Annotated in this window: 44 protein-coding genes and 1 riboswitch (2 of these 45 cut by a window edge); of the genes, 23 read left to right on the top strand and 21 right to left on the bottom strand. The window is 69.2% G+C overall.

Annotated features, from left to right (window positions below):
* From BLP83_RS05905 to BLP83_RS05895, 3 genes are all read left to right on the top strand, one after another.
* Positions 1 to 313, top strand: the 3' portion of a protein-coding gene (locus BLP83_RS05905; RefSeq protein ID WP_176764030.1) for a TonB-dependent receptor family protein. It extends 1850 nt beyond the left edge of the window; only the last 313 of its 2163 coding nucleotides appear in the window; its start codon lies off the left edge, out of view; it ends in the stop codon at positions 311 to 313.
* 158 nt (positions 314 to 471) lie between these two features.
* Positions 472 to 2721, top strand: a complete 2250-nt coding sequence (parC, locus tag BLP83_RS05900) for a DNA topoisomerase IV subunit A (protein WP_091240054.1) — start codon at positions 472 to 474, stop codon at positions 2719 to 2721.
* Between the two features lie 338 nt (positions 2722 to 3059).
* Positions 3060 to 4115 (top strand): GGDEF domain-containing protein, encoded by a 1056-nt coding sequence (locus BLP83_RS05895; protein WP_091240051.1) that lies wholly within the window; start codon positions 3060 to 3062, stop codon positions 4113 to 4115.
* 7 nt (positions 4116 to 4122) lie between these two features.
* Here the strand turns inward: BLP83_RS05895 and BLP83_RS05890 are convergent, their stop codons facing one another.
* Positions 4123 to 4389: a DksA/TraR family C4-type zinc finger protein gene (locus BLP83_RS05890; RefSeq protein WP_091240048.1), complete on the bottom strand. Its 267-nt coding sequence runs from the start codon at positions 4387 to 4389 to the stop codon at positions 4123 to 4125.
* Positions 4390 to 4509: 120 nt separating this feature from the next.
* Here BLP83_RS05890 and BLP83_RS05885 point away from each other — a divergent pair, with 120 nt between their 5' ends.
* Both BLP83_RS05885 and BLP83_RS05880 read left to right on the top strand, forming a co-directional pair.
* A complete protein-coding gene (locus BLP83_RS05885) occupies positions 4510 to 4896 on the top strand; it encodes a DUF1622 domain-containing protein (RefSeq protein WP_091240045.1) in 387 nt (128 codons plus the stop codon).
* A 273-nt stretch (positions 4897 to 5169) separates the two neighbouring features.
* Positions 5170 to 6084 carry a DMT family transporter gene (locus BLP83_RS05880; RefSeq protein WP_091240043.1) on the top strand — a complete coding sequence of 305 codons (915 nt, stop codon included), beginning with the start codon at positions 5170 to 5172 and terminating at the stop codon, positions 6082 to 6084.
* A gap of 1 nt (position 6085) precedes the next feature.
* Here the strand turns inward: BLP83_RS05880 and BLP83_RS05875 are convergent, their stop codons facing one another.
* Positions 6086 to 6655 carry a lipocalin family protein gene (locus tag BLP83_RS05875; RefSeq protein ID WP_091240041.1) on the bottom strand — a complete coding sequence of 190 codons (570 nt, stop codon included), beginning with the start codon at positions 6653 to 6655 and terminating at the stop codon, positions 6086 to 6088.
* 690 nt (positions 6656 to 7345) lie between these two features.
* Here BLP83_RS05875 and BLP83_RS05870 point away from each other — a divergent pair.
* Both BLP83_RS05870 and BLP83_RS05865 read left to right on the top strand, forming a co-directional pair.
* Positions 7346 to 8602 carry a M12 family metallo-peptidase gene (locus BLP83_RS05870; protein ID WP_091240038.1) on the top strand — a complete coding sequence of 419 codons (1257 nt, stop codon included), beginning with the start codon at positions 7346 to 7348 and terminating at the stop codon, positions 8600 to 8602.
* Between the two features lie 133 nt (positions 8603 to 8735).
* On the top strand, positions 8736 to 9467 hold the full coding sequence (locus tag BLP83_RS05865) for a YebC/PmpR family DNA-binding transcriptional regulator (RefSeq protein WP_091240037.1): 732 nt from the start codon (positions 8736 to 8738) through the stop codon (positions 9465 to 9467).
* A gap of 168 nt (positions 9468 to 9635) precedes the next feature.
* Here BLP83_RS05865 and BLP83_RS05860 read toward each other — a convergent pair whose 3' ends face one another.
* The 5 genes from BLP83_RS05860 to BLP83_RS05840 form a co-directional block, all read right to left on the bottom strand.
* A complete protein-coding gene (locus BLP83_RS05860; RefSeq protein ID WP_091240034.1) occupies positions 9636 to 11627 on the bottom strand; it encodes a bifunctional DedA family/phosphatase PAP2 family protein in 1992 nt (663 codons plus the stop codon).
* 44 nt (positions 11628 to 11671) lie between these two features.
* Positions 11672 to 13378 carry a L,D-transpeptidase family protein gene (locus BLP83_RS05855; protein ID WP_176764029.1) on the bottom strand — a complete coding sequence of 569 codons (1707 nt, stop codon included), beginning with the start codon at positions 13376 to 13378 and terminating at the stop codon, positions 11672 to 11674.
* 276 nt (positions 13379 to 13654) lie between these two features.
* On the bottom strand, positions 13655 to 14377 hold the full coding sequence (locus BLP83_RS05850; protein WP_091240030.1) for a murein L,D-transpeptidase catalytic domain family protein: 723 nt from the start codon (positions 14375 to 14377) through the stop codon (positions 13655 to 13657).
* A 360-nt stretch (positions 14378 to 14737) separates the two neighbouring features.
* Positions 14738 to 15178 carry an NfeD family protein gene (locus BLP83_RS05845; RefSeq protein WP_245679968.1) on the bottom strand — a complete coding sequence of 147 codons (441 nt, stop codon included), beginning with the start codon at positions 15176 to 15178 and terminating at the stop codon, positions 14738 to 14740.
* A 5-nt stretch (positions 15179 to 15183) separates the two neighbouring features.
* Positions 15184 to 16152 (bottom strand): SPFH domain-containing protein, encoded by a 969-nt coding sequence (locus BLP83_RS05840; protein WP_425388971.1) that lies wholly within the window; start codon positions 16150 to 16152, stop codon positions 15184 to 15186.
* Between the two features lie 249 nt (positions 16153 to 16401).
* Between BLP83_RS05840 and BLP83_RS05835 the strand changes: the two genes are divergently transcribed.
* Together BLP83_RS05835 and BLP83_RS05830 are read left to right on the top strand one after the other, a co-directional pair.
* Complete coding sequence (locus BLP83_RS05835) at positions 16402 to 17214, top strand: hypothetical protein (RefSeq protein WP_091240025.1); 813 nt, start codon at positions 16402 to 16404, stop codon at positions 17212 to 17214.
* A 34-nt stretch (positions 17215 to 17248) separates the two neighbouring features.
* On the top strand, positions 17249 to 17524 hold the full coding sequence (locus BLP83_RS05830; protein ID WP_091240020.1) for a carboxypeptidase-like regulatory domain-containing protein: 276 nt from the start codon (positions 17249 to 17251) through the stop codon (positions 17522 to 17524).
* A 163-nt stretch (positions 17525 to 17687) separates the two neighbouring features.
* Here BLP83_RS05830 and BLP83_RS05825 read toward each other — a convergent pair whose 3' ends face one another.
* Complete coding sequence (locus tag BLP83_RS05825) at positions 17688 to 18947, bottom strand: multidrug effflux MFS transporter (RefSeq protein ID WP_091240874.1); 1260 nt, start codon at positions 18945 to 18947, stop codon at positions 17688 to 17690.
* Positions 18948 to 19292: 345 nt separating this feature from the next.
* On the opposite strand from BLP83_RS05825, the gene BLP83_RS05820 reads away from it, so the two are divergent.
* Positions 19293 to 20789 carry a hypothetical protein gene (locus BLP83_RS05820; RefSeq protein ID WP_091240018.1) on the top strand — a complete coding sequence of 499 codons (1497 nt, stop codon included), beginning with the start codon at positions 19293 to 19295 and terminating at the stop codon, positions 20787 to 20789.
* Between the two features lie 306 nt (positions 20790 to 21095).
* Here BLP83_RS05820 and BLP83_RS05815 read toward each other — a convergent pair whose 3' ends face one another.
* Positions 21096 to 23870, bottom strand: a complete 2775-nt coding sequence (locus tag BLP83_RS05815; RefSeq protein WP_091240016.1) for a serine/threonine-protein kinase — start codon at positions 23868 to 23870, stop codon at positions 21096 to 21098.
* Between the two features lie 132 nt (positions 23871 to 24002).
* Positions 24003 to 24081, top strand: a riboswitch (S-adenosyl-L-homocysteine riboswitch).
* Positions 24082 to 24141: 60 nt separating this feature from the next.
* Between BLP83_RS05815 and ahcY the strand changes: the two genes are divergently transcribed.
* Both ahcY and BLP83_RS18600 read left to right on the top strand, forming a co-directional pair.
* The gene (gene ahcY / locus BLP83_RS05810) at positions 24142 to 25584 is read left to right on the top strand and encodes an adenosylhomocysteinase (protein WP_091240013.1); all 1443 of its coding nucleotides are present in this window, start codon (positions 24142 to 24144) and stop codon (positions 25582 to 25584) included.
* Positions 25585 to 27315: 1731 nt separating this feature from the next.
* A complete protein-coding gene (locus BLP83_RS18600; protein WP_176764007.1) occupies positions 27316 to 27489 on the top strand; it encodes a hypothetical protein in 174 nt (57 codons plus the stop codon).
* Positions 27490 to 27603: 114 nt separating this feature from the next.
* Here the strand turns inward: BLP83_RS18600 and BLP83_RS18595 are convergent, their stop codons facing one another.
* Positions 27604 to 28200, bottom strand: a complete 597-nt coding sequence (locus BLP83_RS18595; RefSeq protein ID WP_176764028.1) for a choice-of-anchor C family protein — start codon at positions 28198 to 28200, stop codon at positions 27604 to 27606.
* 611 nt (positions 28201 to 28811) lie between these two features.
* On the opposite strand from BLP83_RS18595, the gene BLP83_RS05800 reads away from it, so the two are divergent.
* Both BLP83_RS05800 and BLP83_RS05795 read left to right on the top strand, forming a co-directional pair.
* A complete protein-coding gene (locus BLP83_RS05800; RefSeq protein ID WP_091240009.1) occupies positions 28812 to 29381 on the top strand; it encodes an ECF-type sigma factor in 570 nt (189 codons plus the stop codon).
* Complete coding sequence (locus BLP83_RS05795; protein WP_091240006.1) at positions 29378 to 32170, top strand: serine/threonine-protein kinase; 2793 nt, start codon at positions 29378 to 29380, stop codon at positions 32168 to 32170. Before BLP83_RS05800 ends, BLP83_RS05795 begins: the two co-directional genes overlap by 4 nt.
* Here BLP83_RS05795 and BLP83_RS05790 read toward each other — a convergent pair.
* From BLP83_RS05790 to BLP83_RS05775, 4 genes are all read right to left on the bottom strand, one after another.
* Positions 32167 to 33984 (bottom strand): hypothetical protein, encoded by a 1818-nt coding sequence (locus tag BLP83_RS05790; protein ID WP_143006558.1) that lies wholly within the window; start codon positions 33982 to 33984, stop codon positions 32167 to 32169. The two genes, BLP83_RS05795 and BLP83_RS05790, sit on opposite strands and share 4 nt — an antisense overlap.
* Before the next feature lie 14 nt (positions 33985 to 33998).
* Positions 33999 to 34277 (bottom strand): hypothetical protein, encoded by a 279-nt coding sequence (locus BLP83_RS05785; protein WP_143006557.1) that lies wholly within the window; start codon positions 34275 to 34277, stop codon positions 33999 to 34001.
* Between the two features lie 494 nt (positions 34278 to 34771).
* Complete coding sequence (locus BLP83_RS05780; RefSeq protein WP_176764027.1) at positions 34772 to 36514, bottom strand: gamma-glutamyltransferase family protein; 1743 nt, start codon at positions 36512 to 36514, stop codon at positions 34772 to 34774.
* 360 nt (positions 36515 to 36874) lie between these two features.
* Entirely contained in the window at positions 36875 to 37582 is a 708-nt protein-coding gene (locus BLP83_RS05775) for a class I SAM-dependent methyltransferase (protein ID WP_091239997.1), read from the bottom strand.
* A gap of 249 nt (positions 37583 to 37831) precedes the next feature.
* Here BLP83_RS05775 and BLP83_RS05770 point away from each other — a divergent pair, with 249 nt between their 5' ends.
* A complete protein-coding gene (locus BLP83_RS05770) occupies positions 37832 to 39259 on the top strand; it encodes a hypothetical protein (RefSeq protein ID WP_091239995.1) in 1428 nt (475 codons plus the stop codon).
* 181 nt (positions 39260 to 39440) lie between these two features.
* On the opposite strand, the gene BLP83_RS05765 is transcribed toward BLP83_RS05770, so the two are convergent.
* On the bottom strand, positions 39441 to 41045 hold the full coding sequence (locus BLP83_RS05765; RefSeq protein ID WP_091239992.1) for a phytoene desaturase family protein: 1605 nt from the start codon (positions 41043 to 41045) through the stop codon (positions 39441 to 39443).
* A gap of 1 nt (position 41046) precedes the next feature.
* On the bottom strand, positions 41047 to 41751 hold the full coding sequence (locus BLP83_RS05760) for a fumarylacetoacetate hydrolase family protein (RefSeq protein ID WP_091239990.1): 705 nt from the start codon (positions 41749 to 41751) through the stop codon (positions 41047 to 41049).
* Between the two features lie 416 nt (positions 41752 to 42167).
* Here BLP83_RS05760 and BLP83_RS05755 point away from each other — a divergent pair, with 416 nt between their 5' ends.
* A complete protein-coding gene (locus tag BLP83_RS05755) occupies positions 42168 to 42512 on the top strand; it encodes a hypothetical protein (RefSeq protein ID WP_091239988.1) in 345 nt (114 codons plus the stop codon).
* A gap of 300 nt (positions 42513 to 42812) precedes the next feature.
* Positions 42813 to 44765, top strand: coding sequence for a S9 family peptidase (locus BLP83_RS05750; RefSeq protein WP_218121200.1), 1953 nt, complete (start codon positions 42813 to 42815; stop codon positions 44763 to 44765).
* Between the two features lie 1063 nt (positions 44766 to 45828).
* Here the strand turns inward: BLP83_RS05750 and BLP83_RS05745 are convergent.
* From BLP83_RS05745 to ubiE, 4 genes are all read right to left on the bottom strand, one after another.
* Positions 45829 to 48603: a serine/threonine-protein kinase gene (locus BLP83_RS05745; RefSeq protein WP_091239985.1), complete on the bottom strand. Its 2775-nt coding sequence runs from the start codon at positions 48601 to 48603 to the stop codon at positions 45829 to 45831.
* Positions 48600 to 49574: an alpha/beta fold hydrolase gene (locus tag BLP83_RS05740; protein ID WP_091239981.1), complete on the bottom strand. Its 975-nt coding sequence runs from the start codon at positions 49572 to 49574 to the stop codon at positions 48600 to 48602. The genes BLP83_RS05745 and BLP83_RS05740 overlap by 4 nt, the downstream gene beginning before the upstream one ends.
* 4 nt (positions 49575 to 49578) lie before the next feature.
* On the bottom strand, positions 49579 to 51492 hold the full coding sequence (locus tag BLP83_RS05735) for a M1 family metallopeptidase (protein WP_091239978.1): 1914 nt from the start codon (positions 51490 to 51492) through the stop codon (positions 49579 to 49581).
* A gap of 375 nt (positions 51493 to 51867) precedes the next feature.
* A complete protein-coding gene (gene ubiE, locus BLP83_RS05730; RefSeq protein WP_091239975.1) occupies positions 51868 to 52659 on the bottom strand; it encodes a bifunctional demethylmenaquinone methyltransferase/2-methoxy-6-polyprenyl-1,4-benzoquinol methylase UbiE in 792 nt (263 codons plus the stop codon).
* A 211-nt stretch (positions 52660 to 52870) separates the two neighbouring features.
* Here ubiE and BLP83_RS05725 point away from each other — a divergent pair, with 211 nt between their 5' ends.
* Positions 52871 to 54097, top strand: a complete 1227-nt coding sequence (locus tag BLP83_RS05725; RefSeq protein ID WP_091239972.1) for an SLC13 family permease — start codon at positions 52871 to 52873, stop codon at positions 54095 to 54097.
* Positions 54097 to 54567, top strand: a complete 471-nt coding sequence (locus BLP83_RS05720) for a GNAT family N-acetyltransferase (RefSeq protein ID WP_091239969.1) — start codon at positions 54097 to 54099, stop codon at positions 54565 to 54567. The genes BLP83_RS05725 and BLP83_RS05720 overlap by 1 nt, the downstream gene beginning before the upstream one ends.
* An 82-nt stretch (positions 54568 to 54649) precedes the next feature.
* Here the strand turns inward: BLP83_RS05720 and BLP83_RS05715 are convergent, their stop codons facing one another.
* Positions 54650 to 54976 carry a Rieske (2Fe-2S) protein gene (locus tag BLP83_RS05715; RefSeq protein WP_091239967.1) on the bottom strand — a complete coding sequence of 109 codons (327 nt, stop codon included), beginning with the start codon at positions 54974 to 54976 and terminating at the stop codon, positions 54650 to 54652.
* 227 nt (positions 54977 to 55203) lie between these two features.
* Here BLP83_RS05715 and BLP83_RS05710 point away from each other — a divergent pair, with 227 nt between their 5' ends.
* The 4 genes from BLP83_RS05710 to BLP83_RS05695 all read left to right on the top strand — a co-directional run.
* Entirely contained in the window at positions 55204 to 55479 is a 276-nt protein-coding gene (locus BLP83_RS05710; protein ID WP_091239964.1) for a hypothetical protein, read from the top strand.
* A gap of 360 nt (positions 55480 to 55839) precedes the next feature.
* On the top strand, positions 55840 to 56391 hold the full coding sequence (locus BLP83_RS05705) for a DUF6580 family putative transport protein (RefSeq protein ID WP_091239962.1): 552 nt from the start codon (positions 55840 to 55842) through the stop codon (positions 56389 to 56391).
* Between the two features lie 3 nt (positions 56392 to 56394).
* A complete protein-coding gene (locus tag BLP83_RS05700) occupies positions 56395 to 56949 on the top strand; it encodes a cob(I)yrinic acid a,c-diamide adenosyltransferase (protein WP_091239959.1) in 555 nt (184 codons plus the stop codon).
* A gap of 34 nt (positions 56950 to 56983) precedes the next feature.
* Positions 56984 to 57671: the 5' portion of a histone deacetylase family protein gene (locus BLP83_RS05695; protein WP_091239956.1), read on the top strand. The gene runs 248 nt beyond the window's last position; 688 of the gene's 936 nt are visible here — the first part of the coding sequence; its start codon is at positions 56984 to 56986; the stop codon falls past the right edge of the window.

The raw sequence follows: 57671 nt of genomic DNA, 5'->3' as shown, positions 1-57671 counted from the left end.
CACCTTCACCGGCCGGGTCGGCTACGCGCGCGGGCCTTGGGATCTGAACCTCGAACTGCAGCACGTCGGCCGCCAGTGGGCCGACTTCGCCAACCGCCGCCTGCCCGCGGTGAACGGTGACGGCCAGTTCGGCCAGCTCGACAGCCATGCGGTGTGGAGCGCAACCCTCAACTACGAGCCCGAGATCTATGGCTGGAGCGGCTTCCTGGCGGTGAAGAACCTGACCGACGAGGAATACATCGTCGACCGCACCCGCGGCATCCTGTTCGGCAATCCGCGCCAGATCGTGGTGGGCGCGCGCTACGCCTGGTAAGCGCTCTCACCAACACACCTCCTCAGCGGCCGCGCCCGGCAAGGCGCGGCCGCTGTCGTTTGTGGCCTGGCCGGGCCGCGAACCACCACACGCGGTCGCACCCAGCCAAGCTGCTAGCATTCGCGCCCTGCTGACGCTGCCCACGATGTGCAAACCCGATGTCCGACCTGACCCGCCAGAGCTTCCACGGTTTCGAGCAGATCCCCCTGCACGAATACGCCGAGCGCGCCTACCTCGACTACTCGATGTACGTGGTGCTGGACCGCGCCCTGCCCTTCCTAGGCGACGGCCTCAAACCCGTGCAGCGGCGGATCATCTACGCGATGAGCGAGCTCGGCCTCAACGCCACGGCCAAGCCGAAGAAGTCGGCGCGCACGGTCGGTGACGTGATCGGCAAGTTCCACCCCCACGGCGACTCGGCCTGCTATGAAGCGCTGGTGCTGATGGCCCAGCCCTTCTCCTACCGCTATCCGCTGATCGAGGGCCAGGGCAACTTCGGCTCGACCGACGACCCCAAGTCGTTCGCGGCGATGCGCTACACCGAGTCCAAGCTGACCCCGATCGCCGAGGTCCTGCTGGGCGAACTGGGCCAGGGCACGGTCGACTGGTCGCCGAACTTCGACGGCACCCTGGAAGAGCCCAGCTGGATGCCGGCGCGCCTGCCGCATCTGCTGCTGAACGGCACCACGGGTATCGCGGTCGGCATGGCCACGGACATCCCGCCGCACAACCTCAATGAGGTCGTCAGCGCCTGCGTGCGTCTCTTGGACGACCCCGACGCCACCATCGCCGACCTCTGCGAGCACGTGCGCGGTCCGGACTATCCGACCGCGGCCGAGATCATCACCCCGGCGTCGGATCTCAAGAAGATCTACGAGACCGGCGGCGGCAGCGTGCGCGCGCGCTCGGCCTACACCCGCGAGCAGAACAACATCGTCATCACCGCCCTGCCCTACCAGGTCAGCCCGGGCAAGGTGATGGAGCAGATCGCCCAGCAGATGCGCGCCAAGAAGCTGCCCTGGCTGGAAGACATCCGCGACGAGAGTGACCACCAGAACCCGATCCGCATCGTGCTGGTGCCGCGCTCCAACCGCGTCGACGTCGAGCAGCTGATGGGGCATCTGTTCGCCACCACCGATCTCGAGAAGAGCTACCGCGTCAACTTCAACGTGATCGGGCTCGACGGCAAGCCGCAGGTCAAGAACCTGAAGGTGTTCCTGCGCGACTGGCTGGCCTTCCGCCAGACCACCGTGGTGCGCCGCCTCAACCACCGGCTCGACAAGGTCGAGCGGCGCCTGCACCTCTTGGAAGGCCTGCTGATCGCCTTCCTGAACATCGATGAGGTCATCCGCATCATCCGCACCGAGGACGAGCCGAAGCCCGTGCTGATGGCGCGTTTCGGGCTGACCGAGGTGCAGGCCGAGTACATCCTCGAGACCAAGCTGAAGCAGCTGGCGCGGCTGGAGGAAATGAAGATCCGCGGCGAGCAGTCCGAGCTGGCCAAGGAACGCGAGAAGATCCAGGGCATCCTGGCCTCGCCGGCCAAGCTGAAGAAGCTGATCAAGGACGAGCTGCTGGCCGACGCCAAGAAATTCGGCGACGCGCGGCGCTCGCCGCTGGTCGAGCGCGGCGCCGCGCAGGCGATCTCCGAGGCGGAGCTCGTGAGCAGCGAGCCGGTCACCGTGGTCGTGTCGGAAAAGGGCTGGGTGCGTTCGGCCAAGGGCCATGAGGTCGACCCCGCTGGCCTCTCCTATCGCGAAGGCGATCGTCTGCTGGTCGCCGTGCGCGGGCGCAGCACCCAGCAGGCCGCCTTCCTCGATGCCACCGGCCGCAGCTACTCGGCGGCGGCGCATACCCTGCCGTCCGCGCGCGGCAACGGCGAACCGCTGACCGGCCGCTTCACCCCGGCCAGCGGCGTCGGCTTCGTCACCGCGGCCATCGGCGAGAACGAGCAGCGTTTCCTGCTGGCCAGCTCCTTCGGCTACGGCTTCGTCACCCGCTTCGAGAACTTCACCACCCGCAACAAGGCCGGCAAGGCCCTGCTGAACCTCGACGACGGCGCCGAGGTGCTGCTGCCGGTGGCGGTCGGTGACCCCGCCCAAGACTGGCTGGTGGCGATCTCGTCCGCCGGCCAGCTGCTGGCCTTCCCGGTGTCCGAGCTGCCCGAGCTCGACCGCGGCAAGGGCAACAAGATCCTGCAGATCGCCCCGGCCAAGCTGAAGTCCGGCGAAGAGCGGGTGATCGCGGTGACCTCAGTGCGCCAGGGCGGCGAGCTGATCCTGCACTGCGGCCAGCGCAAGCTCACGCTCAGCTGGCGCGACCTGCAGGCCTATGCCGGCGCCCGCGCCACCCGCGGCAATCCGCTGCCGCGCGGTTTCCAGCGGGTCGACCGGGTGGAGCCGGCCTGAGCCGCAGGCCAGCCGTTGCCGCGCCCGCAGCTGACGCGGGGTCGGGCGCCCTCGGCCTGACCGACCGCAGCGTCTCCAGATCCGCCCAGAGCGTGTGAAAAACCCAGACGCCGTAGCGAGGGCGTCTCTGGGCATTCGTGGCAAAGCGCGGTGCGCGAATGCAAGGGAGTTTGGCGGGTCAAATGACCGCGGAATTCGCGTAGCGCGGTGCCGCCACGGGCGACCAGAGGCGGCCGCAGTAGGCGGACGGTTCTTTCACAGGCTCTCAGCGCCGCGCCAGCCGACTGCGGGCATGTGCTTTGCATCGTCGGGCCTGAGCATTCGGGAGCACCGGGCCCTTGAGACAGCTGCTGGCCAAACTCCGACACCGCGTGGGAACGGACTTCCGCTTCGCCATCCTCAGCCTGTTCGGCTTTGGAGCCACCGCGGGCATCGTCCCGTTCGCCGGCTACCGATTCGCCACCGGCAACTGGAAGGCCGGGGTGATGGACCTGGTGATCGTGATTCTGCTGCTGTCGCCGGTGGTGTGGGCGATGACCCGCACCTCGACCCGCGGCCCCGCGATGCTTCAGGTGCTGCTCGCGGCCGGCGCCTGCGTTGCCGCCACCGTCCTGCTCGGCCGTGATGGCGTGCTGTGGACCTACTGTTTCCTGGTCGCCAGTTTCTTCCTGGTCGAGCGCGTGATGGCCATGACACTGGGTCTGGGCGTGGTCGCCCTGATCGTGCTGCTCGGCAACGGCTTCGGCGCCCTGCACGAGCACCTCGCCTACATGGTCACCGCCAGCGTGGTCAGCCTGTTCGCCTTCATCTTCGCGACCCGCACGGACCAGCAGCGCCTGCAGCTGGAGTCGCTGGCCTCGCACGATCCGCTGACCGGCGCCGGCAACCGGCGCCTGATGGAAACCGAACTCGAAGAGAGCGTCGCCCTGTTCCAGCGCCGACCGCGGCCAACGATGCTGGCGGTGGTCGACATGGACCACTTCAAGCAGATCAATGACCGCCATGGCCACGAAGCCGGCGATCGCGTACTGGCCGACTTCGCCGCGATCGTGCGTGGACGGCTGCGGAAAATGGACCGCCTCTACCGGCTGGGCGGCGAGGAGTTCGTGCTGCTGCTGCCCGCCACGCCCCTCTCCGCCCTGCCGGCGGTGCTGGAGCGGCTGCAGCAGGCCCTGCGCGCCGAGCTGCGCAGCCCCGGCGGCGCGGTGACCGTCTCGATGGGCGCGGCTGCCCTGCATGCCGACGAAGCCTGGAGCGAGTGGCTGGCGCGCGCCGACACCGCGCTGTACCGCGCCAAGCATGGCGGCCGCGACCGCTTCGAGATCGACCTCGACCCCACCGCCCATGTCGGCAGTGTCGAGGTGCTGGCAGAGCGGCGCTCGCGGCTGGGTTGAAGCGGATTCAGCGCAGCTGGCTGTCCTTGCTGCCGCGGCGGTTGTAGCCCGCTCCAGCGTGGGCCTCGCGGTCCTGCGCCTCCTGGCAAGGCACGCACAGACGCACACCGGGCAGGGCCTTGCGCCGTGCCTCGGGAATCGGCGCCTCGCATTCCTCGCAGCGACTGAGGCTCGGCCCCTTCGGCAGCTGCGCCCGCGCACGCTTGATCGCGTCCTTGACGGTCGCGTCGATCTGATCCTGCACGGCGCCGTCGCCGGCCCAGCCGGTGGCCATCGCGGTTCTCCTGTCGCTTGCCCGGGGTCGAGGCGCAAGCTTACAAAGGCCGCGGCCGCAGCGCGCCCTGTGCGCAGCGACCGTCCGTTCCCCCAGTTTCCAGCGGAGTGCTACAAGCCCATGCAGAGTGTGTTCGCGGAGGGCATCCGGAGCCTGATCCTCGGCGTCGAGCTGATCGGCGTCGGCGTGATCCTCGCGGGCTTCGTGGTTTCGACGGTCGACTGGCTGCGTGGGCTGGGCCGGGTGGAGGCGCATGCGGCCTACCTCGCCTACCGCCGCCGCAGCGTGCGTGCCCTGATCCTCGGCCTGGAGTTCCTGGTCGCCGCCGACATCATCCGCACCATCATCATCGACTACACCTTGAACAGCCTGCTGATGCTCGGCCTGATCGTGCTGATCCGCAGTTTCCTGGTGTTCGCCCTGCATCTGGAAATCGAAGGGCGACTGCCGTGGAAGCAGGCAGAGGCGGAAGAGGCCGAGCGCGCGCGCAGCGCACGCGGCGAGTGAGAGCGTGCGAGAAGACGATGCGCCTGCTGCAGCCGCCGCTGGACGCGCTCGCGGCGGCCTCTGCGTGGCTTCACACGCTCCTTGCCCAGGCGAAGAGCCGCGCGCATGGCCGGCAATCGCGCCCGACCCGCGCATCCGGCGGGTACAGTTCCGCCCGGCGGAGAGAGCGCGGCGGGCTACAGTCCGATTGACGCCTGAAGTCCGGATCCGGCCAGCGGCCGCGCCCGCGAACAGGCATGCTGTCGGCCTTTCCCAGAGCTGAAGGCGCCGCGCATGTCTGCCACCCGGGCCCTTCCGGCCGACCCGCTGCCCTCGGCACCCAGCCTGAGATCCGAGCCAGGCTGGCTGACCCCGCTGGAGCTCGCCGTGCTCGGCGCGATCTGGGGCGCCTCCTTCCTGTTCATGCGAGTGGCTGCGCCCGAGTTTGGCGCCTTCGCCCTGGTCGAAGTGCGGCTGCTGTCCGGCGCCATGGTTCTGCTGCCTTTCCTCTGGTTGGCCCGGCGCCGCTTCCCGCTGAGGCTGTGGGCCGCGATCGCCGGCATCGCCGCGATCAACACCGCCCTGCCCTTCGTGCTGTTCGCCTGGGCCGCCGGCCGCGCGCCGGCCGGCATCGGTGCGATCGCCAACGCCATGACCGTGCCCTTCACCGCCCTGGTCGGGCATCTGTTCTTCCAGCAGCGCATCGGCCCGGCGCGCGCTGCGGCGCTGGCGGTGGGCTTCGTCGGCGTGGTGGTCCTGGCCAGCGGACGCAGCGCGGGTGCCAGTGTCGGGCTGGCCGCTGCGGCCGGCACCCTGGCAGCCTTCTGCTACGGCCTTGGCGTACACCTCGTACGTCGCCATCTGGGCGGGCTGCCGCCCGCCGCGCTGGCATGCGCCACCCTGCTCTGCGCCTCGCTGATGACCCTGCCGCTGGCGCTGTGGCACTGGCCAGCGGTCACGCCCTCTCCGCTGTCGTGGGCAGCGGCGGTGGCGCTGGGCGTGCTCTGCACCGGCCTTGCCCTGGTCGGCTACTACCGGCTGGTCGAACGGATCGGCCCGGCGCGCACCTCCACCGTGACCTACCTGATCCCGCTGTTCGCCGTGGCCTGGGCCTGGTGGCTGCTGGATGAGCCCGTCACCATGGCGATGCTGCTGGCCGGCGCGCTGGTGCTGGGCAGTGTCGCCGTGAGCCAGCGCGCCCGCGACTGAGCTACTGGAAGCCGGGCTGGCCCTGCTGCTCGGGCACCTGCGGGACGCGCTTCAGCGAGACCGGGTCATAGCCGAAGCGCCGCAAGCGCTCGACCACGCTCGCGTACTCCGCCGCGTCCATCAGCGGCTCGCGGGCGAAGACCCAGGCCAGGCTGCGCTTGGGGTTGCCGATCAGGGCCCAGCGGTAATCGGGGTCGGTCTCGAGCACCTGCAGTTCGACCGAGAAGATGCCGAAGAAGCGCTGCCGCCAGTGGGCGTTGCCGCTGCCCGGCAGCGGCCGCGCCCAAGCGTTCAGCGTGCGCTCCTCGGTCTCGTCGAAGGACTTGCGGTAGGCATAGACCACGTCGATGCGGCCGTCCTCGCGCAGGCTGTAGTTGTCCGAGCTGGCGAGCTTGCCGCGCTCGGCAAAGTAGGGAATGTTGGCGATCACCCACCAGCGCCCCATGAAGCGCGGCAGGTCGACCTCGGCGAGTGCGGGGCCGGGCATGGGGGCCTCCTTGCGGGTGCTGGCGCAGGCCGCGACCAGCAGGGCCAGGGCAACCAGAGCGGCGAATCGAATCAGGGTTCTCATGGACGCAGGCTGCCCGGGCCGAGGTGCAGGCCGCGCGAACCCGCGAATCTTGAGCGGGTCGGGACGCGCGCGGCGCGCCCCAGGGCAACGCTGAAGAGTTCAGCGTTGCCGCGCGCCATGCAGGGCACGCCCGCGGATCGAGCACGCGATGCTTGATCCAGCGTGACCGAGCGACGCGAAGGCGCCGCCGCGTAGCGGCCGAACGAGTCCGGACCTCTGCCTGACTCGCGGCCACTGATCAAGGCCAGGAGGGACTTGCCCAGTGTTGCCCTAGGACCGTCGGCGAAGCGCGCCGGCTCGATGCGCCGGCCCGAGACAAGGAAGCCCGCTCGACTCGTCGCGCCGGCGGGTGCTGCCCGGCAGCGCAGGATCTGCGCAGAACCGCGCATGCGGGCAGGCGCTGAAGGCTGAAGACGGCCATGGGGACACAAGCCCGCCTTCGCGAACGCGAGCGCGGAGGCTCAACGCGCTGCTCAAAAAAGCTCGCTCTTTCCGAGACTTGCATCCATCTCGACCGCTCGCTTGTGCCACGCCATGGAACAGTTCGCGGTTCGGAATGACGCCGCCGCGGCGCAAGGTGTTGCGCGCAAGGAAATGCAGTAGCGTGCGTGCGTCGTCCGCTCCGAAGACGGGGGTTTCCGGAGTCGCGCGACGGGGGTTGCACCACTCAACCAATGAGGAAACACAGCGATGAACTTCCATCGTTACGCGGCCGCCATGCTGGCCGTTTCCTGCGCCTTCTCGGGGGCGGCGCAGGCTCAGCAGGAACTGTTCTCCACCATCGGCAACCGCGAGGCCTTCGCCGCACCGGGCCCGCTGCTGCAGCGCGTGGCCGCCGACCGCGCCAACGCCCGCATCGAACTGGTCGCGGCCGACGCAGGCGCCGTGCATGCACGCCAGGGCGCGCTGCGCATGACCCTGCCCGGCGGCATCGCCATCGAGGCCAAGCAGAGCCGGCACCAGCAGCTGCCGAGCGGCAACGAGCTCTGGATCGGCCGCGTCGACATGAAGGCGCAAGGGCCCAACACCTCGCGCCTGCAGGCCATCGACCACGTCGTCGACGAGGCCATCCTGGTGCGCTCGGGCGAGGAGCTGTGGGGCACGATCCGGGTCGCCGGCGCGCTCTACCGCCTGCAGCCCGTCGACAAGGGCGCGCATGCGCTGATCGAGGTCGACCAGCAGGCCTTCCCGCCGGACGAACACGAAGAAGCCTACAAGGAAATGGTGGCGAAGTCGCAGCCGGTGGATTTCCGCTCGGGCTCGCCGCTGGCGACCCCCAAGGCCATCTCGACGATCCGCGTGATGGTGGCCTTCGGCCCGGCGGCGCGCGCTGCAATCTCCAATCCGCAGGCGGCCGTCGATCTGGCCTTCGCCGAATCCAACCAGGCCCTGGCGGCGACCGGCACCGAAATCGTGTTCCAGCAGGCCGGCGCCATCCAGAACTACAGCCAGGCCGAGACCACCAACTACTCGACCATGTTGAGCCGCCTGACCAATCTGTCGGACGGCTTCTACGACACCATCGGCAGCCAGCGCAATTCCAACACGGCCGACATCGTCGCCTACGTGGCGCCGGTCAGCTCGGGCCTGTGCGGCCAGGCCGCCGGCATCGCCACCAGCAATGCCAACGCCTACTTCGTGATGAATCCGTCCTGCCTGTCGGGCAACTACACCTTCGTGCATGAAGCGGCGCACGTGGTCGGCGCACGCCACGACAACGATCCCACGCTGACGCCCTACGCCTATGGCCATGGCTATGTCATCACCAGCCAGAACCGCCGCACGGTGATGGCGGTGAACAACGGCCCCTGCTCGACCTGCACCCGCATCGGCGCGTTCTCGTCGCCGAACTTCAGCATCGGCGGCGTGGCGATCGGCACGACCACCCGCAACGACAACACCCGCGTCTGGAAGACCCGCGGCCCGACCGTCGCCGCGTTCCGCTGAAGCCTCGCCGTTTGAAGCGGATCGGGCGGGCCGCGCTGGCTCGCCCGATCCCCCGCCCCGCTGCTCCGGGCTGCGCTTGGCCCCTTGATCTGGCAAGCTTTCCGGCTTTCAACATCCCGCCGAGGAAACCGCCATGGGTCGAGGCCCCAGCATCGAAGGCCGCAAGAACGCGGAAGACGCGCGCCGCGCCAAGGTCTTCACCAAGCTCATCCGCGAGATCACCATCGCCGCCCGCGGTGGCGCTGACCCCGCCGGCAATCCGCGCCTGCGCATGGGCATCGACAAGGCCCTCGCTTCCAACATGAGCAAGGACACCATCGAGCGCGCGATCAAGCGCGGCTCGGGTGCCGACGGTGCCGACAACATGGAGGAGATCCGCTACGAGGGCTACGGGCCCGGCGGCGTCGCCGTGATCATCGACACCATGACCGACAACAGCGTGCGCACCGTGGCCGACGTGCGCCATGCGCTGTCAAAGCATGGCGGCAACCTCGGCACCAGCGGCTCGGTGGCCTTCCAGTTCAGCCGCCGCGGTGAAATCGTCGTCACCACGCCGGACAGCGCGGCCGAAGACCGCCTGATGGAGCTGGCGCTAGAAGCCGGCGCCGAGGATGTGGCCAGCACCGACGGCCGCAGCACCGTGATCTGTGCGCCCACCGACTTTGAAGCCGTCAAGAAGGCCATCGAGGCGGCAGGGATCAAACCCGAAAGCGCCGACATCGTGATGGCTCCGGCCAATCGGGTGAAGGTCGAGGGCGAGGCCCTGGAAGACCTGCTCGACATGCTCGACCGCCTCGAAGGCCTGGACGATGTGCAGGAGGTCTACCACAACGCCGACCTGCCGCCGGAGCCGGTCGAGGACTGAATCCGCGTCTGGCGTCCCGGCTCGCCCGCCCACGCAGGGCCCCGCAGCGCGGGGCCTTTGGCGTTCCGACGCCACGGGGCGCCGCGCGCTTCGCTCCCGAGCATCGCAGGATGGAGCCGCCTTGGCTTGGGACAGGTCGCGCTCGCCACGCCGCCGGCCGCCTGCGCTTCAGTCGGCGTCCGCACGCAGTCGGAGCACGCCGGCGTCCGCCTCGCCCGCCTGCCAGGCTCCGGCATCAGCGCGCAGCTGCTCCAGCGCCGGCGAGGTCTCCGGCTGGGCCGCCCAGTAGCGCACGAAGCCGTCGCCGCGGGTCGAGTAGCGCAGGGTGTGGACCGTGCCCAGCCAGAGTGGCTCGCCTGCGGGCAGCAGGCGATAGGGCGCAGCCCACAGCCGCAGCACGACGCGATCGCCATCGACGCCGCTGGGCTTTTCCATCAGCAGACTCTCTGGCCGGCCGAGGTGGGTGGTCGGCATGATCGGAAGCTGTACCGCGTCGGCCTTGTCATCCAGCATGCGCAGCAGGCCGCGCCAGTCGCCGGGTTCGATGCGCTGCCAGCCGGCGGCTTCAAGCAAGGACTGGAGCCGCGCGGGTTCGCCGGCGTACTGAAGGTTCAACGGCCAGGCATCGCGATCGCGCAGCTCGTTGCGGCGCTCGGGCAGGCGCAGCGAGGGGTCGGCGTCGAGCCAGCGCTGCAGCGCCACCTCCTGCCGCTCGATCGGCTGCACCCACTGGGCGAGCCGCGCGGACGAACGCTCGCCCGCCAGCAGCATGACCGACAGCAGGGCCGCGCCGAAAAACAGCGCCGCCAACGGCTTCATCCAGAAGGCGCGCACCGTGCGACGCCGATACGCGATGCCCAGCGCGGTCGTCCACAGCAGGCCCAGCGACGCACCGGCCAGGACCTCGGACAGCCAGTGCGTGCCCAGGTAGAGCTGGGCGAAACCGACCAGGCCGACGACAAGCGCCGCCACCACATAGGGCCAGACGCGCGCCCGTCCAGGCAGCTCGCGCGCGATCAGCACTGCGAAGAAGCCGTACACGCTCGCGGCCAAGGTGATGGGCAGCGAGGGAAAACCGTGGCCGCTGGGCCCCACCGCTGTGGGCGGCGCGGGCAATTCGATCAGCCAGCCGAGCAGCAGGCTGATCAGCGCGGCCACCAGCGGCGCGGCCAGCCAGTGCCAGGCGGCAACGCGCTGGCGCCGCCACCACAGCCAGGCGAAGGCCAGCAGCACGGGCCCGATCAGCAGCAGCGGCTCGCCGAGCGTCGACAGCCCGCCCATGAGCGGGTCCGCCAGTGGATGACGCAGACCGAACATCAGCTGGTTGGCCTGGGTATCGAGCCGTGAGGGCGCGTCACCGCCATGCACCGAGACCAGCAACTGGAAGAAACCCCAGACCGCGCCCATCAGGCCCAGCGCAAACACCAGCAGCGAGGGCGATTCGCGACGACGCGGATCGATCAGCGCCTCCGAGTAGCGGCCAAGCACCGGATGCCGATGCGACCAGTCGAGCGCGGCCGCAAGCAGCCCTTCCGCATGCGGGACCAGCCAGCGCCAGAGGTAGAACACGCTGGCCCACAGCGCGGCCACCAGGGCCAGCACCAGGGCGATCACGATGGCCAACCGGCCTGCGACCGCAGCCACCAGATCCAGCGAGGCGCCGAACAGCCAGCCCGGCAGCAGGAAGGCCAGCGCCCACAGCAGCGCCGCCGCGGTGGTGGCCAAGACATACCGCTGCGCCGGCATTGCCAGCATGCCGGCAATGGCGGGGATGAAGGGCCGGATGGCGCCAACGAAGCGGCCGATCACGAGGCTCTTCATGCCGTGTCGGCGGAACAAGGCATCGCCGCGCGCCAGCCACTCGGGATGCTGCGCGAAGGGCCAGCGCTGCTTCAGCGAATCGCCGTAGCGGCGCCCGGCCACATAGCTCACGCCGTCGCCGCAGAAGGCGCCGAAGGCAGCGCAGGCCACGGCGTAGGCGCCATCGATGTGGCCCAGTCCAACCATGGTGCCGACCGCGAACAGCAGGGGCGCGGCGGGCACGACCACGCCAATGATCAGCAGTGCATCGCAGAAGGCGATCAGAAAGATCACCGCGCCTGCCGCCAGCGGGTGGGCGGCGATCCAGTCGATCAGTGCATTCCAGCGCGAGGATTCCATGCGCGGATTCTAGGCGGCCCGCCGGGCGGTCGGGCGGACGCTGCTCATCGCGCGGCCCTGCGGCCCAAGGCGTCGAGCACGCGCGCATCGCGGCCGTAGAGGTCGTCAATCAAGCGCAGCCGGCCGGCTTCGTCGCTGACCACGGTCAGGTACAGCACGTGGACCGGCAGCGGCCCGGCGAGGTCGACGCGGGTCTCCTGCCCGCTTGCGACGACTGCGTCTATGCGCGCGCGATCGAAGCCGCCGACGCCGTCCAGCACCCATTCGGCAAGACCCAGCGCATCCTCGACGCGGATGCACCCTGAGGAGAAGCTGCGGCGCACTCGCGAGAACAGGCTGCGGCTGGGCGTGTCGTGCAGGTAGACGTCGTGGTCGTTGGGCAGGATCAGCTTGACCTGGCCCAGAGCATTGGCCGGCCCGGGCCGCTGGCGCAAACGATAGGGAAAACGGTCGCGGGAGAGCTGGCCGAAATCGACACTGGCCACGTCGACAGGCTGGCCTTGCGCGTCCAGCAGCGCGAAACCGCCGCGGGCGAAGGCCTCGGGGTCGCGTTGGAACAACGGCAGCTTGTCCTGGGTGGCCAGCCGCCGCGGCACCTCCCACCAGGGGTTGAACACGACGTAGCGCAGGTGCGCCGAGAAGCTCGGGGTCTGCCGGTAGCCCGTGCCCACCACCACCCGGTACACGCGTTCGATGCGGCCTTGATCCCAGGCCTCAAGCCGGTAATCGGCGATGTTGACGCGCAGGTGCCGGATGCCGAGATCCGCAGGCAGCCAGCGCCAGCGCTCGAGGTTGACGCGCAGCTGATCGACCCGTTCAGCCGGCCCTCGCGCGAGCTGGGCCAGGGTCATTGGCCCCGCCACGCCGTCGGGTTCGAGGTTCAGGCGCTGCTGATAGGCCTTGAGCGCGGCTTCGAGCCCGGCGTCGAAAAATTCCCGCGGATCGCCCCCGGACAGCGCCGCCGTGGCTGCCATGCCGTCCCCTGGGCCTGCGGGTACCGTCTCGATGGAGGCGGCGGCGTCCGCCGCCGGCGGCGCGGGCGACGGCTCGGCGGCATGACCTTCCGCGCGCAGCAGGGCTCGCAGCTGGGCGACGCGCGGGCCGTGATCGCCGAGCTTCAGGCTCACGCCCGGCGCCACCGGCAGCGGTCGCGGTGCATCCTGCTGGGCCTGTTCGGCGGCCAGCGCGGACTGCAGCGCACGGTAGAACGCGTCCTGTGGCGCCAGCGCCTGCAGCACGGCGGACACCTGACCCGAGTCCAGCGCGATCTGCAGGGCGGCCGGGGCTTCGAGGCTTGGGCGCTGCGCGGTCCAGTCGGGCTCCACGCGGACGGGATCGATGCGCCCGCCGCGCAGATGCGCTGCCAAGGTCATCCAGGCATCGCTGGCCAGCAGCTCCTCGGCGAGGGTGCATTCGCTGGCCGCGCGCAGGGGCTCCAGGTGGTAGTCGCGCGGCTCCAGGCCATGGCCAGCGCTGGCTTCGAGCGCCAAGAGCAGCTCGGCGTAGGCGGCCCCGCAGCCGGCCTCGGTCCAGGCCAGGCGATAGCCGCGAGCGGCATAGAAGGCGCGCACGGCATCCGGCGCGTGCAGGGGCTGGCCCTGCACCTGCAGGGCTTGGCCGTGCTCACCCAGCAGCGCCTGCAGCGGCGCGCTGGCCGCGGCCGGGAACGGCTCGGGCTGTGCGGCGGCGGCGAGGGCGAACAGCCCGCCCAACAGCAGCAGGCCGCGGCGGCAAAGCAACGGAACACGCATCGGGACGCTCATCGAAACCAGGCAAGGCCCGCAGGATCGCAGTCCGCATTGTGCCGGCCGTGGTTCGATGGCGGGCAGAGCGTGTCCAGGGCAAGGCTGGAGAATTCATCGTTGCCGCGCGCCATGGACGGCGCACCCTCGGATCGATCACGCGATGCCTGAGCCGGCGCGACCGAGCGAAGCGAAGGGGTCGCCGCGTAGCGGCCGAACGGGTCCGGACAGGTGTCGGACTCGCGACCACGGATGAAGACGAGGAAGGACTTGATCCGTGTTGCCTCAGGGCGCGCCGGCCGGGCTCTGCGGGCCCGCGCGCCCTGCCCTCGCCAACCTCAGGCAGGACAGGCTGCGCGCATTGGCCAGCCAGACAGGGTCGGGGTAGTAGGCGAACAGCAGCTGGCCATGGCGCAGCTGGTTGATCAGCGGCCGGGCCACTTCCGAACGCACGGCCGGACAGCCGTGGCTGCGGCCGAGGCGGCCCTGCGTCCGGGCGAACTCGGGGTCCACGTAGGGCGCACCGTGCATCACGATCGCACGCTGGCGGGCGAGGTCATTGAAGCCCGGATCGAGGCCGTCCATGCGCAGCGAATAGCCGTTGGCGCCGTGGTAGGTCTCGTCGGTGACGAACAGACCGAGGCTGGTCTGGTGGCTGCCTTCGATGTTGGAGAACTCGGTGGCCAGGTTGTCGCCGCTGCCGCGGCCGTGAGCGACATGCTCGGCGTACAGCAGGCGCTCCCGCGCCATGTCGAACACCCACAGGCGCGGCTCGGTGGACGGCAGGGAGTAGTCGATCACAGCCAGCCGCCGCGCCTGCGGCGCCTCACCGCCGCGACGCGCGCAGTCATAGGCGGACACTGCCAGCTCCAGCACCTCGGCCTTCAGCCCGGGCGCCTGCTGCAGCAGGCGCTTCGACAGCTCACCGGCGAAAGAGGGACTCAGGCTGCAGGCAAGCACCGCAAATGCGGCAAGACGGACGACTGGACGCAGGATCGATAGACGCATGGGGTCCGGAGCTTACGTGCCCCGCCCCGCCGCGTCGCGTGACCGCGGCCACAGCCGGCGGCGTGAGCGGGCCGTTCACGGCGGATCAAGCGTCCAACGCCGCCCGCCAGCCGCGTGCGCAGAGCGCGGCGAACACTGCGTTCTTCAAATCGAAATACCCTGCCTCGGGCATCGTCTCGACCCAGCCGCTGCATGGCCGAGCCCGTCGCTGATCGCGATCGATCAGGACATCCAGATCGCCGCGCCCGGGCAGGAAAACCACAGCCTGCCGCCAAGGCCAGCGATCACCCAGTTCGAGCGCGATCCGCAGAGGCGAGGTGCACGCGATCCGTAGCGTCGGGACACTGACCCCTGCCTCACTCAAGCCGCCTCCACCTGGACCACGGTGCCATCCACCGCCATCACCCGAACCCGCGTTCCCTGCGGCAGATCCGGGCCCTCGGCCCGCCAGAAGGCGTCGCCGATCTTGAGCCGGCCGCGGCCGTCGACAATGGCCGATTCCAGCGGAAACACCTGTCCGACCAACTGCGCGCCGCGCCGGTTGAGCGTGGGGTGATCCTCCGGCTTGGCGTTGATGCGCGTGCGCAGCCTCCAGCCGATGCCGACCGACACCAGGCCCAGCACGCCGAACAGGAACCACTGGGCGACCGGCTCCAGAGGCAGGAACAGCGCAAACAGCGCCGTCGCAGCCGCCGCAAACCCGAGCCACAGCAGGAAGCTGCCGGGCACCAGCGCCTCGGCGGCGAACAGGGCGAGTGCGACGCCCCACCAGAACCACGGCGACTGCATCCAACTGTCCATGGCGATCACTCCACCTTGAAGCTGGCGGCGCCAGCCGGACGCGGCGGCGGGGTCGGCGCCTTCGGCGCCGTGTCGCCACGATTGGCCTGGGCGAGATCCGCGATGCCCGCGAGCGCGCCAAGAATGCCGGTGCTTTCCATCGGCAGCAGCAGGGTCTTCTGGTTCGGGCTGCGCGCGAACTCCTTCATCGCCTCGACGTACTTCTGGGCGACGAAGTAGTTCACCGCCTGCACATCGCCCTTGGCGATGGCCTGGCTGACCATCATCGTCGCCTTGGCCTCGGCCTCGGCGAGGCGCTCGCGCGCCTCGGCATCGCGATAGGCGGCCTCCCGGCGGCCCTCGGCTTCGAGGATGGCGGCCTGCTTTTCGCCCTCGGCGCGCAGGATCTCGGCGGCGCGGTGACCTTCGGCATCAAGAATGTTGGCGCGCTTCTCGCGCTCGGCCTTCATCTGCCGGGCCATCGAGTCGACCAGGTCGCGCGGCGGCTGGATGTCCTTGATCTCGATGCGGTTGACCTTGATGCCCCAGGGATGTGTCGCCTCGTCGACCACGGCCAGCAGCTTGGCGTTGATCTCGTCGCGCTTGGACAGCGACTCGTCCAGGTCCATCGAACCCAGCACCGTGCGGATGTTGGTCATCGTCAGGTTCAGGATCGCGATCTCGAGTTGCGCCACCTCGTAGGCTGCCTTGGCGGCATCCAGCACCTGATAGAAGACAACGCCGTCCACTTTGACCACGGCGTTGTCGCGGGTGATGACGTCCTGGCTCGGCACGTCCAGCACCTGCTCCATCATGTTCATCTTGCGACCGATCGCATCGACCCAGGGAATGATGAAGCCGAGGCCGGGCGGCAGGGTGTGGGTGTAGCGACCGAAGCGCTCCACCGTGTACTCGAAACCCTGAGGCACCGAACGCACGCCCTTGAACAGGGTGATGAGGACGAAGCCGATCAGGATGACGACGAAGATGCTCATTGAATCCTCCATGGGGGCCTCCGGGGGCTGGATGCGGTGATCAGAAACGGGGGCGTCGCGTGCCGCTGCGGATGCTACGTGAGCGCCTGCGGCATCGCGATGCAGACTGCAGGCCCGGAGGAGGACGCCGCGCCCTGCGCTTCGTGACTGGCTGCGCGCTACCGCCACCCCGCGCTTCGCCCCCGCGGGGCCATTGGCTACACTGCCGGGCGGCCCGTCACGGGCCATGTTCCACAACCGGGGAAGGGCATGGGAATTCTGGACGAACTCAAGCAGGAAGCCGAACGCCGCCGCACCGGCGAGATGGCCGCGTTGCAGGAGGAGCCCAAGGAAGGCCTGTGGACCGAGCGCCTGGGCCCCAAGGTGCAGAACCTCTACGAGTTCCTGAAGCAGCTCAGCACCCACCTGAACGAGCTCAAGAAGCGCATCCGCGTGGTCTACAGCCTGCCCGGCTACGGCGATGTGGTCGCCCAGGTCGAGGCGCCCTACGCGCTGCGCGCCACGCCGGGTGCCGACAACGTCGAGATCCAGTTCGAGTGCTTCGCCACGGTGGTGTCCGAGGAATGCCCGGTGCTCGAGACCGAGGGCTTGGTGCGCACCCAGGCGGTGAGCCAGATCTTCAGCAAGCACCGCCTGTCGGGCCTGCAGGAAAGCCGCAAGAACGCCAATGGCGAGGTGGTGGCCGGGCGCTTCCAGGCGCGCGGACGCATCCCACTGACGCTCAGCATCGAGGCCGGCCAAGCGCTGGGCGTGGCCCGCATCACGCTCACCAATTTCTACGGCTTCGCCACCACGGTGCGCAGCTTCCGCCACCAGCAGCTCACGCCCGAGCTGTTCGATTCGCTGGGCCGCTACCTGACGCATGACGACGCCAGCTTCGGCCGCGAAAGCGTCGACGAGGAGGTGCGTCGCACGCTGGCCGCCAAGGTGCAGCGCGAGCAGGCCAAGCGCCGCATCGAGCAGGACCTCGCCGAACAGGCCGTCGAGGATGAAGAGCGCGTGCGCAGCCTGATGGCCGGCAGCCGGCTGGTGCAGATGATCCAGAAGCTGATGGGCCGTTGAGACCGTGCGGCTCGCCTGCCGGGCAGCCCTGTGCGTGCTCCTGTACGGCCCGTCGGCCCGCGCGAAGTGTCTGATTCCGATCGTGGAGATCAGCGGCCGCGTGCTGGATCAGTCAGGCGCGCCCCGCGCCGGCGCGGTGGTTGCGGTCGCCTGGGAAGAACGCAAGAGCATCGGCGGCCCGCAGGTCAGCACCAGCGATGCGCAGGGCCGGTTCCTCCTGCGCTTCCAGTTCAATACCTTCACCCGCAGTCGCCTGCTGTTCGGCGAGAAGTGTTCCGAGCGCCTCGACAGGGTTCGCCTCTCGGCGTAGGCGGGTGACGAACGGGCCGAGTCGCGCTGGGTGGCCTTGCAGGACTACGTGGGCGAGGTCGATCTGGTACTGGCGGCCGACCCCGAGGCAGGCGATCACCGCCGCGACAACTGACGCGTGCGCGGCAGGCATGGCGAAGCGGCTTGCGCGGGGCCGTGCTCGATCAAAGCCGCTCGGTCGGCTCCAGCCCGGGGGCCTCGCCTGCGTGCGGCGCCTGCAGCACGTGCCGACTCTGCCGCAAATACAGGCCCCAGAAGCCGATCGCCAGCACGCAACCGGCCAGCGCGGTCAGGGCGAGCCCCAGCACGCTGCCGCTGACCAGCGGCGAGATCAGCCCGGCCACGCCGGCATTGATCAGCAGGCTGACGAAGCTCTGCATCGATGAGGCCGCGCCGCGGTGACGCGGGTAGAGGTCGAGAATGGCGAGGGTGACGATCGGGAACACCAGCGCCACCCCGACGGAATTCAACGCGATCGGCAGCACCGCCCAGGGAAAGCGCGGCGTCTCGGCAAGTGCGGCGTAGGCCACGCCCGACAGCGTGGCGAACAGGCAGATCCCGAAGCCGATCGACGCCGCGCGGCGCGCGCTCAGGCGCCCTGCGCTGCGCCCTGAAAGGAAGGCACCGAGCGCCATACCGCCCACCGCCGGCGCGAAGAACCAGCCGAACTGCTGTTCGTTCAGGCCCAGGTGCTGCATGACGAAGACGGGCGCCGAACTGATGTAGATGAACAGCGCGCCGAAGTTGAGCGTGCCGATCACGCTGAGCGTCATGAAGGTTCGGTTGCCCAGCATGGCCACGCTGGTCTTCCACAGGCTGCCGGCGGAGAACGGCAGCCGCAGGCTCGGCGGGTGCGTCTCCGGCAAGGCCACCGCGGTCACCAGCATCAGGGCGGCGGCGAAAGCCACCAGGAACCAGAAAATCATCTGCCAGTTCGACCAGCCGAGGATCCAACCGCCGACGATGGGCGCAATCGCCGGGGCGATCGTGAAGATCATCGAGATCTGGCTCATCAGCCGCTGCGCATCCGGGCCTTCGCGCAGATCGCGCACGATGGCGCGGCCGACGATGATTCCCACGCCAGAACTCACGCCCTGCAGCGCGCGCCACACCAGCAGTTCGGTCAGCCCGTCCGACAGCGCACAGCCCACCGACGCCAGCAGGAACACGGCGATGCCCACCAGCAGCACCGGCTTGCGGCCCCAGGCGTCCGATACGGGCCCGTGGATCACGCTGGCCAGGGCATAGGCGAACAGATAGACGCTGATGCTCTGCTGCATCGCTGCGGCCGTGATCGCGAAATCGCGCTGGATCACCCCGAAGGCCGGAAAGATGCTGTCGATGGTGAACGGCCCGAACATCGCCAGACCGCCGAGGATCAGAGCGAGGCGAAGCTGCGGAACCTGCGGGCGGGAATCTGGCATGGACAACTCGTTCAAAGGGCGACGGCGCCACAGGGGCGTCTGAAGCCGCGGACCCGCATGGTGCCGCCAAACCGTCTGGCGCGGTCAGTGCCAGAGGGGTGAAGCGCTAAGAAAGCCTGAAGCCCGTTTCGCCGCGGCCTGGCAAATCGCGCGGCCGGGTTCCGTGACCTGACAGGAGCGGACTTCAGCGGGCACGCCCGCTCGCGCGGCCGCACCACGGCCCCATACGACTGGCCCCGAGAGCCACTCGACAAAACCGCGCAACCGGGTCGGGGCGCGCTTCGCCACGCCCTCCGCCACCGCGACTTCGCCCGTCCAACCTGGCATTCCCATGAGGCGATTCCAATGAAAAGCAGACCTGCAGAATTCAGCTTCCATCGACGCAGCTTTCTGGCCTCCGGCGGCGGTTTCGCGGTCGGCGCGGCTTCGCTCGCGGGCATCGCGACCCTGCCTGCGGCCGAGGCCAAGCCGCCGCGCTGCGCCAGCGACGCCTCGAGCGACGGCTTCCACAGCACCTGGGGATCGCTTCGCCTGGCGCTGCTCGAAGCGGGCAATCAGCGCTTGGCACTGCCGCTGATCATCCGCTCGCCGGACGGCGGCGCCACGATCGATCTCAGCGGCTCGAACCCGCAGATCCGTCTGGGTCGAGGCGCCTCCGAGCTGCTGCTGGAACCCAAGGGCCTGAAGCTGGCCGGCGACCGCCGCATGCGCCCCTGGAACGGGGATTCCGTCGCGGCCCTGCTCGCGCACCTGAGTGCACGCCAGGATCTGCAGCGCGACCTGTTCGCGCTGCGCACGGCCGTGTTCGCGGCATATCCGGAATACCTCGCGCGGACCGGAGCCACGACGTTCAAAGCCCTGGCGCAGCAGCAGGCGCGCAGCGCCGCCCGCATCGCCGCATTCGGGCGCAAACCGACTTCGAACGAGCGCTGCCGCGTAGAGACGGTGGTGGAGGAAACCACCCGCACGGTTCGCACCACGGTCGAGCTGATCGTGAGCGCTGCCGAGCGCTATGCGGCCTGCAGCGAGCGCTGCGACCGGCGCTTCCTGTCGCGCGGGCGCGAGGATGTGGTTGGCTTCACGCTCTGCGAAGCCGACTGCCTGGCCTCGGGCTTCGTCGACCTCGTGGTCGGCACCGTCGAGCTGGTGGAAACCCTCGTGGAGACCGTCACCCGGCAAGTGCTGGAGTGCTCTGGAAAGGCGATCAAGGATCACTGGATCGATCCTTTCCGCGGGCGCTTCGACGTGAGCCCGCAGGCGGGCCTGCTGGCAGGCGCAAGCGCGGTGCAGTCGGCGATCCCCGCGGAACTGCTGCCGAAAGCGATCGATGTGCTGGTCAAGATGGTCAAGAACTTCCCGGCAGCGATCCAGTGCGTGGCCAATGGCCGCTGGTCGATCACCGAGCTGCAGACGGTCGGCGTGGAAATCGAGGGCGTCGGCCAGGTTCCCCTCGGCATCACGGTGTGCATGGATCACGACTGCGCGATGAAGCTGCTGGGTGCAGGGCTTGCCGCGGATGCCTTCAGCATCATCAACCAGCTGATCGTTCTGGGCACCGAGACAAGCGTGGCCGCGCTGGTCGCCCAAGCCGGGCTGACCGGCGCGGCAGCCGCCGTCGCGACCCAGGTGGTGCTGGGCATGCTGGCGGTGCTGATCGTCCTGATGGTGCACCTCTTGATCGTGGCCGGGCAGATCGTGGTCTACGAAAGCCTCGGCCTGATCGAGGAAGGCATCTGCATCACCCATCCCTCGCTGCCGGTGATTCTTGCCGGCGTGGCCAACCCGCTGCTCGGCTTGCTGGCACTCGGCAACATGCCCCTGATCGTCACGCCGCGCGATTGAAACCGCGGGCGACCGAAGTCGACGGCGCGGATCTCCCCGCGCGTGCTCGGCTTCGGCCGCCCGCCCCCGGCCGCGGCACGCAAAGCGCTGCGCATCCGGTCGATCCTGGCTTGGGAGGGGGGTGGCAGGTCGGACGCGGGCCCAACCGTGTCGACCTTGGATCCAGCGCTGAGCTGCTCGATCTGCGGGCGCGCCACCCTGCAGGGCGCGCGGCCACGCGCGAGGCCTCAGCCGTGACCTGAGGGGCCGGTTTGCGCGGCCCTGATCACGGGCGTGGATGCCGCCGGGAGCGCCTCAAGCCCCGCCTCAGGACAGACCGAGCTCGCGCGCCCAGCGTTCGGCAAGCGCGCGCGTCACCTCGGTGGGCCGCACCGCCTGCCGCAGCACCGGCAGCGCCTGGCGCAGCAGTGCGCGCGCCTGTGCGACCTCACCGCGCAGCTGATGCACCCGGGCACGCTCGATCTGCAGACTGGCGACATCAAAGGCCGCGCCACCCGAGCTTTCGAGGAGGACGAGGCCTGCGTCGAGCGCGCGGGCGGCCCCCGCAAGATCGCCCTGCAGCGCCAGCAGGTGGCCGCGCACGCGCGCCATGTAGGCGTAGATGGCGTGATCCTCCGGCAACAGCGCACGCATGCGCGTCTCGGCCACCGCCAAGGCGTCGAAACCGCGTTCGGGCTGCCCCAGATGGCGCGCCAGCACGGCACGCTGCCAGGCCAGCATGGCCGGCTCGAAGGCGTCCGGGCCATCCAGTCTCAAGGCCTCGCTTTCCAGCGACTGCAGGGTCTCGAGCGCCTCCTCGCCGCGTCCCAGCAACCCGAGTGTGCGTGCGCGCGAGCGCTTGGCCTGGCGCAGCCGCAGGCTGTCCACGGAGGGCTCGCTGCGTTCGAGCACGGCGATGCCTTCATCGAACAGCTGCAGGGCGCGCGGATAGTCGCCGGCGGACTCCGCCACCGAAGCGAGATTCAGCAGCAGCGGCGCGCGCTCGGCCGGCACCTCGGCCAGCGGATCGCTGGCCGCCAGCGATTGCTCGAAGGCCTCCTGGGCCTCGCGGAAGCGCGCCTGCTCATTGAGCGCCAGGCCGAGCGCATTGAGCAGGAACGCCATCCGCGAATTGCGCTCGCCCACGGCACGCGTCTGGATCTCGATGGCCTTGCGCGCGAGCGCCTCGGCTTCGCCGGCACGCCCCAGCTGCACCAGGGCCTCGAGGCGGCCGCGCAGGTAGGTCACGCGCTCGGGTGCCTCCGCCGCCACCCTGCCCTGCATCAGCGCCTCGCCGGCATCGAGCACCTGCAGCGCCTCCTGCGGGCGGCTCAGGTTGTTCAGCATGCCGGCCAGGGCCTGGTGCGCATTGGTCAAGACATCGAAGGGCGCATCGGGCAGCGCCGAGGCCGCGAGCACCTCGCGCCACAGCGCTTCCGCGCGTTCGAAATCGCCCAGCCGGTAATGCGCATACGCGAGCTGGTCGGCGCTGTGCAGTCGCTGCACGGGGTCGTGCGGCGCATGACGCTGGCGCAGCGCCCAGGCGCGCTCCGCCTTTTCCAGGCCGGCCTCGGGTTCACCCAGCAGGCCCAGCATGCTCGACCAGGCGTCGAGATCCTTCGCCAGGGCCAGCGCCTCATCCGGATGCGCGGGGTCGGCCTCGGGAATGCCCCGCGCCAGCAGATCGACCGCGATGCCAGGCTCGCCCAGCGCCACGTACAGATGCCCGAGGACGCGACGCACCTCGTCCTGCACGCGCGGGCGATCGGCGAGCACGCCCTCGAGATCGCCACGCGCGGTGTCCGCCAGTTCGCGCACGCTGATCTCGCGCTTCTGGATGCGCTCGGGCGTCAGCGCGACCAGCGTGCGCGACAGGAAGCCGAGCGCCGCGCGCGCGTCGGCCGCGGCATTCTCGGCGCGCTCACGGTCGGCCAAGGCGATGGCCTCGGCGACCAGCGCGCGATCACGCTCCACATCCAGCCGCCATACGAAGAGCAGTGCGGCGACCAGCAGTCCCGCCGCCACCGCCACCCCGGCGCGGTGCCGGCGCGCGAACTTGCGCAGCCGGTACAGCGCGCTGTCGGGTGTCACGCGCACGGTTCGCCCATCCAGCCAGCGCTGCAGATCCGCCCTCAGGGCTTCCACCGTGGGATAGCGCAGGCCAGGGTCTTCGGCACTTCCGGCTTGGAGAATGCCGCGCAGCTCGGCGTCGAGTTTCAGCCCGATGAAGCCCGGCGGCAGCGCCACGGCCTGCCCCGGCTGGCGCTCGCCCGTCAGCATCTCGCGCAGCAGGATGCTGAGCCCGTAGACGTCGGTGGCGGTGGTGATCAGCCCGCCCGCACGCTGCTCGGGGCTGGCATAGCCCGGTGTCCACACCCGCGTCGAGGTCTGCCGGCTGTCCGCGCCCTGGCTCACGTCCACCAGTTTGGCGACGCCGAAATCGAGCAGACGCGGATCGCCGTCGGCGCGCACCATCACGTTGTTGGGCTTCAGGTCGCGGTGGATCACCAGCCGCTCGTGCGCGTGCTGCACGGCATCGGCGATGCGGTCGAACAGGGCCAGGCGCTGGCGCAGGTCCAGCGGATGCTCGGCCAGCCAGTCAAGCAGTGTCCGGCCATCGACGTACTCCATCACCACATAGGGCTGGCCGTCCTCGGTCTCGCCGCCGTCGAGCAGGCGGGCGATGTTCGGGTGATCGAGCTGGGCCAGGATGCGGCGCTCATGGCGCAGGCGCCGGCGCTCGTCTTCGGTGGGAAAGCCGCGGATCAGCTTGATCGCGACCTTTTGCTCGAAATCGCCGTCGGCGCGCTCGGCCAGCAGCACCGTGCCCATGCCGCCGGCGCCCAGTTCGCGCAGCACCCGCCAGGGCCCGATGCGCGCGCCTTCGCGCACCTCACGCGCAGCCACTTCCAGCACATCGGCCACCACCCGGCCCAGCGGGTCCTGCGGCGAGCGAGTGTCGCCAGCATCGAGCGCAAGCAGTCGCTCCAGCTCGGCGCGCTGCTCCGGCGGCAGCTCGGCGAGGCGCGCGCGCTGCTCGTCCACTGGCAGGTCCGCCAGCGCGTCGAACAGCTCGGCCAATCGCCAGGAATCGCCTGCCATGGTTTTCTCCAGAGTGCGCGCAGCATACGGTCGTGGGGGACGCCCCGACACCTGCCCTGCAGGTCGCCCTGCGAGGGCGTGATGGGCACCTTGATCCGGCCTGCGAATCACCCCGGTATACTTCGCGGCTGTCGCGCCGAGGGGCGCTGCGACCGGGTTCGATCCGGCCAGGCTCGGAGCGACTCTCCACGTACAACGGCGCCCGGTGACCGCGACGATCACGTCGCTGACGCCCCGCTTCAGCGGGCCGTCACAACCCGGAGCTCCACGCATGAACGCACAAGTGAAAGACCTGCCCTTCACCGACTACAAGGTCCGTGACATGGGCCTGGCCGAGCTCGGCCGCAAGCGCATCCGCATGGCCGAAGAGGAAATGCCCGGCCTGATGTCGATCCGCGCCAAGTACGCCCCTCTGCAGCCGCTCAAGGGCGTGCGCCTGTCGGGCTCGCTGCACATGACCAAGGAAACCGCGGTCCTCATCGAGACCCTGAAGGCCCTCGGCGCCAACGTGCGCTGGGCCAGCTGCAACATCTTCTCGACCCAGGACGACGCCGCCGCGGCCATCGCTGCCGCCGGCATCCCGGTGTTCGCGTGGAAGGGCGAGACGCTCGAGGAGTACTGGGACTGCACCCTCGACATGCTGACCTTCCCGGGCGGCAAGGGGCCCGAGCTGATCGTCGACGACGGCGGCGACGCGACCCTGCTGATCCACAAGGGCCTCGACATGGAAAACGGCGACACCTGGGTCGACAGCCCTGGCGCCAACCACGAGGAGCAGGTCATCAAGGATCTGCTGAAGCGCACCCGCACTGAGCGCCCCGGCTTCTGGAAGACCGTGGCCGCCGAGTGGAAGGGCGTGTCGGAAGAAACCACCACCGGCGTGCACCGCCTGTACCAGATGATGGAAGCCGGCAAGCTGCTGGTCCCCGCCATCAACGTCAACGATTCGGTGACCAAGTCGAAGTTCGACAACCTGTACGGCTGCCGCGAGTCGTTGGCCGACGCGATCAAGCGCGCTACTGACCTCATGATCGCCGGCAAGGTCGCCGTGGTCTGCGGATACGGCGACGTCGGCAAGGGCTCGGCCCACAGCCTGCGCGGCCTGGGCGCCCGCGTCATCGTCACCGAGATCGACCCCATCAACGCCCTGCAGGCGGCGATGGAAGGCTTCGAGGTCAAGCGTCTGGATCAGGTGCTGGGCGAGGCCGACATCTTCGTCACCACCACCGGCAACCGCGACATCATCACCCTGGAACACCTGCAGGGCATGAAGTCGAACGCCCTGGTCTGCAACATCGGCCACTTCGACAACGAGATCCAGGTGGACCGCCTGAACGCCGAAGTCGCCGCAGGCCGCGTCGAGCGCGACACCATCAAGCCGCAGGTCGACCGCTACACCTTCAAGGCCACCGGCCGCAGCCTGTACCTGCTGGCCGAAGGCCGTCTGGTCAACCTCGGCTGCGCCCACGGCCACCCGGCCTTCGTCATGTCCAACTCGTTCTCGAACCAGACGCTGGCGCAGATCGACCTGTGGGCGAACAAGGACACCTACGAGAACACCGTCTACCGCCTGCCCAAGAAGCTGGACGAAGAAGTCGCCCGCCTGCACCTGGAGCAGATCGGCGTGCACCTGACCACCCTGACCCCCGAGCAGGCCGCCTACATCGGCGTGCCGGTGGAAGGCCCGTACAAGCCGGATCACTACCGGTATTGATCGGGGCTCGCGCTGGCGCCTTCGAGGGCCGGTGCGGGTTGACGAGGTTCAAGCAAACGGGCGCCCTTGGGCGCCCGTTTGCTATTTGTCGGGCGGGCGTGTTTGCTCTGCTCTTACAGAAGTCTGCTGCGGCTTGATCGAGCTGCGTGCCAGACTGCGTGTACAGGAGGACGCTGCATTCGAGCGCTCATCGCCTTCTGTGCGCAGATTACGAAGCCGCGCAACGAAACAGTGGCGTGGCATGGACACGATGAGCAAAAACGTGTGTTCGCAGCTCAAAGGCGCCAAGATAATCAGGCACCTCACACTCCTTGTATCCTGTTGAGCAACCTTCTGCCAGAGATTCAATCCATGACTTTTCACGCAATGCGTCCGTTGGCTGCACTACTCCTGCTATCGCTCGCAATCGCCAGCGTCCCTGCCGCCGCGCAGATCACCTGCGAGTAGGGATCAGACACCTTGGTCGCCCAGCCTCAAGAGGCGATTGGTTTCGTATCCTTGGCTTTTCGCAGCAACAGTCGACCGCTTCTGGCGCTCACCGCTGGTGAGAACAATAGCCAATCCCTCCATCTGACGGAGTGCAGCGCTCTCGAGTGCGGCACCGGAACCGTGCGCTTGGTGGACCAGTCCACAAACTACGCCATGCCGCCCGGCATCTCGGTCCGATCCAATGGTCGCCCAGCGATTGCGGCATCTTGGGTGGGGGGGTCTGAATTTCTACGATTGTGCTGATACAGCCTGCAGCTCTCGGGTGGTTCGGCCGCTTGTCCAAGGCGGCCTTGGCGCCAAGGGTGGAGTTATGGCGCTGCTGCCTGGTGATCGCGCGGTCGTTGGCGATGAGGGCAGCTCTATTCAGGGCAATGCTTTCGATCTGAGGGGTCACACCTGCGTCGATGCAGGATGTACCAGTGCAGAGGTCCAGACGTTGAAGGATTACCCCGACGACGCGGGTCATTCGCTTTTTGACCTGCAGCTCGAGTCTTCGGAAGTCGGAGACCTCTACGTTTCCTGGATTCGCGTGCCCGGCCCAGTCAGCCAGACGGAATGGCAGTTCCTGCATTGCCCCGGGGGCGACTGCAGTGAAGCGGTTCCATCTTTGGTTTCTGGTGCGACTCCCACTTCCTTTCCTGAAAGAGTATCCATGGCTATCCGCGAGGACGGTCGCCCCCTGTTGCTGGACGGCCAGTCAGGTCGCCGAGCTCTGATCGATTGCTCCGACCCCGGCTGCGCCAGTTCCGTTGTGCACGCTTTGCCCGTCCCTACCACAGGAATCGCAGGAGGCCTCGCCTTGGACACCGAGGGGCGGGCAAACTTCTTCCGTTTCGAGGGTGGCCAGCTCGAGTTCCATACCTGTTTGGATGCAACATGTTCAGACACGAACTCGGTGCACATCTCGCTTCCCTCAAGCCTGATTTCAACTTGGGACTTCGGGCGAGCTCCCGACGGGCGACTTGGCTTGGCGTACGTGGCTGCGGGGTCGCGCCAAGCGCGATTTGCCACCTGCGGAGACGGTCGCTTGTTCAGTAACGGATTCGAGACGCAGTAGCGCAAGCGCCCGGTCGCGAGATCTATCGTTTTGGTGGTATTGGTGCATTGCGTCTGCGGCTGAGGACCGCCCATCGCACCGATTGGCGTCTAACTTTGATTGGCTTGGGGCGCGCACCCTGACCTGCCCCCACCCAGCCGTACCACCCGAGGCTAGGTAAAGTCCGTCACCCTGAGAGGACGGACATGCGCAAGAGTCGATTCACCACCGAGCAGATCATCGGGTTCATCAAGCAGGCTGAGGCAGAGATGACCGTGATTTGGCTGCTCATCCTCGCCGCAGGCGGGTTGCTCGGTGGGGCAAGCGGGAGATCGCCCCGCCTCGCTTCGCCGCCGCGGCTCGGGATGCAAGGTTCTTGACAGGGGCCATGGTGGAGCGACGAACGGCTCCACCATGGCGGTTCCCAACGCTTGCATGGCGGCGCGAATGCTTCAGTAACGCGCCCTGGAGGGCGGCGCTCTGATCCGCTGAGCTCAGCCGCCTTGGGCTCGCATACGCCAGCCAGCGATGCCGACAAGGCCGAAGACCAGCAGCCACAGCCACGGAGCGCCATCGACGGGTACGACTGCAGTACGGCTGCTACCAAGCATGGACACGCTGACCGCATCCAGCGCGGCCCCGCCGCAGCCCGAGGGGCTGGACGTATTGGTGAAGCTCAGGGTCGTGCTGGCGCCCGAGGCGATGAACTCAAAGCTGCGCGGCGACCATCCCATGTCGGTGACACTACGCCCGGAAGTGTCGAAGCTGAAATCCTGGGCCGCAAGCCCAGCGGAAGCACGCAGGGTCTTCAGGGTCGGCTGCGTTCCAGGGTTGCCCGCCATAAGGAACGACACCCGGTAGCGCGCTCCGGGCAGGGTGTCGAAGGTCTGGCTGATCGCCCCCTGCAGACAACCGACGAGGTCCAGCGAGCGGTTGCCCTCGCCTGCGCCCCAAAGCGGGCCGATGTAGTCCATGTCGCCCGCCGTGATGGTCCAGCCGGTGATACTGGTCGAGCCCGCTGTCAGCGTGACGAAGGTAGCGCCGGTATCCGGGCCCTGTTCGAAACTGCCGTTGGTGAAGGGCGCCGCCATGACTACGCTGGGCAGTAATGCGGCGGCCAGTGCCCCGCACAGAAGCTTTCCACGAACCTTCATCCGCTTTTCCCCTGTTTGATCTGAAGGACGAAACCGCCCCAAGGCAGCTCGGCCCGAAGCGGCCGCCATGATAATGGATCGCAATCGGCCGCCCACCGCGACATGGCCGGAGTGGGAATGGCGTCGACGCCTACCCTGCGCGCAGGGGCAGCCCCCTATCGCGGTGACGGCGTCCATCGCACCGCCCCACCCTTCAGTCGCGGGTCCCGTCCACCGGGCAAACCCTCCGGCGTGAGCTGGCTCAGGTGCGTGCCACTGTCGAGGCCCGCGTTGGCCATGGTCCGGTCGAGCTGGCGCATGGCTTCGGTGATGGCGACCGGTCTGCCCTCGATCACAGGAACGGGCGACAGCTCGCCGGGCGGGCTGCCGAGCTGAAAGCCGCCGCCCCTGCACTGCGGACGTCGACTGCGCCAAAACCCACCAGGGCGCCGAGGCCGGCCCCAGCCTTGGGCTGCCTTGCAGGGTGCTGGCATCGCCGGCGAGCACGCATTCACAATCGATGGCCTGCGCTGCATCATCGACCGCAAACCTGCCCGAACCTGCCAAGCATGCCCTCCTCAAACGATCTGACCGGTCTGCTCCTGGCATGGCGTCAAGGCCAGAGCTCGCCCAGCCCGGCCTTGGAGCAGGAGATCTATGCCAGCCTGAAGCGGATGGCCTACTCGCGCTGGCGGCAGGGCGGCCAGCCACAGACCTTCAGCCCCTCCGAGCTGGTGCAGGAGGCGGCAGTTCGGCTGTTGAACGGTTCGGTGGACTGGTCCTCACGGGTGCATTTCTTCGCCCTCGCCGCACTGCAGATGCGCGCGGTGCTGATCGACAGGGCGCGCGCCCGCAGCGCCGAAAAGCGCGGTGGCGGCGCAAGCCCCTCGCCCCTCGCCGAGGTCGATGCGGACGCCCTTCCCGGCACCGCTGGCATTGACGAGCAGCTGCTCGATCTCGACCGGGCGCTGTGCAAGCTGGCACAGGAGGATGCGCGTGCGGCCCGGGTCGTTGAGCTCACCTACTTCGGCGGCCTGCAGACTCCGGACGTGGCCCTGGTGCTGGGCCTGAGCCGGCGTACGGTTGAAAAATCGCTGGCCTACGGCCGCGCCGTGCTGCATCAGCATCTGGCCGGATGAGCGCTCGCAGCAACCGTGAGCTGTTCGATCAGGCGCTTTCGCTGGCGCCGGAGTCACGCGAGGGCTGGCTGGCCGGGGCAGCGGCAAACCCGGAGCAGCTGCGGCAGGTGCGGGCGCTGCTGGCCGCATCCGATGCCGATTCGGCGATCGTCGGGCGCGTGCGTCGCGCGGCCGACGCCTCCAGCCGCGAGCTCGGCTGGTCGGATCACATAGGCCCCTATCGCCTGCTGGAACTGCTGGGCGAAGGCGGCATGGGCATGGTGTGGATGGCCGAACGCGACGACGGCGAATTTCGCCAGCGGGTCGCCATCAAGACCCTGCGCGGCCGCGCGTCACCGTCTGCGGTGGAACGGCTGCGTCAGGAGCGGCAGATCCAGGCAGGCTTCGTGCATCCGCATATCGCCCGTCTGCTCGACGGCGGCACCACGGCTGCTGGCGATCCCTATCTGGTGATGGACTACATCGATGGCATGCCGCTGCGCGACTGGCTGTTGGCGACTCGCCCCGGCCTGGCGCAGCGACTGCAGCTGTTCGCCCTGCTCTGTCGCGCCGTGGCATTTGCCCACCAGCGACTGGTCGTGCACTGCGATATCAAGCCCGGCAATGTGATGGTGCGGGCCGACGGCTCGCCTGCCCTGTTGGATTTCGGCGTCGCCCAATGGCTGGGGTTCGCCAACGAGGATGCGCCAGAGCTGAGTTTCGCCGGCACTCCCGCCTACGCCAGTCCCGAACAGCTGCTGCGCCAGCCCGTGACGGTGCAGACCGATGTCTGGGGGCTGGGCATGCTGATGATCGAATTGCTCTCGGGCGTGCGTCCCGCCTGCCGCATCGTGGACGGCCGCGTCGAGGAGTTGCCGCTGGCCAGCAGCCTGGCCCAGACCCTCGACGAAAAGACGCGTGCCGAGCGCCAGGCCCTGGCTCCGCAGGCGCTGCGCGGTGATCTCGACTGCCTGCTGGCCAAGGCCTTGCGTATCGAGGCGCGGCAGCGTTACAGCGGTGCCGCCGAGCTCGCCATCGATCTGGAAAACCATCTGGCCCACCGGCCGGTCAGCGCACGCGGGGGACACTGGCGATACCTGTTGGGCAAATCCCTGCGTCGACATCGCGCGGCGGTGGCGGCCGGCGCGCTGTCCCTGGCCGCCTTGACCGCCCTCTCGGTGTCACTGCTCCGCCAATACGAGCAGACGCGGATGGCGCTCGCTGTCGCCGAGCAGCGTCAGCAGGAACTGGGCAGCACGGTCGGATTTCTGACCCGCCTTTTCTCCGAGTTCGATCCCAACGTCGCGCCGGGCAGAGCGCTCACGCCTAAGGCGTTGACCGATCTCGCGAAAGCGCGGCTGGACGCCCTGCCCGACATGCCCGCAGGGGCGCGCATCGAACTGATGCACAGCCTGGGCTCGATCTACAACAACCTCGGCGCCAACGAGCCCGCGCTGGAGCTGAGCCTGAGGCTGATCGACCTGCTGCATCGCCAGGCTGCGTCGAACGACGCGCTGGCCCGCGCTCGCCTGCTGGCAGCCATCTCACTCGAACGCCTGGGCAGGAACCGGGAGGGCCTGGCGATGGCGCAGCAGGCCGAGCGCGACAGCCGTGCGAGCGACGATCCGCTGCTGCGCGGCGAGAGCCTGCTTGCGCTGGGTTTGGCGTGGCAGAACGCCGCCGATCCGGCCGCGGCGGAAGCCAGCTACGCACAGGCCGAGACCTGGTTCCGCAGGTCTGCGGAAGGGCAGCCAGGCCTGGCCAAGCTGCTGCACAATCGCGGCCATCTGGCGCTTTACCAGGGCGAGACCCAGCGTGCGCTGGAGGCCTACCGCGAGGCGGTGAGGATCAAGACCCTCCTCGCCGATGCCGACCACCCCACCGTGTTCACTTCGCGCATGGGTGAAGCCAAGGCCCTGTCGCGGCTCGGCGCGTTCTCCGAGGCGCTCGCCGTGCTGACCGACCTCATTCCCCGGGTCGAACGCACGCTGGGCACGGCAAGCGACCGCTACCGCATCCTGCAGAGCGAGTTGGGCAGCGTGTATCAGGATCTCGGCGAGCTGGCGCCGAGCCGCTCGGCCTACCTGAGGGCGGTCGAACTCAGCCAGCGCGATGGACACGAGGATCTCAACTACGCCTTTCTCCTCAACAATCTGGCATCGCTCGACGAGCTGCGCGGCGATACCGATCAGGCGCTGGCTGGCTATGCGCAGTCGCTGGCGCTGCGCGAGCGCTTGGGCGCCGATGCCGTGAGCCTCGCCAGGGTACGCATGAACATGGCCCGCACCCTGATCGCTGCGGGCCAGGTGGATGCCGCGCAAACGCTGATCGGCGACGCCATGGCGGCGCGCCAGCAGCATCTGGCCGCCGACCATCCCGACCAGAGCCAGGCCCCGGCGCTGCTGCTGTTGAGCGCCGTCGCGCGCCGCGATTCCCAGGGTGTCGAATCCAATCTCGCGGTGTTGCATGCGGCCCTGGCCGGATCGATCGCCGGCATGAGCCCGCTGCAGCACAGCCAGGTCGAGCTGGCCATCGCCGAAGGCGAGCGGACCCTGCAGCGGGTGGACCGCGCCAGTGAGTTCGCGGCCCGCGCGCACCAGCGCCGCAGCGAACTGTTCCCGGCGGGCCACCCGATGCGGGCGCAATCGGCCCTGGTCTGGGCGCGCGTTCGGCTGGCCGCCGGTGATCGCGCGCAGGCCAGTCGCTTGATCGCGCAGGCGGCCCCCATCATCGAGTCGCAGATGCATGCGGGTGCGCCTCTGCGCGGCGAACTCGCAAGGCTGCGCGCGGCGCTGCTGAAGCCACGCTAGCGACAGTTGGGGGTGCCGCACTTGAAGACGCGCAGCGCACTCGCGGACTGATTGCTCATCACCGGCAAGCCGTCGGCGCCGATGGCGATGGACGCACTGCCAAACACGTCGAAGGCGGTGATGGTGGCCGCCCCGCTACAGGCCGCATCGCCGCAGCGGGCCACCTTGGTGTTGGCGCCGGAGTTGTCAGCGTAGGCGATGATCGGGATGCCCGCTGCATCGACGGTGATCGAGCTCACCAGACCGTTGCTGCTGCTGAGCGTGTCGATCACGCTGACGATCGTCCCGCCGCTGCAGGCGGGGTTGGCGCACTTGGCTACGCGCAGCTGGGATCCGCCCCAGAAGCTGATCACCGGTAGGCCGTCGTGGCCCAGCGCAATGGCCGCAGTAAGCCCCTGCGTGCCGCCGTCCAGGGCGCTGATGGTGGTGGACCCCGCGCAGCTGACGGTGCTGCACTTCAACACCCGGAAGACGCTGCCAAGGTCGGAGTACACAAGCAGCGGCAGACCGTCCGCACCCAACGCCAAGGAGGCGTATTGGGCGTTGCCGTTGGCCAGCACGGTGGTGATCGTCGCAGCGCCGGTGCAGGCCGCAGTGCTGCATCTCGCCACCTTCAAGGCGCCTGCGGTCGTGCTGTAGGCCACGACCGGCAACCCGTCGGACGGCACTGCGAGGCTGGTGCTGTCGACCGTGGCCGTGTCGATGACCGTGCTGGTGGCGCTGCCGCAGAACGGATCTGCACATTTGCTCACGCTGACATCCGTGCCGGAGCGCGAACTGATTACCGGCAGCTGATCGCTGCCCAAAGCCAGCGAGGCATTGAGTCCAGCGACACCCAGGCTGCGTCGGCCCGAGAAGCTGCAGCTGGGGTTCTGGCATTTCGCCACGCGCAGCATCTGGGTATTGCCGTCGTAGTAGCCGATCACCGGCAGACCATCCGCCGGCACCGCCAGCGAGGATCGGGCGAAGAAGGGCGAACCGCCGCCAACCATTTCGTCGACGGCATTGAGCTGCTGGGCTTGCGCGGGCGCCTCGCACTGCAGCGAGCCGTCAATATCGACGGCGCGGATGAACGTTCCGGCAGGACAACCGCTCCCGATTCGCGTCTGTACTTCAGCCGGATTGATCTGAGTTCCGCCGACCGCACCCGCGGCGATCTTGGACGAGGTCACGCTGGCATCGGCAAGGGCGGCAGTGGCCACCGCGCTGTTGGCCAGTTTGGCGGCGGTGACGGCAGCGTCGGCGAGCTGCAGGCTGCCGACGCCGCCGTTGGCGATGGACAGCGTGCCGCTGCCGGTGATCGGTCCCCCGCTGAGCCCGGTGCCAGCAGCGACGAGGCTCACCGTGCCACCGCTGTCGTCGTCAACGCCGTCGGCAAAGCCAGCGGGCACGCCGATCAGCCCCGACCACGGCGCAACGCTGCTGCTGGCCGCGCGTACGGCTTCCGGAACCGCCCGTATCAACTGCCGTGGTGCCAGGGGCGTGTAAGCGCCGCCTCTGGCGCCCGGACGTACCCGAAGCTCCAGATAGCGCTGCTGGCCGATGAATGCGCCGCTGCCGAAATCGACGGCGGTGGTGAACAGACCGTTCTGTACCGGCACATCCGCAGCGCTCACGCAGGCCAGCGCGCTGGCGCCCACGAACTGATCGAACAGACACAGCTCCAGGTCGTACAGGCCATTCGCGGGAGCGCCCGCATCACGCAGCTCGCCCTGATAGCTGAACGCGCTGTCCAGCGGAGTCGCAATGACACTGCCTGCACAGCTCAAGGCCAACAGCAGTCCGGAGGTTTTCAGAGCTCGGAAACGATTCACAGTGTCGTCCTCGGTCAAGGGCTTTCGAAACCATCGGCGTAAAGCAGATCGGAATCCGGCGCGCCCGCTGCCCAGAAGCCCGCGCTCAGCGCATAAGGGCCGCCGCTGGCGGGATGCAGGGGCTCGGCTGCGGGCTGCCCGATGCTGCCTTGCAGCTGATAGCTGCCGCCGCTGGCTTGACCGCCGCCGCTGGCATTCACGTCGCGAGGCAGCACATAGCTGCCACCACTGGCCTGAGCCCAAGCGATCAGCGGCAGGCACAGCCCGAGCAGGATCACGGTTTTTGGCAGCACGACTCACCTCGAGGCCATCCACGGCAGATCGCCGGTCTTGCTGAAGCCAATCGCACTCTGGCGCCCAACTCCGCACGAACGGTCCGCAAAGCTCGAAAGTGAGTGGCCTTGGAGTGCGCGCGCCCCCCGCGCTTACTTGCTGCCGGTGCAATCGCCGGACGCAGTGCAGGCCTGACGGCGCTGACTTCGCCCAGGCGCACAGCGACAGCGCGGCAAGTTCATCGCGAAGGCCCCGTTGCAGGGCTGGGCTTCCGCTGCGCGCCTACAGGGCGGCCGCAAGGGACGCGCGCCGCACGGCGGAAGGCGCTGCACTCGGGCGGATCGCTCGGGTGCGCGAGCCTGAGCGTGCATGGGCGCGACTTCTCCGACTTCGACCCTGCTGCGCCCTGCGCAGCACGGCCGATGCCAGCGCTTCTTCGCGCGAGGCGCGGAGCCGCGCGACAATGCGATGCGGATACCTTTGTGGAACAAGCCCGAGGGTCGATCGACGCCAATCAGCGCCGCGCGAGGAGCACCCGAGCCGCCCTGCCCTCCAGCCGCGGATCCGCGCCGCCCTCCAGGCCCTGCGGCGTGACCTCGATCAGATGCGTGCCGCTGTAGAGGTCGGCCTCGACCACGTTCCAGCCCAGCTGGCGCAGGCCCTCAAGGATGGCGTTCGGCAGGCGCCCGCGTTCGGCTTCGATCGTGCGGGTGCGCGCGAACAGGGCCGGCGTGGCCAGGGCCTGCTGCGGGCTGAGATTCCAGTCGAGTACGCCGATGATGCTGCGCGCGACCGAGGCGATGATGGTGCTGCCGCCCATCGAGCCCGTGACCAGCACCAGCCGGCCGTCGGCGTCGGTGACGATCGACGGCGACATCGACGAGCGCGGCGCCTTGCGCGGGGCGACCGCATTGGCGACCGGCTTGCCGTCGATGACCGGCTCGAACGAGAAATCGGTGAGCTGGTTGTTGAGCCAGAAGCCGCCGGCCATGCGCTGCGCGCCATACTCGGATTCGATGGTGGCGGTGAGCGCCACCGCATTGCCGTCGGCATCGACGATGGAAAGATGCGTGGTACCGTTCTCCTGCATCGCGCTGCTGCCCCAGCGCTGGCGCAGGGCCTCGCCGGCCGGCGCACCGATCGGGATCGCATCGCGGCTCGCGCGCAGATCGATCAGCGCCGCGCGGGCGTCGAGATAGTCCGACGCAACCAGCGCCGCGGTGGGCGCTTCGACGAAGCGTTCGTCGGCCATGTAGTGATCGCGATCGACGTAGGACAGGCGGCTCGCCCACACGAACGCCGCCCAGTCGTCGATGTTCTGCGGGCCGTCGGGGGCGGGCCGCGCACGCGCATACAGGCCGAGGATCGACAGCATGGCGTTGGCCGAACTCGGCGAGGGCACCGAGCAGACGCGATACGCGCGGAAGGGCGCGCACAGGGGCTCGAGGCGGCGCGGCGCAAAGGCCGCGAGATCGTCCAGGCTCAAGCTGCCGGCGCGCGGCGCGCGCTGGGCGGCGGCGATGATCTCATCGGCGATGCGACCGTGCGTGAGTGCGCGCGGCCCCTGCTCGGCAATCGCGCGCAGGCTGCGCGCGTACTCGGGGTTGCGCAGGCGATGGCCCTGCGGCCAGGGCTGGCCCTTTTCATGGAGATAGATCGCCCGCGCCTGCGGGTCGGCGGCGATCGCGGCGCGATATGTCTGGAGGCTGCGCGCCAGCCGTGGACCAATGACGAAACCGTCTTCGGACAGTCGAATTGCCGGCTGCATCAGCCGTGACCAGGGCAGTCGGCCATGCGCCTCATGCGCCATCGCCAGCATCGCCACCAGGCTGGGCGTGCCGATCGACAGCCCGCTGGCCTGGGCGACCTCGAAGGGCATCGGCGCACCATTGGCCTGCAGGAACATGTCCGGCTGCGCGCCAGCGGGCGCCCACTCGCGGCCGTCGTAGGCCTCGATGGCGCGATCGCGCGCGCGGTAGTGCACCAGCAGGCCGCCACCGCCGACGCCCGAGGATTCCGGCTCGACCAGGCCGAGCGTCATCGCCACCGCGATCGCCGAATCCACCGCGCTGCCGCCTTCGCGGAGGATCTCGAGCCCGGCGTCGACCGCCAGCGGATCGGCAGCGGCGACCATGGCCTCACGCAGCGGGGCTTGGCTCGGAAGCGACTGCGCGCGCGGCGGAGGCTGCGCGCAGCCGGCGAGCAGCAACAGCGGCAGGCAGGCCAGCAACATGAAACGTCCTGAGGCGAAGATCATCGCGAATCTCCCAAGGCTGGGCGTGCAGCATGTCAGGTCAGACGAAGGCTTGCCTTCGCGCGGCGCCGGGAGAACGGCATGGAAAGCGGGTTGCTCCGCAGGCGCGTCGCAGAGACGGCAAGTTTCGTATCGTCTGACGCGCCGCGGGCGCACCCCAGCTCGCATCGTCTGGTGCGCCACAGGCACACCCCATGCCGCATCGTTCGCGGCGCCGCAGGTGCAACGGACAGAGCGAGAAACGCGTTGCCTGACCCGCGCCCAGTCCGCTTGATGAGGTGTCAACGCCATGCGTCTGCGGTTCGGCATTTCTGGCGAACAGGGCACGCAGCCACGATTCGGGCCCTGCGCGCAAGCAGCCGTCTATCGCCGCTCCCACTCCATCAGCAGGAAGTTCGGCGCGCGTCGGTAGCGATCGGCCTTTTCACCCTCGACGCCTACCGGCGGAGGTTCCGCGAAATGCCGCAGTTCGAATCCCAACGCCAACAGAGCCTGCAGGTAGCGCTGCAGCGGACGGTGATGGTTGGCGATGTGGATGCCCTGCCAGGCGATCCAGGTGACGCGCTCCTGCAGATAGTGGTCGATGCAGAAGCGACGGCTGCCGTCGGGCTCGCGACTCCAGCCCTGGCCCACCGCCGCGGTGTTGAAGCCCTGCAGGTTGGCGATGAGCAGGCTGCCGCCGGGCCTCAAGACGCGCCGGGCCTCGGCCAGCGCGGCATCGAGGTCGGCGATGTCGATCAGCGACAGGTAGAACACGGCGAGATCGCAGCTCGCTTCCGGCAGGGGCAAGGACTCCGCGCACGCGATGCGGTAGTCGCCGGACGGATCGCGTTGACGCGCGTGTTCGATGAGGGCCTGCGTCGGGTCGATGCCGATGCAGTCGAGGTCTTCGGCCTTCAGCATCCGGCAGAAGCGCCCCTCTCCGCAGCCGATATCGACTGCGCACTGGAAATCACGCCCGCGCACGCGCTGCAGCATCGGCGCATCGAGCACATGGCGGCGGCCCCAGTCGCCCTCGCTGCCGATCACCTCGATCCAGGCCCGTGCCGATGCATCCCAGCCCTGCGTCATGCGCGTCCCCTGCTCTGGTGAAGGGCCCCACTCTAGCCCCGCGGCCGCGCGCCTCCCATCACGAAGCCGCAGCTGCAGACCGTCATGGGTACGCGGATGGCAGCAGCGCTCGGGACGTCCTCCACCTTTCACTGGCTCCGGCGCGGGTCGAATGTCAGATCTGACAGCTGGTTGCCGCATCACCCGGGGGCTTACTTTGCCGAAGCCGACCACGTTCGTTCATCCACCACGCTCTCCGGGAGAACCGCCATGCCGAAGCCGCAGTCTCCGCTGCTCACCGCCCTCCTCGCCGCCGGTGGGCTTGCTGCCAGCGTCTCGACGTCCGCCGGCCCGACCCTGCCGCCGGACGGGCTGCAGTACGTGCAGTCCAGCTGTTCCATTTCCGCCCGCGAGTTCGGCAACTGGTTCGAGGACGGCAGCGTCACGGCAGGCGGCGACGTCAAATTTGCCGACAGCCTGGCCTTTCCCGCCGATCCCAGCGCCTGCGACTTCTACAAGTGGGCGCACCAGATGTTTCTGTGGATCAACTCGCCCGAGGCCGGCGGCACGGTGCTCGACTCGCCGGTGTTTTTCGATCTGATCTTCGACGCCCAGGGCAACGGTACGTACGTGCGCAACGGCGCGGGCGCACCGGGCAACCGCTTCAGCCTGCGCGGCAGCAAGCCGCAGCAGTTCCAGCCCGGCGGACAGGCCGGAGGCAACGACACCCTGCTGAGCCTCAACGGATCGCTGGTGTACTTCGCGACCCACGCCAACGACGTCTACGCCTGGTTCAACACGGCGGTGACCAACGGCGCGATCGCGAAGGACGCCGCCTTTCCGACCACGCAGGCGGAACTGACGCCGATTCTTGCCTATGCCAGCCAGAACGGCAGCAACCTGCCGGACGGCAATGCCCTGACCGTCGAGTTGAAGTCGGCATGGGTGGACGCGAGCACGGTTGCCGACACCAGCCAGTACCTCACCACGGTGGCCGCCGTGCCGCGCTACCTGCCGACCAGCAGCACCACCTGGACCCTCGACCCGAAGCAGCCGACCGAGGTGAAGACGCTCGCGCTCGTCGGCATGCACGTGGTGGGGCCGGTCAAGGGCCACCCGGAGATGGTCTGGGCCACCTTCGAGCACAAGGACAACGCACCGAACAACGATTTCTATTTCAACAGCCTGTTCGGCCAGCAGCTCGAGGTGCCCTACAACTCGCAGGGGAGCTGGAACTTCATGCAGAGCGGCGGCAGCCGCGACGGCGCCCTGGTGGCGCAGATGACCGTGCAGAGCAATGGCGATCTGCAGGCCACCCCGGGCAACAGCATCCGAGCCAACGACGTGTATCGGGTCAATCCCTGGGGCAGTGCACCGACACCAGCCTCGGCCGACAACAACAGCCAGCTGATCTCGCTGAACTTCGACATCCAGCTGATGTTGGGCCTGGTGAAGGACGTGCGCGCCAACTACTTCCAGGTGGGCGCGGTGTGGTCAAAGGACGGCTCGATCCCGAAGAGCGGCAGCGATCCCACGCTCGCCGGCTCGGTGCTGCTGGCCAATACCACGATGGAGACCTATCACCAGGTCAGCCCGCCGGGCTGCTTCGGCTGCCATGGCGCGTCGAGCGGCAAGAGCACCGACACCAGCCACCTGTTCTCGACCAGCAACACGCCGCTGGTGCCGAAGTCGCGCTGATCCTCAGCCGGGGCCGCCCCAGGGTGCTGATCGAGCACTCTGGAGTATTGCCCCCGCCGAGCAGCGCTGCCGCGGTAGAACCCCCGCTCAAGACGCCTTCGACGCATCGCGTCCGCACGGCGCTGTCGGCACTCGATGCGCCGCTCGCCTGGGCACGACATGATCGCAGCGCAGGGAACGCCTAGCGGCGATCGCGCAGGACCTCCCGCGCCGCATTGTGTCCCGGCAACCCGCTCACGCCACCGCCCGGATGCGCGCCCGAGCCGCACAGGTAGAGGCCCTTCAGCGGCATCCGGTAGTTGCCGTGCCCCAGCACCGGCCGCGCCGAGAACAGCTGATTCAGGCTCAGTGCGCCGTGGAAGATGTCGCCGCCGATCAGGCCGAATTCCTGTTCCAGGTCGAAGGGCGAGAGTGCGCGATAGCCCAGCACCGAGGCTTTGAAATTGGGCGCATGGGCGTTGACGGTGTCGATCATCATGCGCGCCACTTCATCGCGATGGTCTGGCCACTGCTTGCCATCGGGCAGCTCGGGCGCGACGTGCTGGCAGAACAGGCTGGCGACGTGCGCGCCCTCGGGCGCGAGGCTGTCGTCCAGGGTCGAGGGGATCAGCATCTCCACGATCGGCTGCTGCGACCAACCGTACTGGCGCGCGTCGAAGAAGGCCTGCTCCATGTAGCGCAGGCTGGGCGCCAGGATGATGCCGGCGGTGTGGTGCTCGGCACGCGCGCGGCCCGGCAGGCAGTTGAAGTCGGGCAGCTCGGACAGGGCCACGTTCATGCGGAAAGTGCCGGAGCCGCAGCGGTAGCCGCGCATGCGCTCGGCGAAGTCCGCAGGCAACTCCGACGGCGGCACGAGCTGGGTGAACAACAGCTTGGGATTGACATTGGCGACCACGCGGCCCGCGCGATGCACGCGCCCGTCAGAGCAGCGCACGCCCACCGCCCTGCCCTGTTCGACCAGCACTTCGGTCACGCCAGCGTTCACTTCGATCTGCACGCCCGCCGCTTGCGCTGAACGCGCCATCGCCTGGGTGATCGCGCCCATGCCACCGATCGCATGCCCCCACACCCCGGCCTTGCCATTGACCTCGCCGAACACGTGATGCAACAGCACGTAGGCGCTGCCGGCCGCGTAGGGGCTGGCGTAGTTGCCGACCACGCCGTCGAAACCGAACAGGGCCTGGATCGGCTCGGACTCGAACCAGCGCTCGAGGTAGGCGCCGGCGGAATCGGTGAACAGATCCAGCAGATCGCGCTGACCTTCGATGCCCAGCGCCGCCGCGCGACGCCCCAAACCGGCAGCACGGATCAACTCGGGCAGCGCGGCCAGCCAACCGCCTTGCGCCGGCACGTTCGGTGGGGTCTGCGCGGCCAGCTCCCGCAGCAGGCCGGCGATGCGGTCGAGGTGCTCGCCGTAGGCCGGCAGGCGCTCGGCATCGCGGGCGCTGAACTTGGCCACCTCGGCCTGGGTGCGACCCTCGCCGGCCTTCAGATAGCGCCCGTCCGGCAGCGGCAGGAAGTTGCCCAGCTCACGCTCGACGATGCGCAGGCCGTGGCCGTGCAGGTCGAGTTCGCGGATCACCTTGGGGTGCAGCAGCGAGACCGTGTAGCTCGCGGTGGAGTTGCGGAAGCCCGGGTGGAATTCCTCGGTCACTGCCGCGCCGCCCACCACGCCGCGGCGCTCGAGCACGCGCACCGACAGGCCCGCCTTCGCCAGATAGGTGGCGCAGACCAGACCGTTGTGGCCGGCGCCGATCACCAGCACATCGCTGCGCGTATCGCTCATTTCAGCGCTCCGTGATCTCGACGCTGATCTGGCCGATGCTCTCGACGCGCGCGGTCAGACGATCGCCCGCCACGCAGGGGCCGACACCGGCTGGCGTGCCGGTAAACACCAGATCACCCGGCTCCAGCCGCACGAAGGTAGACAAATTCGCCAGCAGTTCCGGCACCGACCAGATCAGGTCGGCGATATCGGCCGACTGCCGCATCTCGCCGTTCTGGATCAGCTCGATGCGAGCCGTTTTGGGATGGCCGATGCGCGCCGCCGGCACGATCGCGCTGCAGGGCGCGGAGCGGTCGAAACCCTTGGCCATGTCCCAGGGCTTGCCGCCCTTCTTGAACTGCGCCTGCAGGTCGCGGCGAGTGAAGTCGATGCCGACGCCGTAGCCGAACACCAGGGCCTGCGCCTGTTCGGGGCTCAGGCCCGCACCGCTGCCGCCGATCGCCACCACCAGCTCGGCCTCGTAGTGAAAGTCCGCGGTCTGGCCCGGATACGGAATCCGCGCGCCGTCGGACACCACCGCATCGGCCGGCTTCATGAAGAAGAACGGCGCCTCGCGGCTCGGGTCCGCGCCCATCTCGCGGGCGTGCTCGGCGTAGTTGCGGCCCACGCAGTAGATGCGGCGGACCGGGAAGTATTGCGAACTCTCGGCCACGGCAACGCAGGGCTGGGCGGGCGGCGGCAGGACGTAGACGCTGGACTGGGGCATGGGTTTCGGAGCTCGGGATTGGGGATTCGGGATTCGGGATTCGCAAGAGCCGGAGCAAAGCGACTCCCCTCTCCCCTCGTGGGAAGCGGAGAAGAACGCCTGTCGGCTGCCGGTGGCAGCCGACATTCTTGGGAGCCCGAGCGAAGCGACGGCAGGCCAGGGGAGGAGGCAAGTCTCGCGCAAGGTGCGCCCCCTCTCCCCAACCCCTCTCCCACCAGGGGAGAGGGGCTCCACATCAAGGATCGAGAGACTGAGTAGCGCTCGCCCCCCCTCGCGCGTCCTGCAAACAGCCCGCAAAGCATAGCCGCGCGCACGTGGTTCGCACCCCTGCGTAAAGGCGCAGCACAGGCTTGACGCCGGCCCAAGCGCGAAACTTGCATGTCGCAAGGGCGAGCACACCCCACGCGGAGGCCCCCATGCTGCCCCAGGACGACGAAGACGCGCTGATGAAGCGGCATCGCTATGCGCTGCAGGAGATCGAGCGTGAGATCCGCAAGATCAACCGCGAGGTGATCCACCGCGACATTCCCAAGATCGAGCGCAAGCACGTGGTCGAACTGGCGAAGGTGGTGGCCGAGCACCGCGCCCGCTACCTCACCGCTGGCATGCGACTCTCATCGGCCACCATCGGCACGCCCGAGGAGCAGGAGCTGATCCGCCTCCTCCCCGGCCTGCGCCGCGAGTTCGAAACCGCGCGCGACGTGTTTGCCGCGCTGGAGCGCGCCATCGAGCAGGCCTACGTCGACGTCGACCTGCGCTGAACGCAATCGAGGCGGCCCAGGTGAGCGCCGCAAGCCTCGCCACCCTGCTTCATCCCCTCTCCCCCGCGATGGAGCAGGACCCGTCCGACGCGCGTCAGGCCTTGCATCCCGGGACTCACGCCAGCGCCTTCGAGCGGACAGGGGCCGCGCAGGCGTGACGCCTCCCAGCGCGCTGGCCGGCACCTGCAGTACGCCAAGAGTCCAGCGATCCCAAGCGCTGCGCCCTGCCTTCTGGCACCCGCGCCCAAGACCCGCAGGCGGCACCTTTGCAGGCCTGTCCAACCACCGGGCCCGCCGCTCATGACCCTGCTGCAACCTCTCCCGCGCCGCCTGCGCCTCGCCGCGCTGGCGGCCATCAGTCTCAGTCTCGCCCTGCCCGCCATGGCGGCCGAACGGCTCGAAGTCGGCAACCGCGTGACCGAAGGTGTGCCGGAGTTGCCGGCCGATCTGATCGAACGCCTGGACCGCTACCAGAACACCCGTCCGGCCAGCTTCGCCGGCTGGGCCAGCGACGGCGAGCTGCTGATCAGCACGCGCTTCGGCGAAACCAACCAGGTGCACCGCGTTCGCGCACCGCTGGGCATGCGCGAGCAGCTGAGCTTCCAGAAGGAACCGGTGTCCTCGGTGCGCGCCCAGCCCGGCAGCAACGGCCGCGGCTTCGTGTTCGGCAAGGATGTGGGAGGTTCGGAGTTCTGGCAGCTCTACCACTACGACCTGGAGACCCGGAGCACGCGCCTGCTCACCGACGGCGGCCGCAGCCGCAACGAGCAGCCGATCTGGTCGCCTGACGGTCGCCTGCTCGCTTGGTCGAGCACCGCCCGCAACGGCCGCGACAGCGATATCTGGGTGCGTTCGCTCGACGGCGACGCGCGCGCCGTGCTCACCGAGGGCGGCAACTGGTACGCCAACGACTTTTCGGCCGACGGCAAGCGTCTGCTGGTGCAGCGCTACATCTCGATCAACGAAAGCCAGCCGGGCGAGGTCGATCTCGCCACCGGCAAGCTCGAGCGCTTCCCGGTCGAGGGCGGCAAGGCCGCCTTTGGCGGCCTGCGCTATGCGCCCGATGGCGAGGGCATCTATTTCATCTCGGACGAGAACAGCGAGTTCCGCCGCCTGCGCTACCACCGCCCGGGGCAGCCGGTGCAGGTGCTCACGGCCGATCTCGACTGGAACGTGGTGGCCTTCGACATCGCCTCCGACGGCCGCCATCTGGCCTACGCCAGCAACGAGGACGGCATCTTCCGCCTGCACGTGCTGTCCCTGCCCGATCACCGTCCGGTGCCCTTGCCCGAGCTGCCGGTCGGCGTGATCGGCGGCATGGGCTTCTCGCCCGATGGCCAGCGCATCGCGCTGACGCTGAACAGTGCGGTGACGCCGAGCGACGTCTACGTGGTCGATCTGGCTGCCCGCAGCCTGACCCGTTGGACCGAAGGTGAAGTCGGCGGCCTCGACGCCTCGCGCTTCGTCGCACCGACGCTGATCCGCTACGAGAGCTTCGACGGCCTGTCCATTCCGGCCTTTTACTACCGGCCGGCGGGCGTACCGGCGGAGCGCAAGCTGCCCGTGGTGATCAATATCCACGGCGGCCCGGAGGCCCAGGCCCTGCCGGTGTTCAGCCCGGCCATCCAGTTCATGCTGGATGAGCTGCAGGTGGCGGTGCTGGTGCCGAACGTGCGCGGCTCGGCGGGCTACGGCAAGACCTACCTCGACCTCGACAACGGTATCAAGCGCAAGGATTCGGTCAAGGACATCGGCGCCCTGCTCGACTGGATCGCCCAGCAGCCGGGGCTTGATGCCGACAAGGTCGGCGTCTCGGGCGGCAGCTACGGCGGCTACATGGTGCTGGCAACGCTCGTCGACTACGCCGACCGCCTCGCCGCCGGCATCAACGTGGTCGGCATCTCGCACTTCAGCACCTTCCTGAAGAACACCGAGAGCTACCGCCGCGACCTGCGCCGCGCCGAGTACGGCGATGAGCGCGACCCGGAGATCGCGACGTTCTTCGAGGAGATCGCGCCACTCAACAACGCCGAGAAAATCCGCTCGCCGCTGTTCGTCGCCCAGGGCGCCAACGACCCGCGCGTGCCCCTGTCCGAGGCCGACCAGATCGTCGACGCGGTGCAGGGCAATGGCGGCGATGTGTGGTACCTGGTGTTCAAGGACGAAGGCCACGGCTTCGCCAAGAAGACCAATGCCGACTATTTCAGCGCGGCCAGCATGCTGTTCTGGCAGAAGCATCTGCTGGGCGAGTAGTCGCCCGGTCCACGGTAGGTCGACGAAGGCGCGCCTCCGTTCGGGGGCGCGCTTTCGCGTTGTGGCGGGACGAAGAGATTGAGCGATGCGCACGTCGCATGCGGCCATCCGGCGTTCTGCCCGCAAATCGCCAGATCGCGTCGGCACCAGCACCGGCCGGCGGTTTCAACTGTGTCCACCGCGACGTACCGCCCGTCGCGACCCGCACACGGAGGAGATCGGCATGTTCGAACGCGAAACCCGCAAGCCCCGACTGCGTCTGCTGGCGCCGCGCAGCGCCTCGGCCCCACGGCCTGCACTGCGTCCTGGAGCGACTCCGCGAACGCCCATCCCTGCGCCTGCGCTGCGTGCGCGAGCACAGCGGGAGCGCCGTCCATGGACCTGATCCTGCCGCCACACCTGCGCGAACCCGGCCATCCCGTGCCGCGCGATGAACCGCCCCACGACAGCCGCCCGATCTCAGCCGCGGCAGCAGCCGCAGCGTCAAGGCTGTCGGCGGCCTCCGCAGCCCCGCCGGGCAGCACGGCATGCCTGCGCCGCCCGGTCTGTGGGCTGATCGACTGGCGCCGTGCAGTGCCGATGCCAGCGGAGTCACGCTACGCTGCCCGGTCATCGAGCGCCTGACCGATCGCTGTCGCCGCCACCCGCTGAACCGCCCCCAATCGCAGACCCAAGCCCGCATAGGGTGGGCTCTGGCCCACCATGAGGAAGACGCTCGCCGGGGGTGCCGCCGCCCCGAGGCAAGGCAGTGCGATCACGCGCTATCCAAGCGTGCTCGCGCCGAGCCTGCCCGCACCGAGCACGCTCGCCACGGCTGCGTTGGCCCACCGCGGTGTTGCGATCTGTTTGGTCAGCCCTTGCCCACGGAAAGACCTCCCCGGCGGGCGTACGCACTGAACCACCGCGAACCAAGGAAGCTCTGATTCATTCGAGCTTCCCGCGCGCCAGGACGGCGCGCCCGCGGATCAGGCACGCAAGTGCTTGATCCGGCGTGAGCCAGTCCGGACCTGCGCCGAACTCGCGACGTCTGGGCAACTCCTGGATGGGGTTGTTCAGACCTTCCCTAAGGCGCGTCGAAACCCGAACCTGAGGCACCGCGCCGGACATCGCGCAGCAGCGGGGCCTCGGACACCAGGGCAGACTCCAGCACCTGCAGGGCCCGTTCAAGCTCGACGGGCTCGGCCGATTCCAGTGGCAGCGCGCGCGCGCGCCGCACGACCAGCCCGGCCCAGCGCGGATGCTCGGCGGACAGGGCCTCGCGCGCCAGCGCGATCGCGGCATCGAACCTCGCACGCGCACTCGCCGGATCGCCGAACTCCAGCGCCAGTTCGGCTTCGGACTCCAGAAAGCGCAGCCGCAGCAGCGGATCGCGCGGCGCCAGCGCTTCGAACTGGGCGCGCGCCGAGTCGAAGTGCCGCTCGGCCGCGGCGCGGTTGCCGCTGCGCGCTTCGAGCCGGGCCAGCAGCAGGCGATTGCCCATCAGCTCGGCATGCGGCTCGGCCAGCGCGCGCCCGCGCAGATCCAGCGCGCGCTCGATCTCGATGCGGGCTGCATCCCGCTGGCCGCGGAGCATCAGCAATCGACCGAGGTTGCCGTGGGCGCGCGCGGTCGCCAGATGTTCGGGCCCGAGCGCTGCGCTGCGGATGCGCAGGGAATCGCGCAGGAGTGGCTCGGCGCCTTCGAGATCACCGCGGTCCTCCAGCAGGCTGGCGAGGTTGTTGATGACCACCGCGGTATCTGGCGCGTCCGGCCCACGACGCAGCAGGTTGATGCGCAGGGCCTCGCGATAGGCGAGCTCAGCCTCGGCATAGCGCCCCAGGTCGTGCAGACCGCTGGCGAGTTCGTTGCTCACGCTGGCCACCCGCACGCTGTCGGCCCCGTGCGCACGCACGCGCAGTTCGCGCTGGCGCGCGAAGCTCTCGACCGCCCGCGCCAGCTCGCCGCGATCGCGATAGACGTTGGCCAGGGCTTCGAGCGAGGTCAGCACCCGCGGATGCCCCTCCGGCACCAGGGTGCGCTTCGCTGCCAGCGAGCGCTCCAGCCAGGCTTCGGCTTCATCGAGCCGACCGAGGCGACGCGCCGCGAGACCCAGGTTGTGCAGGGTCGCGGCGGTCTCGATGCTGTGCTCGCCAAACGCTGCGAGGCGGATGTCCAGCGCCTGCTGCAGCAGCGGCAGCGCCTCGGCGCTGCGGCGTTCGGCATCCAGCAGCAGGCCCTGCATGTTCAGCGCGTTGGCCAAGACCGGGTGCTCCGGCGGCAGGCGAGATCGTGCCAGCGCGCTGGCGGCCTCGGCCACGCGGATCGCCTCGGCCCGCTGGCCCAGCGAGTTCAGCGCATGGGCCAGGGCGTCCATCAGGAGCAGACGCTCGGTCACCTCGAGATCGGTGGGCGCCAGGGCTTCGGCCATGCGCAGCAGGGCCAGCGATTCCGCCGGCAGGCCGATGCGCTCATAGACGCTGCCCAGGGTGACTGCCAGCCGCAGCTTCAGCCGCGGTTGGCGGTCGAGGCTCTGTTCGAGCTCGGCGCGGGCAGCATCGATGAGGTCACGCGCGGTGGTGTCGGCGCGCTCGCCGGCTTCGGGGTCGGCGTGCTCGAACACCCTCAGCAGGAAGTCGACTGTCTCGCGGTTGCTTTCCGCTTCCAGCCGCGCCGCGCGCTCAGCCGCCTGAGCGCGCTGCAGTTGCTGCTGCAGGCTCACGGTGAAGCCCAGCGCCATCGTCAGCAGCACTCCGCCCACAGCGAAGGCCGGCCAGCGCCGCTGCAGCAGGCGCCGCAGGCGGTAGCCGCGCCGATGCGCCAGCGGTGAGACCGGCCGGTGCTCGAAGTAGCGCTCGATGTCCTCGGCCAGGGCTTCGGCGCTGGCGTATCGGTGTTCCGGCTCGGCCGCGCAGGCGCGCATCACGATCGCATCAAGGTCACCGCGCAGGCGCCCCGCCCAGGGCAGGCCGCTGCGCCGCGCGCGTCCGCTGGGCGGCTGGGTCGGCGGCGTAGCCGTCGAGGAATCGCCGCGCGGATCCTCGTCGCCGGGCGCGACCAGCTCCGACAGGATCAGGCCAAGGCTGTAGATATCCGTGGCCGCCGACAGCGGATCGCCGCGCTTCTGCTCCGGGCTGGCATAGCGCGGCGTCATGTAGCCCTGCCCTTGGGCATCGGCGCTGCCGGCAAGGCGTGCGATGCCGAAGTCGAGCAGCACCGGCGAGCCGTCGCTGCGCACCAGGATGTTGGAGGGCTTCAGGTCGCAGTGCAGTACCAGATGCCGGTGCGCATGCGCGACCGCGCGGCAGACCTGCTGGAACAGGCGCAGCCGCGCCGGCAGGTCGAGCGCCTGCGCACGGCACCAGCGATCGATGCGCTCGCCCTCGATGTACTCCATCACCAGATGCGGCTGGCCGTTGGGGCTGGTGCCGCCGTCCAGCAGGCGGGCGATATGCGGATGCGCGAGGTCGGCGAGGATCTGTCGCTCGCGTTCCAACATGCGGTTCTCGTCCGGCTGGCCGAGCGCGCGCAGGCGCTTGATCGCAACCTTGAGCTGGTACTGGCCGTCGGCGCGCTCAGCGAGATACACCCGGCCCATGCCGCCCTCGGCGAGGGTGCCGAGAATCCGCCAGGGCCCAAGCCGCGTGCCCGGCGCAAGCTCGGGGTCGAGATTGGCCAGCAGTTCCGCCACCGGCTGCGGCAGGCCGATGCCACGGGTCTGCGCATCGCAGAGCGACAGCACCTCGGCCGCCACGGCCTCGTTGACGCCCTCTGCCTCGAGTACCCCGCGCCACTGCTCGGGCGGCAGATCGCAGATGGCGTCGAACAGGCGCCGCACCTCGGCCCAGTCGAGCGCGCTCACGGCATGGGCTCCGCGAACTGCCGAAGGGCCGCGGCAACAGCCTCCGGCAGCTCCATCATCGGCATGTGCGCGCAGCCCTCCAGGGCAACGCGCTCGGCGCCCGCGATCCGCTGCGCGTACACCTCGCCCGCACTCGGGTCCACCACCGGGTCGGCGGAGCAGCCCAGCACCAGGGTCGGCAGGGCAATGGCGCCGGCGGACTCGCCGGGCAGGAAGGCCTCAGGCCCGCGTGCGATCGCCTCCAGCACGCCGCGCTCGAAGGCGTCGTCGCGGATGCGGCGCTCGACCAGCGCCGACTTCAGCGGCCAGGGCAGTGGCGGCGGGTCGCGGAAGACCAGCCCGAGATAGGCGTCGAGCTGATCCACCGTGGCCACGCCGAAGGGATGCTCGCCGCGCAGCACCGCCTGGCCGAAGGCGTTGTCGCGGAAGCGCACACCAGCCGCGCTCATCAGAGTGACCGAGCGCAGGCCCTGCGAATGCCTCGATGCGACCAGCGCGGCGATGCCGCCGCCCATCGAATGGCCGACCAGATGCACCTGTGTCAGTCCCAGCGTCTCAATCAGGGCGGCTACACGCGCCGCCTGCGCGGCGTAGCCGTAGTCAGCCGGCGCGCGGCGCTCCGACTCGCCCCAGCCCGGCAGGTCGGGCATCAGCACTGGCACGTCGTCCGGCAGTGCGCGCAGCAGCGGCAGCCAGTTCTCCTTGCTGCCGGTGAAGCCATGCAGCAGCAGCCAGACCGGCTGCGCGGGATCGACAGCACCGCGCTGCAACAGCACCCAGCGCTCGCCTTCCACCTGCAGCTCGATGCGCGCAGCACCGCTGCGCCAAGCGTCAAGGCGCAGGGCCTGGCGCAGCAGCCAGTCCGGAGCGAGCAGGCCCAGCGCGAGATAGGCCAGCAGGGGCAGCGCCAGCAGGGCCAGCCAGGGCGCCCAGCGGCGGCGTCGACGGCTGAAACGGCGGCGCCGGCTCATCGGCCTACTTCAGCGCGGCTTCAACCGAAGCCGAGGTGATCGGGTGGTAGCCCGGGCGCGCTTCGGCGAACACCGCGCGGGCGAACTCCAAGCCCTCGGGCGTCGCCGCCAACGCGGCGTACACCGGCATGATCAGCTTGCGCCGACCGATGCGCTTCAGGAACTCGGCCATCGCCGGGCGCGCCTCGAAATAGCCGCTGCGCTCGGCCAGCGGATACCAGCGCATCGCGAACTCGCCGTTGGCGGTGCCGGTGAAGCGGAAGGCCTCATCCAGCGCGATCAACTGGGCGCTTTCCAACACCTCCGGCATGCCCTCCAGGAACTGCAGCCACTCCTGCGTACTCCACTGGGCGGTGTCGAGCTCCTTGGCGGCGGTCTTGCCATCGAGGAAGTCCCGGCGCGCGGCGTCGACCGCGGCGAAGCGCGCCGAACTGGCCGGCACCGCGAACTCGGGCACACCGGGCTCGAACAGCCAGGCCTGCAGTTCGGTCTCACTCACCACGTCGGGCTGCGCGGCCATCAGGGTCTCGCGCAGATGACCAAGGAACGTGCCGCTGTCGATGCTCTGGAAGGCATAGCGATCGAAGTAGCCGCGCAGGAAGGCATCGAAGGCCTCGCGACCGTAGCGCTGCTCAAGGAAGCTCAGGAACCAGGCGCCCTTGATATAGGCCACCGGCGACAGCGCGTCATCGGGATCGCGGCCTTGCAGCGGCGGCAGCACCAGCACCTGGTCCTTGGCGTCGAGCTCGGACAGCGCGCGGCGCAGGCTGGCCTGCTCGATCACGCTCTCCATCTGCGCACGCTCGGCGCCGTACAGAGCTTCGACGATGCGGTTCTCGACGTAGCTGGTGAAGCCCTCGTTGAGCCAGATGTCCTTCCAGCTCGCATTGGTCACCAGGTTGCCCGACCAGGAGTGCGCCAGCTCGTGCGCGATCAGACTGACCAGCGACTTGTCACCCACCATCACGGTCGGCGTGATGAAGGACAGGCGCGGGTTCTCCATGCCGCCGAAGGGAAAGCTCGGCGGCAGGATCAAGAGGTCGTAGCGCTCCCATCGGTAGGGGCCGTACAGCGACTCGGTGGCCTCGATCATGCGTTCGGTATCGGCAAACTCCTCGACCGCGGCGTCCAGGGTCTGCGGCTCGGCCCAGACGCCGGCGCGCGCGGAGATCGGCTTGAAGGCCAGATCGCCCACCGCGATCGCCATGAGATACGAGGGAATCGGCTGCGACATGCGGAACACGTAGCGGCCGTTGCGCACCGGGCTGACCGGATTGTCGGCGCTCATCAGCGCGACCAGGTTGGGCGGCGTATGCACCACCGCGCTGTAGGTGTAGCGCACGCCCGGCGTGTCCTGCAGCGGCACCCAGCTGCGCGCGTGGATGGCCTGCGATTGGCTGAACAGGAAAGGCTGCTTGCCGCCCGCCGTCATCGAGGGCTCCAGCCACTGCAGGCCGGAGGCGTTCTGCGAGGTGCGATAGCGCACGCGCACCACTTCGTACTGCCGGCGCATCTCGATGCGCAGGGCCGAGCCGAACACCGGATCGGGGGCGTCGAGCTTGAAGTCGAGCCGGCGCCACAGGCCATCGCTGCGGCGGCCCAGCACCTTGTCGATGCTCAGGTCGCGGGTATCGAGCACCAGCGTGCGGGCCTTTTCGTCCTGCCAATCGAGGGCGTAGTCGGCCGCGCCGCGCAGGCTGCGGGTGTCGAAATCGACGTGCAGGTTCAGCGCGAGATCGCGGATGCGGACCTTGTCCGGCTGGGCATAGCTGTGCTCGTCGCGGACGCGGTCGGCAAGCGCCGGATCGATCTCGACGGCAGGCTCGGCAGGGGCCGCCTGCACGGTGGCGAAGGCGCCGAAGACGAGCAGCCCGAGCAGGCTGAGAAGAACGGAACGCGAGGCGGAGCGCAGGGCCATGGGCGGAACTCGCAGGCAGATGTGAAAACCGCGCGAGTCTAGCAGCCGCTCTCGATTTCCACCCACGGGCGGCTGCGCGTGTTGGGCGTCGATGCCCGTGCCGAGGTCGGACACATGCGGTTCGAGCGCCCTGCGCGGCGAGCCGTCTGCGGCGTCGCTGCATGCAAGGCGTCAACCGAGTCGCAGGTACATCCGCTGCCCCCACGCACCCAATCCGCGCCCAACGGCCTGCGGCTTCGCTGCATGCAAGGCGTCCTTCGCGGTCGTGGGACCCGCCCTATTCCGGCTGGCGCTCTTGCGAATCCCGAATCCCGAATCCCGAATCCCGAATCCCGAATCCCGAATCCCGAATCCCGAATCCCCAATCCCGGCTCTTCAGAGCTTATGCCCCGAGTGGATCGCACAGATCCCGCCGGTGAGGTTGCGGTAGTCGCAGCGCTCCAGGCCCGCGGCTTCCATCATCGCCTTCAGTTCGTTCTGCGGCGGATGCTGGCGGATCGACTCGGCCAGGTACTGGTAGCTGTCGGCGTCACCGGCGAACAGCTTGCCCAGCCGCGGCAGCACCTGGAAGGAGTGGAGGTCGTACAGCGGCTTCAGCCACTGCGGCTGCACTTCGGAAAACTCCAGCACCAGGGCACGACCGCCGACCTTCAGCACGCGCTGCATCTCGTTCAGCGCCTTCTGCTTGTCGGTGACGTTGCGCAGGCCAAAGGCGATGGTGACCAGATCGAAGCTGGCGTCCGGAAACGGCAGCGCCTCGGCATTCAACTGGGCGTAGCGCAGGCCGCGCACCAGGCCGCGGTCGGTCAGCCGGTCACGGCCCACGCGCAGCATGTCGCCGTTGATGTCGCCGATGATGACCTCGCCGCTCTCGCCGACCCGCTCCAGCAGCAGGCGCGCGATGTCGCCGGTGCCGCCTGCCAGGTCGAGCACGCGGTCACCGCGACGCACACCGCTGGTGGCGACGAAGTAGCGCTTCCAGATCCGGTGGATGCCGAAGCTCATGAGGTCGTTCATGAGGTCGTACTTCGCAGCCACCGAGCTGAACACCTGGCCGACCAGGCGCTTCTTCTCGGCGGTCGGCACTTCACGGAAGCCGAAGTGGGTGGTCTCACCGGGGGCGCTCTGCGCGCGGCTGCTGTCCTGGGCGTCGCGGGTCGTGTTCATGGGGCGGGATTATCGCAGCATCGGATGGGCCGGGTGGGCGATGGCGGCCGGGCGTTGGCGGCGTTCGCCGGGAACGGGGTGAGGCGAGTGCAGAGCTCATGGTGGGCCAGGGCCCACGCCATGGAGACGGGCGCTGCACACGAACCCGCGCTCGCCCGCAGGAGGCGCCCCCTGCCCCTACACTGCGCGCCACGCCCTTGCGCCCCGCCCCATGACCGCGTTCGTCATCATCGTCTTCGCCCTCGTCTACCTCGGCATGGCGCTGGGCCGCCTGCCAGGGCTGGCGCTGGACCGCAGCGGCATCGCGCTGGGCGGCGCGGCCCTGCTGCTGGCCACGGGCGCCCTGCCCTACGGCGAGTGGGCGCAGGCGCTGGACCTGCCGACCCTGGTGCTGCTGTTCGCGCTGATGCTGATCGGTGGCCACTTCGCCGAGGCCGGCGCCTTCGACGCGGTAGCGCGCGCGCTCTCGCGCAGCCCGCTGTCGCCGCTGGCCCTGCTGGGCCTCGTGGTCGCCACCGGCGGCCTGCTGTCGGCGCTGCTGGTCAACGACATCGTGGTGTTCGCGCTGACGCCGCTGCTGGTCCACGGCCTCGCTGCGCGCGCGCTCGACCCGCGGCCCTACCTGCTGGGTCTGGCCCTGGCCAGCAATGCCGGCTCGGCGGCGACGCTGGTCGGCAATCCGCAGAACCTGCTGATCGGCGAGCTGGGCCAGCTCGACTTCCTGGCCTATCTCGCCGTCGCTGCCCTGCCCTCGGCGCTGGCCCTGCTCTGCGTGTACGCCGTGGTCGCTTGGACCTGGCGCGGTCGGCTGGCGGTGGCGGCGCGCGCCGAACCCTTGGCCGACTTGCCGCTGCAGCGCTGGCTGCTGCTGAAGAGCGTGCTCGCCGTGCTGGCCGTGGTGGTGGCGATGCTGCTGCTCGATCGCCACCGCGAGATCGCCGCGCTGGCGATTGCCGCCGTGCTGCTTGCCGGCCGCCGGATCGGCACCGCCGCCCTGCTGAAGCGCGTCGACTGGAGCCTGCTGGTGCTGATCGCCAGCCTGTTCGTGGTCACCGCCGCCTTTGCCGAGCTGCCGACCGCGAGTTCCGCGGTGGCGGCGCTGGACGCGGCCGGGCTCAACCTCGAGCGGCTCGGCCTGCTGGTGCCAGCGGCGCTGATCGGCAGCAACACCATCGGCAACGTGCCCCTGGTGATGCTGCTGGTCGAGACCCTCGGCGGGCTGTCGCAGCACGCACTGACTGCGCTGGCGGTCTTCTCGACGCTGGCCGGCAACCTGCTGCTGCTTGGCAGCCTGGCCAACATCATCACCGCCGAACGCGCCGCCCAGGCGGGCGTGCGGCTCGGCTTCGCCGACTTCGCCCGGGTCGGCATCCCCGTCACCCTGATCTCGACCGCGCTGGCCCTGGCCTGGCTGCTGCTGCGCGGCTGGAGCCTCTGATGTCCACAACCGCTGTCGCCTGGTCCTGCCTGCCCTTCGAGGCGCTCGACGTGCATCGCCTGTATGCGCTGATGCGCCTGCGCGTCGATGTGTTCATCGTCGAGCAGACCTGCCCCTATCCCGATCTCGACGGCCGCGATGCCCAGGCCGGCGTCTGGCACCTGCTGGGCGAACGCGAGGGTCGACTGCAGGCCTATGCGCGCCTGCTGCCGCCGGGGCTCGGTTTCGATACGCCGGCGATCGGCCGGGTCATCGTCAGCGCGTCGGCGCGCGGCGCGGGGCTGGCGCATGCACTGATGCGCGAGGCGATCGCCCGCTGCGAAGCGCTCTGGCCCGGCCAGCCGATCACCCTCGGCGCGCAGGCGCACCTGCAGGGCTTCTACGCCGCGCACGGCTTCGAGGTCTGCTCCGAGGGCTATCTCGAAGACGGCATACCGCATGTGGACATGCGGCGGGCGCGCGCCGACTGAGCGCAGGCGAGAACCATCCGCCCACTGCGGCGTCCAGGTCTTTTCACACGCTGTGAACGCTGAGCTGCGACAGCAGCGAGCCTCAGCCCAACAGCACGGCCTCGCCCTCGACCTGCACGGCGACCGCCGACAGCGATTGCCCCTTGCAGGGTCCGGCGACGCAGGCCCCGCCGGGCAGGGCGAAACTCGCGCCATGCGCCGCGCAGACGAGGCGGCCGCCCTCCATCAGGAACTTGCCGGGCGCCCAGTCGAGGCGGCGGCCCGCGTGCGGACAGACGTTCAGGAAGGCCTCGACGCGCTCGCCGCTGCGCACCAGCACCAGCGACTCCTCGCCACCGTCGATCGTCGCCTCCACGGCGATGGGCTGGGCCTCGGGCAGGTCGGACAGCAGACACAGACGTTGGGACATAGGCGGGCTCCGCGCGGGGCCTCCCAGCATACGCAGCCGGCGGCGAGCACGAAAAGCGCGGCAACACCGCCGCGCCCGATCCACGCGCGTGCGGATCGGCGCCTGCCCTCGACGGCGGCCGCGGGGGCTTTCATTCAGCCGAGGCTCGGCTTCGCGCTTGAGGCCGGAGCGATCCGCCTCAATACTCGACCGACGTCCGCCTCCAGCGGCCGCCCACAGGACCCACCATGCGCCCCGCCTTCGTCCAGCTTCGCCTGCCCCGCAACCCGATCGTGCGCCTGCTGTTGGCGGTGGCCGGCATCGCTGTGCTGTCCTTCTTCGCGCTGGCCGGGGCTGCGCTGGCGGCGGCCGTGCTCGCCGCACTGGGCCTGCGCCAGCTGTGGTGGAAACTGCGCGGAGGCCAGCCCGCACCGCGCTCGACCGCGCCCAGCGACGTCATCGAGGGCGATTTCACCGTTGTCGAGAAGGTGCAGGTTCGCCTGCCGCCGCAGCGGCAGGGCTGATACCGCGCAGAAGCCGCGCTCGGCCCGACGCCTCCTGGCGCACCGCCTCCGCTGAGAGCGTGTGGGAACCATCCGCCTGCTGCGGCCGCCTCGGGTCGCCCGTGGCGGCAGCGCGCCACGCGATTTCCGCGGTCATTGGATTCACCAAACTTTCTTGAATTCACTTTCCGCGCTTTGCCACGAACGCCCAGCAACGCCCTCGCTACGGCATCCGGGCTTATTCACACGCTCTGGGCGCTGCTCGACTGCAAGTCGAACCTTCGCCTGCACGATCGGCCCTCACCGCCCCGCAATCGCCTCGGCTATCCTTGGGCGCTGTCCCCCGGCGCTGCGCTGCGCCGATTCCGCTGGAGCCCGCCGATGTCCCCCAACGCCTCTTCGCTGCCGCTGCGCCCGCTGCTGCTGGCCGCCTTCATCCTCGCCGCCGCCGCCTCGCGCCTGCTGCCGCACGCCTGGAACTTCACCCCGGTGGAGGCCATCGCCCTGTTCGGCGGCGCCTACTTCGCCAGCCGCTGGGCGGCGTTCGCGGTGCCGCTGGGCGCCCTGCTGCTGAGCGATCTGTACATCGGCGTCTACGGCCTGATGCCGGTGGTCTACGGCTGCGTCGCCGCCTGCGTGCTGCTCGGCTTCTGGCTGCGCGACCGGGTCAGCGTGCTGCGCGTCGGCGCCGCCGGCCTCGCCGGAGCGGTGCTGTTCTTCGTGGTCACCAACTTCGCGGTCTGGGCCACCGCCGACAATCTCGGCACGCACCCGGCCTGCAACGTCGGCCTGACCGAATGCTATGTGGCGGCCCTGCCCTTCTTCCGCGCCCAGCTGCTGGGCACCGCGGTGTGGAGCCTGATCCTGTTCGGCGGCTACGCCCTGCTGCAGCAGCGCCTGCCGGCCCTTCGCACTGCCCGCGCAGCGGCCTGAGCCATGGGCAACAGGCTTTCCAAGATCTACACGCGCACCGGCGACGACGGCACCACGGGCCTGGGTGACGGCAGCCGCGTCGCCAAGGACTCCGCCCGCGTCACCGCCTACGGCACGGTCGACGAGCTGAACTCCTGCATCGGCGTGCTGCTGGCGCAGGACCTGCCCGAGGCGATCCGCGAACCGCTGATCTCGATCCAGCACCAGCTGTTCGACCTGGGTGGCGAGCTCTGCATCCCGGGCCATGCCGCGATGCAGGACGCCGATATCGAGCGCCTCGAAGGCATCCTCGACGGGCTCAACGCCGACCTGCCGCCGCTCAAGGATTTCATCCTGCCCGGCGGCGGCGCGCCGGCCGCGCACTGCCATGTGGCGCGCACCGTCTGCCGCCGCGCCGAGCGCGAGGTGGTCACCCTCGGCCACCACGATGCGGTGCGTCCACAGGCGATCCGCTATCTCAATCGACTGTCGGACCTGCTGTTCGTGATGGCGCGCGTGCTGGCGCGCGCCTCGGGCCACGGCGAAGTGCTGTGGAACCACGAGCGGCGCAAGGGTTGACGTTCTCCCGCTCTTGATTCGAGGACCCGCGCGGATGCTGCTGTTCACCCACCCCGTCTGCATCCGCCACAGTGCGGGCCCTGGCCATCCGGAATCGCCGCAGCGTCTGGCTTCGGTGCTGCATGCCCTGCACGGCATCGAGGATCTGCCGATCGACTGGCGCGAAGCGCCGCGTGCCACGCGCGAACAGCTGTTGCTGGCGCATACGCCGGCGCTGGTCGCCAGCATCCTCGACGTCGCGATCGAGGAGCAGCACCGCATCGACGAAGACACGGCGATGAACGCGGACTCGCCCGAGGCCGCGCGCCATGCCGCCGGCGCGGTCGTGGCTGCCATCGATGCGGTGATGGCGGGCGAGACCAAGCGCGCCTTCTGCGCGGTGCGCCCGCCCGGCCACCATGCGACACGCGCCCAGGCCATGGGCTTCTGCCTGTTCAATTCGGTGGCGGTGGGTGCGGCCCATGCGCTGGTGAAGCATGGGCTGAAGCGCGTGGCGATCATCGATTTCGACGTGCACCACGGCAACGGTAGCCAGGACATCTTCTGGAACGATCCGCGGGTGATGTACCTGTCCAGCCACCAGACGCCGCTCTACCCCTATACCGGCGAAACCCACGAGCGCGGCGCCGGCAACATTCTCAATTTGCCGCTGCCGGAAGGCGCCGGCGGCCAGGAGCTGCGCGAGCTCTACCGCGGCCATGCCCTGCCCGCCCTGCACGCGT

The organism is Aquimonas voraii (assembly GCF_900101825.1).
Classification (GTDB): domain Bacteria; phylum Pseudomonadota; class Gammaproteobacteria; order Xanthomonadales; family Xanthomonadaceae; genus Aquimonas; species Aquimonas voraii.
Note: the sequence above shows the minus strand (reverse complement) of the source record. Positions and strands in the feature narration are given on the sequence as shown.

What these genes read in the sequence shown, in the direction of transcription:
- BLP83_RS18595 (WP_176764028.1), bottom strand. Translation starts at nt 28,200, where the DNA reads ATGGCGGCGCCCTTCACCAACGGCAGTTTCGAACAGGGCCCGGATACC.
- BLP83_RS05720 (WP_091239969.1), top strand. Translation starts at nt 54,097, where the DNA reads ATGTCCACAACCGCTGTCGCCTGGTCCTGCCTGCCCTTCGAGGCGCTC.
- BLP83_RS05840 (WP_425388971.1), bottom strand. Translation starts at nt 16,152, where the DNA reads ATGAGCATCTTCGTCGTCATCCTGATCGGCTTCGTCCTCATCACCCTG.
- BLP83_RS05795 (WP_091240006.1), top strand. Translation starts at nt 29,378, where the DNA reads ATGAGCGCTCGCAGCAACCGTGAGCTGTTCGATCAGGCGCTTTCGCTG.
- BLP83_RS05770 (WP_091239995.1), top strand. Translation starts at nt 37,832, where the DNA reads ATGCCGAAGCCGCAGTCTCCGCTGCTCACCGCCCTCCTCGCCGCCGGT.
- BLP83_RS05710 (WP_091239964.1), top strand. Translation starts at nt 55,204, where the DNA reads ATGCGCCCCGCCTTCGTCCAGCTTCGCCTGCCCCGCAACCCGATCGTG.
- BLP83_RS05850 (WP_091240030.1), bottom strand. Translation starts at nt 14,377, where the DNA reads ATGCGTCTATCGATCCTGCGTCCAGTCGTCCGTCTTGCCGCATTTGCG.
- BLP83_RS05750 (WP_218121200.1), top strand. Translation starts at nt 42,813, where the DNA reads ATGACCCTGCTGCAACCTCTCCCGCGCCGCCTGCGCCTCGCCGCGCTG.
- BLP83_RS05760 (WP_091239990.1), bottom strand. Translation starts at nt 41,751, where the DNA reads ATGCCCCAGTCCAGCGTCTACGTCCTGCCGCCGCCCGCCCAGCCCTGC.
- BLP83_RS18600 (WP_176764007.1), top strand. Translation starts at nt 27,316, where the DNA reads ATGCGCAAGAGTCGATTCACCACCGAGCAGATCATCGGGTTCATCAAG.
- ahcY (WP_091240013.1), top strand. Translation starts at nt 24,142, where the DNA reads ATGAACGCACAAGTGAAAGACCTGCCCTTCACCGACTACAAGGTCCGT.
- BLP83_RS05875 (WP_091240041.1), bottom strand. Translation starts at nt 6,655, where the DNA reads ATGAGAACCCTGATTCGATTCGCCGCTCTGGTTGCCCTGGCCCTGCTG.
- BLP83_RS05725 (WP_091239972.1), top strand. Translation starts at nt 52,871, where the DNA reads ATGACCGCGTTCGTCATCATCGTCTTCGCCCTCGTCTACCTCGGCATG.
- BLP83_RS05825 (WP_091240874.1), bottom strand. Translation starts at nt 18,947, where the DNA reads ATGCCAGATTCCCGCCCGCAGGTTCCGCAGCTTCGCCTCGCTCTGATC.
- BLP83_RS05800 (WP_091240009.1), top strand. Translation starts at nt 28,812, where the DNA reads ATGCCCTCCTCAAACGATCTGACCGGTCTGCTCCTGGCATGGCGTCAA.
- BLP83_RS05820 (WP_091240018.1), top strand. Translation starts at nt 19,293, where the DNA reads ATGAAAAGCAGACCTGCAGAATTCAGCTTCCATCGACGCAGCTTTCTG.
- BLP83_RS05700 (WP_091239959.1), top strand. Translation starts at nt 56,395, where the DNA reads ATGGGCAACAGGCTTTCCAAGATCTACACGCGCACCGGCGACGACGGC.
- BLP83_RS05885 (WP_091240045.1), top strand. Translation starts at nt 4,510, where the DNA reads ATGCAGAGTGTGTTCGCGGAGGGCATCCGGAGCCTGATCCTCGGCGTC.
- BLP83_RS05855 (WP_176764029.1), bottom strand. Translation starts at nt 13,378, where the DNA reads ATGCGTGTTCCGTTGCTTTGCCGCCGCGGCCTGCTGCTGTTGGGCGGG.
- BLP83_RS05870 (WP_091240038.1), top strand. Translation starts at nt 7,346, where the DNA reads ATGAACTTCCATCGTTACGCGGCCGCCATGCTGGCCGTTTCCTGCGCC.
- BLP83_RS05780 (WP_176764027.1), bottom strand. Translation starts at nt 36,514, where the DNA reads ATGATCTTCGCCTCAGGACGTTTCATGTTGCTGGCCTGCCTGCCGCTG.
- BLP83_RS05860 (WP_091240034.1), bottom strand. Translation starts at nt 11,627, where the DNA reads ATGGAATCCTCGCGCTGGAATGCACTGATCGACTGGATCGCCGCCCAC.
- BLP83_RS05715 (WP_091239967.1), bottom strand. Translation starts at nt 54,976, where the DNA reads ATGTCCCAACGTCTGTGTCTGCTGTCCGACCTGCCCGAGGCCCAGCCC.
- BLP83_RS05815 (WP_091240016.1), bottom strand. Translation starts at nt 23,870, where the DNA reads ATGGCAGGCGATTCCTGGCGATTGGCCGAGCTGTTCGACGCGCTGGCG.
- BLP83_RS05890 (WP_091240048.1), bottom strand. Translation starts at nt 4,389, where the DNA reads ATGGCCACCGGCTGGGCCGGCGACGGCGCCGTGCAGGATCAGATCGAC.
- BLP83_RS05735 (WP_091239978.1), bottom strand. Translation starts at nt 51,492, where the DNA reads ATGGCCCTGCGCTCCGCCTCGCGTTCCGTTCTTCTCAGCCTGCTCGGG.
- BLP83_RS05845 (WP_245679968.1), bottom strand. Translation starts at nt 15,178, where the DNA reads ATGGACAGTTGGATGCAGTCGCCGTGGTTCTGGTGGGGCGTCGCACTC.
- BLP83_RS05755 (WP_091239988.1), top strand. Translation starts at nt 42,168, where the DNA reads ATGCTGCCCCAGGACGACGAAGACGCGCTGATGAAGCGGCATCGCTAT.
- BLP83_RS05765 (WP_091239992.1), bottom strand. Translation starts at nt 41,045, where the DNA reads ATGAGCGATACGCGCAGCGATGTGCTGGTGATCGGCGCCGGCCACAAC.
- BLP83_RS05835 (WP_091240025.1), top strand. Translation starts at nt 16,402, where the DNA reads ATGGGAATTCTGGACGAACTCAAGCAGGAAGCCGAACGCCGCCGCACC.
- parC (WP_091240054.1), top strand. Translation starts at nt 472, where the DNA reads ATGTCCGACCTGACCCGCCAGAGCTTCCACGGTTTCGAGCAGATCCCC.
- BLP83_RS05705 (WP_091239962.1), top strand. Translation starts at nt 55,840, where the DNA reads ATGTCCCCCAACGCCTCTTCGCTGCCGCTGCGCCCGCTGCTGCTGGCC.
- BLP83_RS05740 (WP_091239981.1), bottom strand. Translation starts at nt 49,574, where the DNA reads ATGAGCCGGCGCCGCCGTTTCAGCCGTCGACGCCGCCGCTGGGCGCCC.
- BLP83_RS05865 (WP_091240037.1), top strand. Translation starts at nt 8,736, where the DNA reads ATGGGTCGAGGCCCCAGCATCGAAGGCCGCAAGAACGCGGAAGACGCG.
- BLP83_RS05880 (WP_091240043.1), top strand. Translation starts at nt 5,170, where the DNA reads ATGTCTGCCACCCGGGCCCTTCCGGCCGACCCGCTGCCCTCGGCACCC.
- BLP83_RS05775 (WP_091239997.1), bottom strand. Translation starts at nt 37,582, where the DNA reads ATGACGCAGGGCTGGGATGCATCGGCACGGGCCTGGATCGAGGTGATC.
- ubiE (WP_091239975.1), bottom strand. Translation starts at nt 52,659, where the DNA reads ATGAACACGACCCGCGACGCCCAGGACAGCAGCCGCGCGCAGAGCGCC.